The 53943-nt window shown below is 43.4% G+C and carries 48 protein-coding genes, 5 tRNA genes and 1 rRNA gene; 42 read left to right on the plus strand and 12 right to left on the minus strand.

Features of this window, described 5'->3' with window-relative positions; translation table 11 throughout:
* Positions 1–150: 150 nt before the first annotated feature.
* The 7 genes from AB204_RS04410 (at position 151) to AB204_RS04440 (ending at position 1536) form a co-directional block, all read left to right on the plus strand.
* Positions 151–225: transfer RNA gene (locus tag AB204_RS04410), tRNA-Gln, on the plus strand.
* A gap of 41 nt (positions 226–266) precedes the next feature.
* Positions 267–343: transfer RNA gene (locus tag AB204_RS04415), tRNA-Met, on the plus strand.
* A gap of 18 nt (positions 344–361) precedes the next feature.
* Positions 362–436, plus strand: a tRNA-Gln gene (locus AB204_RS04420).
* Positions 437–477: 41 nt separating this feature from the next.
* Positions 478–554, plus strand: a tRNA-Met gene (locus AB204_RS04425).
* Between the two features lie 18 nt (positions 555–572).
* Positions 573–647 (plus strand) — tRNA-Gln (locus AB204_RS04430).
* Between the two features lie 208 nt (positions 648–855).
* Positions 856–1119, plus strand: a complete 264-nt coding sequence (locus AB204_RS04435) for a type II toxin-antitoxin system HigB family toxin (RefSeq protein ID WP_047962177.1) — start codon at positions 856–858, stop codon at positions 1117–1119.
* 42 nt (positions 1120–1161) lie between these two features.
* Positions 1162–1536 (plus strand): helix-turn-helix domain-containing protein, encoded by a 375-nt coding sequence (locus AB204_RS04440; RefSeq protein WP_047962178.1) that lies wholly within the window; start codon positions 1162–1164, stop codon positions 1534–1536.
* 81 nt (positions 1537–1617) lie between these two features.
* Here the strand turns inward: AB204_RS04440 and ubiF are convergent, their stop codons facing one another.
* Entirely contained in the window at positions 1618–2805 is a 1188-nt protein-coding gene (gene ubiF / locus AB204_RS04445; protein WP_047962179.1) for a 3-demethoxyubiquinol 3-hydroxylase, read from the minus strand.
* 203 nt (positions 2806–3008) lie between these two features.
* Here ubiF and miaB point away from each other — a divergent pair, with 203 nt between their 5' ends.
* The 20 genes from miaB to ybeD all read left to right on the plus strand — a co-directional run bounded on the left by miaB (position 3009) and on the right by ybeD (position 24125).
* The gene (gene miaB, locus AB204_RS04450) at positions 3009–4439 is read left to right on the plus strand and encodes a tRNA (N6-isopentenyl adenosine(37)-C2)-methylthiotransferase MiaB (protein WP_047962180.1); all 1431 of its coding nucleotides are present in this window, start codon (positions 3009–3011) and stop codon (positions 4437–4439) included.
* A 93-nt stretch (positions 4440–4532) separates the two neighbouring features.
* Positions 4533–5510 (plus strand): PhoH family protein, encoded by a 978-nt coding sequence (locus tag AB204_RS04455; protein ID WP_411354700.1) that lies wholly within the window; start codon positions 4533–4535, stop codon positions 5508–5510.
* Positions 5507–5974, plus strand: a complete 468-nt coding sequence (gene ybeY, locus AB204_RS04460; protein WP_047962182.1) for an rRNA maturation RNase YbeY — start codon at positions 5507–5509, stop codon at positions 5972–5974. The genes AB204_RS04455 and ybeY overlap by 4 nt, the downstream gene beginning before the upstream one ends.
* A 71-nt stretch (positions 5975–6045) precedes the next feature.
* Positions 6046–6924 carry a CNNM family magnesium/cobalt transport protein CorC gene (gene corC, locus AB204_RS04465; RefSeq protein ID WP_047962183.1) on the plus strand — a complete coding sequence of 293 codons (879 nt, stop codon included), beginning with the start codon at positions 6046–6048 and terminating at the stop codon, positions 6922–6924.
* A gap of 10 nt (positions 6925–6934) precedes the next feature.
* Positions 6935–8461 (plus strand): apolipoprotein N-acyltransferase, encoded by a 1527-nt coding sequence (gene lnt / locus AB204_RS04470; RefSeq protein ID WP_047962184.1) that lies wholly within the window; start codon positions 6935–6937, stop codon positions 8459–8461.
* 477 nt (positions 8462–8938) lie between these two features.
* Complete coding sequence (locus tag AB204_RS04475; protein ID WP_152671495.1) at positions 8939–9826, plus strand: amino acid ABC transporter substrate-binding protein; 888 nt, start codon at positions 8939–8941, stop codon at positions 9824–9826.
* Positions 9827–9947: 121 nt separating this feature from the next.
* The gene (locus tag AB204_RS04480; protein WP_047962186.1) at positions 9948–10688 is read left to right on the plus strand and encodes an amino acid ABC transporter permease; all 741 of its coding nucleotides are present in this window, start codon (positions 9948–9950) and stop codon (positions 10686–10688) included.
* Between the two features lie 3 nt (positions 10689–10691).
* A complete protein-coding gene (gene gltK, locus AB204_RS04485) occupies positions 10692–11366 on the plus strand; it encodes a glutamate/aspartate ABC transporter permease GltK (RefSeq protein ID WP_047962187.1) in 675 nt (224 codons plus the stop codon).
* The gene (locus AB204_RS04490) at positions 11366–12091 is read left to right on the plus strand and encodes an amino acid ABC transporter ATP-binding protein (protein WP_047962188.1); all 726 of its coding nucleotides are present in this window, start codon (positions 11366–11368) and stop codon (positions 12089–12091) included. Before gltK ends, AB204_RS04490 begins: the two co-directional genes overlap by 1 nt.
* Positions 12092–12303: 212 nt before the next feature.
* Complete coding sequence (gene leuS, locus AB204_RS04495) at positions 12304–14886, plus strand: leucine--tRNA ligase (RefSeq protein ID WP_047962189.1); 2583 nt, start codon at positions 12304–12306, stop codon at positions 14884–14886.
* A 60-nt stretch (positions 14887–14946) separates the two neighbouring features.
* Positions 14947–15492, plus strand: a complete 546-nt coding sequence (gene lptE, locus AB204_RS04500) for an LPS assembly lipoprotein LptE (RefSeq protein WP_200898198.1) — start codon at positions 14947–14949, stop codon at positions 15490–15492.
* Positions 15489–16520: a DNA polymerase III subunit delta gene (gene holA / locus AB204_RS04505; RefSeq protein WP_047962191.1), complete on the plus strand. Its 1032-nt coding sequence runs from the start codon at positions 15489–15491 to the stop codon at positions 16518–16520. The genes lptE and holA overlap by 4 nt, the downstream gene beginning before the upstream one ends.
* Complete coding sequence (nadD, locus tag AB204_RS04510; RefSeq protein ID WP_084728524.1) at positions 16513–17226, plus strand: nicotinate-nucleotide adenylyltransferase; 714 nt, start codon at positions 16513–16515, stop codon at positions 17224–17226. The genes holA and nadD overlap by 8 nt, the downstream gene beginning before the upstream one ends.
* Before the next feature lie 106 nt (positions 17227–17332).
* On the plus strand, positions 17333–17659 hold the full coding sequence (gene rsfS / locus AB204_RS04515) for a ribosome silencing factor (RefSeq protein WP_084728529.1): 327 nt from the start codon (positions 17333–17335) through the stop codon (positions 17657–17659).
* A gap of 2 nt (positions 17660–17661) precedes the next feature.
* Positions 17662–18132, plus strand: coding sequence for a 23S rRNA (pseudouridine(1915)-N(3))-methyltransferase RlmH (gene rlmH / locus AB204_RS04520; protein ID WP_047962193.1), 471 nt, complete (start codon positions 17662–17664; stop codon positions 18130–18132).
* A 36-nt stretch (positions 18133–18168) separates the two neighbouring features.
* Complete coding sequence (gene mrdA, locus AB204_RS04525; protein WP_047962194.1) at positions 18169–20094, plus strand: peptidoglycan DD-transpeptidase MrdA; 1926 nt, start codon at positions 18169–18171, stop codon at positions 20092–20094.
* A gap of 8 nt (positions 20095–20102) precedes the next feature.
* A complete protein-coding gene (gene mrdB / locus AB204_RS04530; RefSeq protein ID WP_047962195.1) occupies positions 20103–21215 on the plus strand; it encodes a peptidoglycan glycosyltransferase MrdB in 1113 nt (370 codons plus the stop codon).
* 12 nt (positions 21216–21227) lie between these two features.
* A complete protein-coding gene (rlpA, locus tag AB204_RS04535; RefSeq protein WP_047962196.1) occupies positions 21228–22223 on the plus strand; it encodes an endolytic peptidoglycan transglycosylase RlpA in 996 nt (331 codons plus the stop codon).
* A gap of 321 nt (positions 22224–22544) precedes the next feature.
* Positions 22545–23753, plus strand: coding sequence for a D-alanyl-D-alanine carboxypeptidase DacA (gene dacA / locus AB204_RS04545; RefSeq protein ID WP_047962198.1), 1209 nt, complete (start codon positions 22545–22547; stop codon positions 23751–23753).
* Between the two features lie 108 nt (positions 23754–23861).
* Complete coding sequence (gene ybeD, locus AB204_RS04550) at positions 23862–24125, plus strand: DUF493 family protein YbeD (RefSeq protein ID WP_047962199.1); 264 nt, start codon at positions 23862–23864, stop codon at positions 24123–24125.
* Positions 24126–24198: 73 nt separating this feature from the next.
* Here ybeD and AB204_RS04555 read toward each other — a convergent pair whose 3' ends face one another.
* Both AB204_RS04555 and AB204_RS04560 read right to left on the minus strand, forming a co-directional pair.
* A complete protein-coding gene (locus AB204_RS04555; protein ID WP_047962200.1) occupies positions 24199–25122 on the minus strand; it encodes a siderophore-interacting protein in 924 nt (307 codons plus the stop codon).
* A 328-nt stretch (positions 25123–25450) separates the two neighbouring features.
* Positions 25451–26911: a TrkH family potassium uptake protein gene (locus AB204_RS04560; protein ID WP_047962201.1), complete on the minus strand. Its 1461-nt coding sequence runs from the start codon at positions 26909–26911 to the stop codon at positions 25451–25453.
* Positions 26912–27092: 181 nt separating this feature from the next.
* On the opposite strand from AB204_RS04560, the gene lipB reads away from it, so the two are divergent.
* The 3 genes from lipB to crcB all read left to right on the plus strand — a co-directional run bounded on the left by lipB (position 27093) and on the right by crcB (position 29202).
* Positions 27093–27728, plus strand: a complete 636-nt coding sequence (lipB, locus tag AB204_RS04565; protein ID WP_047962218.1) for a lipoyl(octanoyl) transferase LipB — start codon at positions 27093–27095, stop codon at positions 27726–27728.
* A gap of 117 nt (positions 27729–27845) precedes the next feature.
* Positions 27846–28811: a lipoyl synthase gene (gene lipA, locus AB204_RS04570; RefSeq protein ID WP_047962202.1), complete on the plus strand. Its 966-nt coding sequence runs from the start codon at positions 27846–27848 to the stop codon at positions 28809–28811.
* A gap of 16 nt (positions 28812–28827) precedes the next feature.
* Positions 28828–29202: a fluoride efflux transporter CrcB gene (gene crcB / locus AB204_RS04575; RefSeq protein WP_047962203.1), complete on the plus strand. Its 375-nt coding sequence runs from the start codon at positions 28828–28830 to the stop codon at positions 29200–29202.
* Between the two features lie 79 nt (positions 29203–29281).
* Here crcB and cspE read toward each other — a convergent pair whose 3' ends face one another.
* Both cspE and AB204_RS04585 read right to left on the minus strand, forming a co-directional pair.
* Entirely contained in the window at positions 29282–29491 is a 210-nt protein-coding gene (cspE, locus tag AB204_RS04580) for a transcription antiterminator/RNA stability regulator CspE (protein ID WP_047962204.1), read from the minus strand.
* Between the two features lie 188 nt (positions 29492–29679).
* Complete coding sequence (locus AB204_RS04585) at positions 29680–30165, minus strand: methylated-DNA--[protein]-cysteine S-methyltransferase (RefSeq protein WP_047962205.1); 486 nt, start codon at positions 30163–30165, stop codon at positions 29680–29682.
* A gap of 1201 nt (positions 30166–31366) precedes the next feature.
* Between AB204_RS04585 and proV the strand changes: the two genes are divergently transcribed.
* From proV to emrB, 8 genes are all read left to right on the plus strand, one after another.
* Positions 31367–32569 carry a glycine betaine/L-proline ABC transporter ATP-binding protein ProV gene (gene proV / locus AB204_RS04590; protein WP_047962206.1) on the plus strand — a complete coding sequence of 401 codons (1203 nt, stop codon included), beginning with the start codon at positions 31367–31369 and terminating at the stop codon, positions 32567–32569.
* The gene (gene proW / locus AB204_RS04595; protein WP_084728526.1) at positions 32559–33716 is read left to right on the plus strand and encodes a glycine betaine/L-proline ABC transporter permease ProW; all 1158 of its coding nucleotides are present in this window, start codon (positions 32559–32561) and stop codon (positions 33714–33716) included. The genes proV and proW overlap by 11 nt, the downstream gene beginning before the upstream one ends.
* A complete protein-coding gene (proX, locus tag AB204_RS04600; protein ID WP_161796536.1) occupies positions 33676–34710 on the plus strand; it encodes a glycine betaine/L-proline ABC transporter substrate-binding protein ProX in 1035 nt (344 codons plus the stop codon). Before proW ends, proX begins: the two co-directional genes overlap by 41 nt.
* 198 nt (positions 34711–34908) lie before the next feature.
* A complete protein-coding gene (locus tag AB204_RS04605; protein ID WP_084728527.1) occupies positions 34909–35700 on the plus strand; it encodes an AzlC family ABC transporter permease in 792 nt (263 codons plus the stop codon).
* Positions 35693–36028, plus strand: a complete 336-nt coding sequence (gene ygaH / locus AB204_RS04610) for an L-valine transporter subunit YgaH (protein ID WP_047962207.1) — start codon at positions 35693–35695, stop codon at positions 36026–36028. Before AB204_RS04605 ends, ygaH begins: the two co-directional genes overlap by 8 nt.
* A 129-nt stretch (positions 36029–36157) precedes the next feature.
* On the plus strand, positions 36158–36673 hold the full coding sequence (mprA, locus tag AB204_RS04615; protein ID WP_047962208.1) for a transcriptional repressor MprA: 516 nt from the start codon (positions 36158–36160) through the stop codon (positions 36671–36673).
* A gap of 232 nt (positions 36674–36905) precedes the next feature.
* Entirely contained in the window at positions 36906–38108 is a 1203-nt protein-coding gene (gene emrA / locus AB204_RS04620) for a multidrug efflux MFS transporter periplasmic adaptor subunit EmrA (protein WP_200898197.1), read from the plus strand.
* A 10-nt stretch (positions 38109–38118) separates the two neighbouring features.
* A complete protein-coding gene (gene emrB / locus AB204_RS04625; protein ID WP_047962209.1) occupies positions 38119–39660 on the plus strand; it encodes a multidrug efflux MFS transporter permease subunit EmrB in 1542 nt (513 codons plus the stop codon).
* 263 nt (positions 39661–39923) lie between these two features.
* Here emrB and AB204_RS04630 read toward each other — a convergent pair whose 3' ends face one another.
* From AB204_RS04630 to AB204_RS04655, 6 genes are all read right to left on the minus strand, one after another.
* Positions 39924–40739, minus strand: a complete 816-nt coding sequence (locus tag AB204_RS04630) for an ABC transporter ATP-binding protein (RefSeq protein ID WP_047962210.1) — start codon at positions 40737–40739, stop codon at positions 39924–39926.
* Positions 40739–41785, minus strand: coding sequence for a FecCD family ABC transporter permease (locus tag AB204_RS04635; protein WP_047962223.1), 1047 nt, complete (start codon positions 41783–41785; stop codon positions 40739–40741). The genes AB204_RS04630 and AB204_RS04635 overlap by 1 nt, the downstream gene beginning before the upstream one ends.
* 3 nt (positions 41786–41788) lie before the next feature.
* Complete coding sequence (locus tag AB204_RS04640) at positions 41789–42799, minus strand: FecCD family ABC transporter permease (RefSeq protein ID WP_047962211.1); 1011 nt, start codon at positions 42797–42799, stop codon at positions 41789–41791.
* The gene (locus AB204_RS04645) at positions 42786–43829 is read right to left on the minus strand and encodes an iron-siderophore ABC transporter substrate-binding protein (protein WP_047962212.1); all 1044 of its coding nucleotides are present in this window, start codon (positions 43827–43829) and stop codon (positions 42786–42788) included. The genes AB204_RS04640 and AB204_RS04645 overlap by 14 nt, the downstream gene beginning before the upstream one ends.
* A gap of 97 nt (positions 43830–43926) precedes the next feature.
* Positions 43927–46125 carry a TonB-dependent siderophore receptor gene (locus AB204_RS04650; RefSeq protein ID WP_200898199.1) on the minus strand — a complete coding sequence of 733 codons (2199 nt, stop codon included), beginning with the start codon at positions 46123–46125 and terminating at the stop codon, positions 43927–43929.
* A gap of 873 nt (positions 46126–46998) precedes the next feature.
* Entirely contained in the window at positions 46999–48036 is a 1038-nt protein-coding gene (locus AB204_RS04655) for a tRNA/rRNA methyltransferase (protein ID WP_047962213.1), read from the minus strand.
* 133 nt (positions 48037–48169) lie between these two features.
* On the opposite strand from AB204_RS04655, the gene AB204_RS04660 reads away from it, so the two are divergent.
* The 4 genes from AB204_RS04660 to AB204_RS04675 all read left to right on the plus strand — a co-directional run bounded on the left by AB204_RS04660 (position 48170) and on the right by AB204_RS04675 (position 53639).
* Positions 48170–48856, plus strand: a complete 687-nt coding sequence (locus AB204_RS04660; protein ID WP_047962214.1) for a tRNA-uridine aminocarboxypropyltransferase — start codon at positions 48170–48172, stop codon at positions 48854–48856.
* 110 nt (positions 48857–48966) lie between these two features.
* On the plus strand, positions 48967–51609 hold the full coding sequence (locus AB204_RS04665; RefSeq protein WP_047962215.1) for a bifunctional acetate--CoA ligase family protein/GNAT family N-acetyltransferase: 2643 nt from the start codon (positions 48967–48969) through the stop codon (positions 51607–51609).
* Positions 51610–51812: 203 nt separating this feature from the next.
* Positions 51813–53168, plus strand: a complete 1356-nt coding sequence (gene pssA, locus AB204_RS04670) for a CDP-diacylglycerol--serine O-phosphatidyltransferase (protein WP_047962216.1) — start codon at positions 51813–51815, stop codon at positions 53166–53168.
* A gap of 117 nt (positions 53169–53285) precedes the next feature.
* Positions 53286–53639 carry a YfiM family lipoprotein gene (locus tag AB204_RS04675; protein WP_152671496.1) on the plus strand — a complete coding sequence of 118 codons (354 nt, stop codon included), beginning with the start codon at positions 53286–53288 and terminating at the stop codon, positions 53637–53639.
* A 69-nt stretch (positions 53640–53708) separates the two neighbouring features.
* Here AB204_RS04675 and rrf read toward each other — a convergent pair.
* A 5S ribosomal RNA gene (rrf, locus tag AB204_RS04680) occupies positions 53709–53824 on the minus strand.
* Between the last annotated feature and the right edge of the window lie 119 nt (positions 53825–53943).

Here is a 53943-nt window from a genome sequence, read left to right on the forward strand (position 1 = left end):
GCGGTAAGGCACCAGGTTTTGATCCTGGCATGCCCTGGTTCGAATCCAGGTACCCCAGCCATACAACTGAAACAGCAGTATGACTAAAACGATATAGCGTTAGATTAAAACAGTTTGAGAACAATAAAGGCTGTAGTGATAACACTCAGGTGGGGTATCGCCAAGCGGTAAGGCACCAGGTTTTGATCCTGGCATACCCTGGTTCGAATCCAGGTACCCCAGCCATATCACTGAACGTTATCACAAATCTTACGATTATCGTAAATGGCTACGTAGCTCAGCTGGTTAGAGCACAGCACTCATAATGCTGGGGTCACAGGTTCGATTCCCGTCGTAGCCACCATTCATTTTCAAATCCAATTGGGGTATCGCCAAGCGGTAAGGCACCGGATTCTGATTCCGGCATTCCCAGGTTCGAATCCTGGTACCCCAGCCATGTTTCTGAAAATCACCATAAATTTTACGATCATTGTAAACGGCTACGTAGCTCAGCTGGTTAGAGCACAGCACTCATAATGCTGGGGTCACAGGTTCGATTCCCGTCGTAGCCACCATTCATTTTCAAACCCAATTGGGGTATCGCCAAGCGGTAAGGCACCAGGTTTTGATCCTGGCATGCCCTGGTTCGAATCCAGGTACCCCAGCCATATCTGTTAATTCTTACCAAGATGCCATCTTATTAAAAATCACTTTAATACCAAAACAACTAACCAGCTATCTAACATCTACAAACTCACTCAACTCAACAACCCACCAGAATTTCAGTAATACACAAATTTGAACCACGATCCTCTATCAGCAATATGCTGTAGTAGATTACTTGCACGAGTCCCAAATTGGGACTTACATCTCTTTATGAAAATAATATCCGTTGCATCACTCAAGACTTTTTGGGAAAAGCACCCCGATGCAGAACAACCACTAAGAGCTTGGTATGATGAAGCCAAAAAAGCCTCTTGGAAAACACCTGCTGAAATTAAAACTCAATACCGCAATGCGAGTATCCTGAAAAATAATCGCGTGGTATTCAATATCAAGGGGAATGATTATCGCCTGATAGTTTCCATATTTTATCCCGCAGGTTGGGTATATGTGAAATTCGTCGGCACACACAAATAATACGATGCCATAGATGCCAACACCGTAGAGCCGGAGTGAACAATGAACATTAAACCTATTAGAACAGAACAAGATTATCAAGAAGCACTAAAAGCCATTGCACCACTGTTCAATAATCAACCTGAAATAGGGACTCCTGAATTTGATTACATGGAAGTTATGGTGCTGCTGATTGAAGCTTATGAAGCAGAACATTATCCAATAGATCCACCAGATCCGATTGAGGCAATTAAGTACAGAATGGAGCTATCAGGGTTAACCATTAAAGATCTGGAACCTGCGATTGGAAAAGCCAACCGTGTATATGAGGTCCTAAATCGTAAGCGTAACCTAACATTAACTATGATCCGGAATTTACACTGCATGTTCGGGATTCCCGCTGATATTCTTATCAAACCAACTAAACCAGCCCCTTAAGGGGCTGGTTTAGATTTAAGACTCATCCTGTGTAGTTTATCCATCTAGCTATTGATTTAATTTGTTAAAAATAAACGCCACTCACAAACCCAAAGCATATTTCAGTGCGAGATTTTTCATAACACCTGAACGTTGTGCCACCATCAGTGTCAAATTGCGCACTGTTTTCAGTCCCGGCAAATCATTGCTGAATGCAGTGTGGAAAAGATCCATCCCGGCTTGCATCACCAAATTATCCGGCATCCTACGGCGCTGATAACGCATCAAAACTGCCTGAGAATGCCAATCTTCCAGCAATTCTTTGGCATCAGTAAGTACCTTGAGCAAAACATCAACATCTCTATACCCCAAATTCACGCCCTGCCCTGCCAGCGGATTAATGGTATGAGCTGCATCACCCAGTAACACCAATCCATCTTGCACATAATGGCTGGCATGATGGCGAACCAAAGGAAATGAACCTGCGGCAATCGGAGCGACTTTACCCAAACGGGCAGGAAATGCCTTAGAAATTTCTCGCTCAAGTTGTACCATCGTCATTGATTGCAATTGACGAATACGTGCAGGAGAATCATACCAAACCAATGAAGCCCACTGATCAAACAGCGGCAAAAAAGCTCTGGGGCCAGAAGGAAAAAACTGCTGCCATGTTGTATCCTGTTGGGGTTGTTCAGTCTTAACCGTTATCAACATACACGACTGCCGATACTGCCATCCTTTGCTGCCAATATTCGCCAATTGACGAACTTGAGAGCGGGCACCATCTGCACCAATAATCAGATGTGCATCAATTTCCGTACCCTCTTCCAACATTACCCGCCATGTTTTATCCTCGCGTTGGCGCTGCATCGATTTCAGAACCGTAGGACAAAACAATGTCAGGTTTGGATAACGTTCAAATTCCTGCCACAGAGCCAATTGCAAGATGCGGTTTTCCACCATATAGCCCAGCTCCGGCAACCCAAGGCTGTTGGCATCGAAAGTTACCTTGGAATCATTCTGCTCCCACGTTTCCAATTTGCGATAAGGGGCACTGCGCATCTGTAATACATTTTTCCACGCTCCCAATTGCTTCAATAAATCCACGGAAGCACAGCTAATCGCAGATACGCGAATATCAGGTTCACTGCCTGCATCGTAAGGCGCTGGCGGCTGGTGTTCCAATAGCGCAACGCGCCAGCCTTCCTGTGCCAATCCCAATGCTGTCGCGGCACCAATCATGCCAGCGCCCACGACAAGGATATCGAATTTTTGTTGTGGATTATTCATACTTATCACGTGATTAACTTGTTGATTAAAATAGTGTACCGGAATTTTCCCTTTCCGGCTGTGAATATCCGGTGTTACAGTCTGGTCACTCGTGCCTCAAATGACTACAATAGCTAACAATATTATGCTAAATACACTATGTGCAATACATTGCGCTTTTCAGTGTTGAAGCATCATTCCACTGGAAACACCGGATACACAAAATGTCGACGATAAAAAAACTGTACATCAAAACTTGGGGCTGTCAGATGAATGAATACGATTCATCCAAGATGGCCGACCTGCTGGAAACCACTCACGGTTATCAGTTAACCGATGTCGCCGAAGAAGCAGATATCTTACTCCTGAATACTTGTTCAATCCGTGAAAAAGCTCAGGAAAAAGTCTTTCACCAACTTGGTCGCTGGAAAGGCTTAAAAGACAAAAACCCCGAGGTCATTATCGGTGTGGGTGGATGCGTAGCCTCTCAGGAAGGGGATTTTATTCGCCAGCGTGCACCTAGTGTCGATATTATCTTTGGGCCGCAAACTCTGCATCGTCTGCCTGAAATGATTAACCATGTCAAAGGCACCCGCAGCCCGGTCGTTGATATCAGTTTCCCTGAGATAGAAAAATTCGACCGTCTGCCAGAGCCTCGTGCAGACGGCCCAACCGCTTTTGTTTCCATTATGGAAGGCTGTAACAAGTACTGCACATTCTGTGTTGTTCCTTACACCCGTGGAGAAGAAGTCAGCCGTCCTTGTGACGATATTCTGTTTGAAATTGCTCAACTTGCTGCACAGGGCGTGCGTGAAGTTAATCTGCTTGGTCAAAACGTCAATGCCTATCGCGGTGCAACGTTTGATGGAGATATCTGCACATTTGCAGAACTACTGCGACTGGTTGCAGCTATTGATGGCATTGACCGTGTTCGCTTCACCACCAGCCATCCAATTGAATTCACTGATGATATCATTGCAGTTTACGAGGATACGCCAGAGTTAGTCAGTTACCTGCATCTGCCGGTTCAGAGCGGTTCTGACCGCATCCTGACGCTGATGAAACGTGCCCATACTGCGCTGGAATACAAAGGTATTATTCGCCGTCTACGTAAGGCTCGTCCTGATATTCTGATTAGTTCTGACTTCATCATCGGTTTCCCGGGAGAAACACAGGATGATTTCGAAAAAACCATGAAATTGATCGCCGATGTTAATTTCGACATGAGTTTCAGCTTTGTCTACTCAGCACGCCCAGGAACACCTGCGGCCGATTTGCCTGATGACGTGAGTGAAGAAGAGAAAAAACAGCGCCTGTACTTACTCCAACAACGCATTAATCAACATGCCATGAGCTTCAGCCGTGCAATGCTTGGCAGTACACAGCGTATTCTCGTTGAAGGCCCATCCCGCAAAAATATCATGGAACTTTCCGGCCGTACTGAGAATAACCGCGTAGTTAACTTTGAAGGTGCGCCTGACATGATTGGCAAATTCGTTGATGTCGAGATTGTTGACGTATACGCCAATTCCCTGCGAGGTAAAGTTATCCGCACTGAAGATGATATGGATCTTCGTATCCATGAGTCACCTGAATCAGTCATTGCCCGTACACGCAAAGAAGATGAACTCGGCGTTGGCTTTTATCAACCTTAACAGGCCATAACATAGAGATAATCAGTGACACAAATCAACCCACAAGTAGCAACACAAGAAATTTTTCTGGAACCCGCAGACAATCAACGTCTAATGAGCCTGTGTGGACCACTTGATGACAATCTGAAACAACTTGAGCGCCGTTTAGGTATCGAAATCAACCGTCGCGATAATCGTTTCAAACTGGTAGGTAAACCACTGTGTGTGAATGCCGCAGCGGGTATCCTGCGTCATCTTTATGTTGAAACCGCTCCTGTACGCGGCATGATACCGGATCTTGAGCCTGAACAGATTCATCTGGCTATCACCGAAAGCCGCATACTGGAACAGGTAGCAGAAAGTGTGCCTGAATACGGCAAAGCTGTGAACATCAAAACCAAACGGGGTGTTGTAAAGCCCCGTACGCCCAATCAGGCGAAATATATTGCCAATATCCTTGACCACGACATCACGTTCGGGGTTGGGCCAGCGGGAACAGGGAAAACTTATTTGGCTGTCGCTGCTGCTGTTGATGCACTTGAGCGTCAGGAAATCCGCCGTATTCTGCTGACCCGTCCTGCGGTTGAAGCCGGAGAAAAATTGGGTTTCCTGCCCGGTGACCTGAGCCAGAAAGTCGATCCTTATCTGCGCCCGCTTTATGATGCCCTGTTTGAGATGCTGGGATTTGAAAAAGTTGAGAAGCTGATCGAAAGAAACGTTATCGAAGTGGCTCCACTGGCCTATATGCGTGGACGTACCCTCAATGACGCCTTTATTATTCTCGACGAAAGCCAGAATACGACCATCGAACAGATGAAAATGTTTTTAACCCGCATTGGTTTTAATTCTAAGGCGGTTATTACGGGTGACGTGACTCAGATTGACCTGCCAAGAGGGCAGAAATCAGGTCTGAGCCATGCAGTAGAAGTTTTATCTGATGTTGATGAACTGAGCTTTAACTTCTTACATAGTGAAGACGTTGTCCGCCATCCGGTGGTTGCAAAAGTTGTTATCGCCTATGAAGCATGGGAAGCAGCAGAGCAAGAGCGTAAAAAAGCGCTTAATGAAAAGCGCAAACAGGAAGCACAATGAGTTCCGTTATATTAGATTTGCAAATTGCATGTGAAAATCCAGAAGGGCTTCCCGATGAAGCCCTGTTCCAACGCTGGTTGGAAGGTGTTCTGCCACAATTTCAGGCGGAAAGTGAAGTGACCATTCGTTTGGTCGATGAGGCAGAAAGCCACGATTTAAACCTCACTTATCGCGGGAAAGATAAACCAACCAATGTGCTATCCTTCCCATTTGAAGCACCACCTGAAGTTGAGTTACCCTTGCTGGGTGATTTAATTATCTGCCGTCAAGTTGTTGAAAAAGAGGCAGAAGAGCAACAAAAAACTGCCGAGGAACACTGGGCACATATGGTTGTTCACGGCAGCCTCCATCTTCTGGGATATGACCATATCGAAGACGATGAAGCAGAGGAAATGGAATCTCTGGAAACAGAAATTCTGGAAAAAATGGGTTATCCTGATCCCTATCTCATGGAAAAAGAATAACCATGACCGACATTTTTATGTTAAACATTACATTCTACGATTTATTAATGGGGAATTTTCATTAAAACGCCATGAGCGACGACCATCCTTCAAGTAACGATAGCCCTGGCCCTAAGAAAGGCTTCTTTGCGCTTCTTAATCAGCTTTTTCACGGTGAGCCGAAAAACCGTGATGATTTGGTTGAACTGATCCGTGATTCAGAGCAGAACGACCTGATCGATCCCGATACCCGAGAGATGCTCGAAGGGGTAATGGATATTGCTGACCAACGTGTGCGGGATATTATGATCCCACGCTCACAGATCGTTACCTTAAAACGCAATCAATCTCTGGACGAATGTCTGGATGTTATTATCGATTCGGCCCATTCACGCTTTCCTGTCATCAGTGAAGACAAGGATCACATCGAAGGCATATTAATGGCGAAAGATTTACTGCCATTCATGCGTACGAATACAGAGCCTTTCAGCATTGATAAAGTGCTTCGTCAAGCTGTTGTTGTGCCGGAAAGTAAACGTGTTGACCGTCTGCTGAAAGAATTCCGCTCTCAACGTTATCATATGGCGATTGTGATCGATGAATTTGGCGGTGTTTCTGGTCTGGTCACAATTGAAGATATTCTTGAACTGATTGTTGGTGAAATAGAAGACGAATACGATGATGATGAAGATAACGATATTCGTGCTTTAAGCCGACACTCCTATTCAGTTCGGGCATTGACTCAAATTGAAGATTTTAACGAGGTTTTCGGTACCAATTTCAGCGATGAAGAGGTTGATACCATTGGCGGGCTAGTTATGCAGGCATTCGGGCATCTGCCTTCCCGTGGAGAATCTATTGTCATTAATGGCTATCTTTTCAAAGTAGCAATGTCTGATAGCCGTAAGATCATTCAGGTTCATGTAAAAATACCGGATGATGCTGAAGTTCCTAGCCTTGATAAACAATAATAGGATCTGGATGAACAAAGCCTCATTAATGAATTGCCAGCGGCTACGTGCTGTGCTGGCACTTCTTTTCGGAGCCAGTGGAACACTGGCTTTTTCACCTTTTGATTTCTGGCCTGCTGCTCTCGTTTCTCTTTTCGGCCTGCAAATCCTCACCTTAAACAGAACCAGCCGTCAGGCTTTTTTTATTGGTTTATGTTGGGGACTTGGCTTATTTGGCAGCGGCGCAAATTGGGTTTATGTCAGTATCGCCGATTTTGGAGGCATGCCAACCGCCATCAATATCTTTCTGGTGCTCCTGCTATCAGCCTATCTTGCCCTTTACCCTGCATTATTCGCCGGCTTACTGAACCGATTTTTTCCAACTTCCAGTGGTATCAGGTTGGTTATTGCCAGCCCTGCGCTTTGGCAATTAACAGAATTCTTGCGTGGCTGGGTATTAACCGGGTTTCCTTGGTTACAATTCGGCTACAGTCAAATTGATGGCCCAATGAAAGCCGTTGCGCCTATTCTGGGTGTGGAAGGCATTACCTTCCTGCTTATGATGATCAGCGGGTTACTGGTTTTTGCTACCGTTTATAAAAAGCTATCATCAGCCATCATTGCCATTATCTTGCTGCTATTGCCATGGCCAATGCGACACTATCAGTGGTATACCCTACAACCGGAAAAAGCCACTAATATCGCATTAGTTCAAGGCAATATTCCCCAGGCCATAAAGTGGGATCCTGCTGCTCTTGAGAAAACGTTGGATATTTATCTGGATAATAGCCGTCCTTTCATTGGCAAGGCGCCTATCATCATTTGGCCTGAATCTGCCATTCCAGATACTGAATACAACCAAAGGGCTTTTCTGACCGAACTGGATGCCTCACTGAGAGAACACAATACCAGCTTAATTACCGGTATTGTTGATGCCCGGCCCACGCTGGAAGGTTATAAATTTTACAATAGTATTATCGTATTAGGTGATAAAACGCCTTACCAATACCCAGCCCCTACTCGTTACGACAAACATCACCTCGTACCATTTGGTGAATTTGTCCCGTTAGAATCAGTATTGCGCCCGTTGGCCCCTTTCTTCAATTTGCCAATGTCTTCTTTTAGCCGTGGTGACTACACCCAGCCACAGCTTTCCGTTGCAGGGCACAATATTACTGCTGCTATCTGTTATGAAATTATTTTGGGTGAACAGGTACGTGATAACTTCAAGCCTGATACAGAATTTTTGCTCACCGTTTCTAATGATGCCTGGTTCGGGCGTTCCATTGGCCCGTGGCAGCATTTTCAGATGGCTCGGATGCGTGCGCTTGAACTGGGTCGTCCTCTGCTAAGAGGAACAAATAATGGTGTTACCGCAGTAATCAGCCCAAATGGCTTAATTCAAGCTGAAATCCCACAATTTACTCGGCAGGTATTAGAGGCCAAAGTCACGCCCGCAACAGGAGTAACGCCTTATTTTCGCTTCGGAAATTGGCCAATATGGGGAATCAGTGCTCTGTTTTTCATTTTTGCTTTTATGAGAAAACGTCAAATATGAGAAAACGTCAAAAAATTTAATTTCCCATAAATGATAAGATGTTGCTAATTAAGAATCAGGGCATAAAATATGCCCTGATTTTATAAATTTTTTATCTCACTCCACTGACAACTTCAGCAATTTCCCTTAACCATCACTTTCATCTCCGATGTGACACAAACTCACAACATATAAGACCAAGTTTATAACATAAAAATAGAATATTGTTCCAAATGGCTCAAAGTGTGAACAACATTCGATATTATTCACTCTCTAACCACGCATAAATGAAATTGTTTATTTATAGTGCGAGGTATGTCGCGAAATGGAAACATTATGGTTTCAAAAAAGTAACATTATGAATTATTTTTTTACGACATATAAACAAAATAATTCAGAAAATCGTTTCTACAAACAGTTTTATTCATCTATGTAAAAACACAATTATCTGTAAGAAAGTGTAATTTCACGAAAAATAACCAGGTAAAGGAGCTGTATATGCGTAAGTTGATGTTAACCATGATGTTGCTTAGCGCGGTTGGGGCTGCTCATGCTGAGGAACTGACTGGAACACTGAAAAAAATTAAAGATAATGGCATTATCGTTGTTGGACACAGAGAATCTTCAGTCCCATTCTCTTACTATGATAATCAGCAAAACGTTGTTGGTTATTCTCAAGATTATTCCAATTTGATCGTCGATGCTGTTAAGAAAAAACTGGATATGCCTAACCTACAGGTCAAGCTGATCCCGATTACCTCCCAGAACCGCATTCCCCTGTTACAAAACGGTACATTCGATTTTGAATGTGGGTCTACAACCAACAATTATGAGCGACAGAAACAAGCCGCATTCTCCAACACTATCTTTGCCGTCGGTACTCGCCTGCTGACTAAAAAAGATTCTGGCATCAAAGGATTTGATGATCTGGCAGGAAAAAATGTCGTCGTGACTTCTGGCACAACCTCTGAAATTTTATTGAATAAACTCAATGATGAGAAGCAAATGAAAATGCGCATCATCAGTGCCAAAGACCATGGCGATTCATTCCGCACTCTGGAATCAGGCCGTGCCGTTGCCTTTATGATAGATGATGCCCTGCTCGCAGGCGAACGTGCAAAAGCGAAGAAACCGGATCAATGGATCATTGTTGGTAAAGCGCAATCAGAAGAAGCCTATGGCTGTATGCTGCGCAAAGATGATCCTCAGTTCAAGAAATTGATTGATGACGTCATTGTTAAAGTACAGACCTCCGGTGAGGCTGAAAAAATGTTTGATCGCTGGTTCAAAGAACCAATTCCACCCAAAAACCTGAACTTGAACTTCTCCATGTCAGATGAAATGAGAGCCTTGTTTAAGTCACCAAACGATAAGGTGTTGAACTAATTAAGGAACTAAAAAATCCTGATTTTATTGGCACGACGGGTCTGAGGTAGTCGTTCCCTACCTCATTTTTTTAGATCGATTTTAAGTATTATTGCCAACCCCCATTTCAGGGAGAACGGTTATGTCTGTTGATTGGAATTGGGGCATCTTTTTACAAGCCGCCCCTTTTGGTAATACCACCTATTTGGGGTGGCTAATTTCCGGGTTTCAAGTAACCATCGCACTTTCCATCTGCGCTTGGCTTATTGCACTTGTTGTCGGGTCTTTGTTTGGTATTCTCCGAACTGTCCCGAATAAATTTCTTTCTGGGATTGGCGCTTGTTACGTTGAGCTGTTTCGCAATGTGCCCCTTATTGTCCAGTTTTTTACGTGGTATTTAGTCGTGCCAGAATTCCTGCCCAAAAGCTTAGGCGATTGGTTCAAAATGGAACTGGACCCTAATATTCAATTTTTTATTTCTTCTGTCATTTGCTTGGGATTATTCACTGCCGCCCGCGTATGTGAACAGGTTCGCGCCGCAATTGAATCACTCCCCAGAGGGCAAAAGGCCGCAGGGTTGGCAATGGGATTAACCCTGCCACAAACCTATCGTTATATTCTGCTGCCAAACGCCTATCGGGTGATCATTCCTCCAATGACTTCAGAAATGCTCAATCTGGTGAAGAACTCAGCCATTGCTTCTACTATCGGGCTGGTTGATATGGCTGCACAAGCCGGGAAACTGCTGGATTACTCAGCACACGCCTATGAATCATTTACGGCGATCACTTTGGCTTATGTGGCAATCAATCTCGTGATCATGTTTGCCATGAGCATACTTGAGAAAAAAGTACGTTTGCCAGGCAATATGGGAGGAAGGTAAATAATGTATCAGTTTGATTGGAGTTCAATTATTCCTAGCCTGCCCTTTCTCCTGAATGGATTGATGATAACGGCCAAAATCACCGTGGTAGCCATTATCATTGGAATTGTCTGGGGAACCATTCTGGCAATGATGCGCCTCTCACCCATTAAGATATTGAGCTGGTTTGCCACTCTTTATGTTAATCTCTTTCGCTCAGTTCCGCTGGTGATGGTATTACTCTGGTTCTATCTGATTGTGCCTAACTTATTACAAAATGTTCTAGGTATATCACCAAAAACCGATATCCGTTTAATTTCCGCAATGGTAGCTTTTTCGCTATTTGAGGCCGCTTACTATTCCGAAATCATTCGGGCAGGTATTCAGAGTATTTCCCGTGGGCAATCCTCTGCTGCGCTGGCTCTGGGTATGACCCACATGCAAAGCATGCGTCTGATCATCCTGCCACAAGCATTCCGGGCAATGATCCCATTATTGCTAACGCAAGGCATTGTATTATTCCAAGATACGTCTCTGGTATATGTACTGAGTCTGGCTGATTTTTTCCGTACAGCAGCGAATATTGGTGAGCGCGACGGCACTCAGATTGAAATGGTTCTGTTTGCCGGCTTTGTTTATTTTGTGATTAGTTTTGCCGCTTCTATGCTGGTTAACTATTTGAAGAAAAGGACTGTTTGATGATTTCCCTGAAAAATGTATCCAAGTGGTATGGCCAATTTCAGGTTCTTACTGACTGCTCGACTGAAGTCAAAAAAGGCGAAGTAGTCGTGGTCTGTGGGCCTTCTGGTTCCGGTAAATCCACGCTGATAAAAACGGTCAATGGCCTTGAACCAGTCCAGCAGGGTGAAATTCTGGTAAATGAAACGAAAGTCAATGACAAGAGTACCAATCTGGCACAGCTACGTTCCAAAGTGGGAATGGTATTCCAACATTTTGAGCTGTTTCCACATCTATCTATCATTGAAAACCTGACACTGGCCCAAGTTAAGGTACTAAAACGCGATAAGAAAGCGGCGACTCAAAAAGCATTAAAATTACTGGAACGAGTTGGATTAGCCAGTCATGCTAATAAATTCCCCTCACAACTTTCTGGAGGTCAGCAACAACGTGTTGCCATCGCCCGTGCACTCTGCATGGACCCTATTGCGATGCTGTTTGATGAGCCAACTTCTGCACTCGATCCCGAAATGATAAATGAGGTGCTGGATGTTATGGTTGAATTGGCAAAAGAAGGCATGACCATGATGGTGGTAACCCATGAGATGGGATTTGCCAAAAAAGTAGCGCACCGCGTTATTTTCATGGATGAGGGAAAAATTGTCGAAGACAGTAAGAAAGAAGATTTCTTTGCCAACCCAAAATCGGAGCGCGCCCGCGATTTTCTGGCAAAAATTTTGCCCTGATTTTTCTTTGGCGGCGGATGGCAAAACTATCCGCCGGCCTTAAATTCCATTAAAAATAAGCAATTTTCCACATTCCACCTTTAACAAGAGTTGTTGCGCCTATCCCTTATCAGCTATGCTATGGCGTCTTAGATTTCATAAACAACCATGTTTCATAACAACAAGCACGCTAACGGCGTAGCTTAATTACTCACCATAGGATTATCGGTGCCATGCAAGAACAATATCGTCCAGAAGACATAGAACAACAAGTCCAGCTTCACTGGCAAGAGAAGCAAACGTTCAAAGTGACAGAAGACAACAGCAAAGAAAAATACTATTGCCTGTCTATGCTACCTTACCCTTCTGGTCGACTACATATGGGCCATGTCCGTAACTACACCATTGGTGATGTGATTTCCCGCTATCAACGCATGCTAGGTAAAAATGTGTTGCAACCAATCGGTTGGGATGCTTTCGGCCTGCCGGCTGAAGGAGCTGCGGTTAAAAATAACACCGCCCCTGCTCCGTGGACTTATTCCAACATCGAATACATGAAAAACCAGTTGAAAACACTGGGTTTTGGTTATGACTGGGATCGTGAAGTGACGACCTGTGTACCAGAATACTATCGCTGGGAACAGTGGTTCTTCACTAAGTTGTATGAAAAAGGTTTGGTATACAAAAAAACCTCCGCTGTTAACTGGTGTCCACATGACCTGACCGTCCTGGCTAATGAGCAAGTTATTGATGGCTGCTGCTGGCGTTGTGATACCCAAGTGGAACGCAAAGAGATCCCTCAATGGTTCATCAAGATCACCGATTATGCGGAAGAATTGCTGAACGATCTGGATAAATTGGCAGATTGGCCTGAACAGGTCAAAACCATGCAACGTAACTGGATTGGTCGTTCTGAAGGTGTCGAAATCACTTTTAATGTTGCTGATAGCCAAGAAAAACTCACCGTTTATACCACTCGCCCAGATACTTTCATGGGTGCAACCTATGTTGCTGTCGCAGCAGGTCATCCTCTGGCAAAACAAGCGGCGGAAAATAATCCGGCACTGGCAGAATTCATCAACGAATGCCGTAATACCAAAGTTGCCGAAGCAGATATGGCAACCATGGAGAAAAAAGGCATGCCAACAGGCATGTTCGTTATTCATCCATTGACCAATGAAAAAATAGCTATTTGGGTTGCTAACTTTGTCCTGATGGAATACGGCACTGGCGCTGTTATGGCAGTTCCTGCCCATGATCAACGTGATTGGGAGTTTGCTACTAAGTACAACCTGCCAATGAAAGCCGTTATTCTAGACAATGACGGCAACGTACCAAATATTCAGGATGCAGCCGCTACAGACAAAAATGCACTGGTCAATTCCGGTGAATTCAGCGGGCTGAATAATGAAGAAGGTTTCAATGCCATTGCAGACAAACTGGTTGCAATGGGCGTCGGCCAGCGTAAGGTCAATTACCGCCTGCGCGACTGGGGTGTTTCCCGCCAGCGTTACTGGGGTGCTCCGATTCCAATGGCAACACTGGAAGATGGAACCGTTGTTCCTGTTCCAGAAGATCAGTTGCCAGTGATCCTGCCGGAAGATGTTGTGATGGATGGTATCACCAGCCCAATCAAGGCTGATCCAGAATGGGCAAAAACGACCATCAACGGTCAATCTGCTCTGCTTGAAACGGATACCTTTGATACCTTCATGGAATCTTCATGGTATTACGCACGTTATACCTGTCCGGATCATGACAAAGGCATGTTAGACCCGACTGCGGCTAACTACTGGTTGCCAGTGGATCAATACATCGGTGGTATTGAACACGCCATCATGCACCTGATGTACTTCCGCTTCTTCCACAAGCTGATGCGCGATGCTGGTTTGGTTAATTCTGATGAACCCGCCAAACGCCTGCTGTGCCAAGGCATGGTTCTGGCCGATGCTTTCTATTACACCGGCAACAGTGGCGAAAAAGTCTGGGTATCTCCGGCTGACGCTACTGTTGAACGTGATGAGAAAGGGCGCATTATTAAAGCAACGGATAAAGACGGCCATGAACTGGTTTATACCGGCATGAGCAAAATGTCGAAATCCAAGAACAACGGTATCGACCCACAAACTATGGTCGATAAATACGGTGCTGATACTGTTCGCCTGTTCATGATGTTCGCTGCACCACCAGAACTGACTCTGGAATGGCAGGAATCTGGTGTAGAAGGCGCTAACCGCTTCCTGAAACGTGTTTGGCGTCTGGTTTATGAACACAGCAATAAAGGGGCAATCCAGCCGCTGGATATCAGTAGCCTGACTGCGGAGCAAAAAGATCTGCGCCGTGATCTCCATAAAACCATTGCGAAAGTCACCGATGATATTGGCCGCCGTCAGGCATTCAATACCGCCGTTGCTGCAATTATGGAGCTGATGAACAAACTGACACGTGCTCCACAGGAAACTGAGCAGGATCGCGCTCTTATGCAAGAAGCACTGACCACAGTTGTACGTATGCTTTCGCCTATTACCCCACACGCTTGTTTCGTAATGTGGAAAGAACTTGGCAATGAAAATGACATTGATGTTGCTGAATGGCCGCAAGCAGATGAGCAAGCAATGGTGGACGATACTAAACTGGTAATCATTCAGATTAATGGTAAAGTTCGTGGCCGCATTACTGTACCGGCAGACGCAACAAAAGAGTATGTTCAAGAAATGGCGACGCAAGAATACAGTGTGACGAAATATCTTGAAGGCGTCAGTATTCGCAAGGTCATCTATGTTCCAGGTAAATTACTGAACCTGGTCGTTGGTTGATAACGGGAGACCACTATTGTGGGAAAAAATATAGTGGAAAGAAATGTGGTAGGAAATAATCTGCGGCATCGTATTTTCACGTTGTTGCTCGGGTTAGCGGTGTTGGTCACCGCTGGCTGCGGTTTTCACCTTCGCGGCACAACGCAAGTACCAAAAGAGCTTCAAACATTACAATTAAGTTCAGGGGACCCTTACGGGCCTCTGGCACGCTCGGTACGTCAGCAACTTCGCCTGAACGATGTCAAAATTGTTGAACATGGTGATGCTTCAGTACCTATCCTGAAACTTTTAGGCTCTAATGAAAACAAAGAGACTGTTTCAGTCTTTCAGGATGGTAAAGCTGCTGAACGCCAGTTAATTCTGTATGTTAATGCTCAAGTTCTGATGCCAGATGGCAGCATCTATCCATTGCAGGCAAGGGTTGATCGCTCTTTCTTCGATAACCCACTGGAAGCACTGGCAAAAGATGCAGAAAATGAATTGGTTCAACAGGAAATGCGCGAACAAGCTGCCCATCAGCTTATGCGCCAGCTATTGACTGTTCATAGCGCAGAGCTTCTGAAAGCTGAAGAAAAACAGAAAACTGCGACTACACAGAAACAATGATCCGACTTTATCCTGAACAACTTTTTTCGCAGCTCAATGAAGGGCTGCGAAGCTGCTATCTGCTATGGGGCAATGAGCCATTGCTATTACAGGAAAGTCAGGACAGCATCCGCAGAGTGGCTGAACAACATGGCTTTATGGAGCATTTCACCTTCGCGTTGGATAACCATACCGATTGGGATGAAATCTTCAGTCTGTGTCAGTCACTGAGCCTGTTTACCAGCCGTCAATCACTCATCCTGTTGCTACCGGAAAATGGCCCGAATGCCTCAATGTCAGAAAGACTCATCAAGCTGTCAGAGTTACTGCATTCAGATATCCTGCTGATACTGCGTGGTCATAAGCTCACTAAAGCGCAGGAAAATAGCCAGTGGTTCAAGTCAGTTGGGCAAAATGGCGTATACATCAGTTGCCTGACCCCAGAGCAAAATCGTCTGCCTCAATGGGTGGCTCAACGTGCTAAAAATATGGGGCTATCACTGGAAGATGAAGCTAATCAGCTATTGTGCTATTGCTATGAAGGGAACTTATTGGCACTGGCTCAGGCATTGGAACGCCTTTCCCTGCTCCATCCCGATAATCGGCTGACACTTCTTCGCGTTGAAGAAGCTGTCAATGATGCTGCCCATTTTTCTCCCTATCATTGGGTTGATGCTCTACTGGCAGGAAAAATAAAACGGGCATGGCATGTACTGAAACAACTCCGGCAAGAAGATACCGAAGCTGTCATCCTGCTTCGTACTATACAGCGGGAGTTAATGCTGCTGTTGATACTTAAACGCCAAAGTAAAACAGTCCCTTTGAAAACATTATTTGATCAGCACAAAGTTTGGCAAAATCGTCGGCCATTGTTAACAGCCGCGTTACAACGTCTGTCACAACAAAACCTGCAATCCGCCATACATTTATTGACCCAGATGGAACTGCGTGTCAAACAGGATTATAGCCAATCCATTTGGGCTGACCTGGAAACGCTTTCCATGCTGTTATGCGGAAAACCATTACCAGAGAGCTTGCTGAATGCTTGATTCTATTGACCTAATAAAGACTGACCCAATAAATACCATTGATTCAAAAATCGATACAGGTGCCCCGATTATTCAGGCTCTGTTTGGCGGCACTTTCGATCCTATCCATTATGGTCATTTGCGCCCTGTGGAAGCATTGGCACAGCTAGTGGGACTCAATCAGGTGATTTTACTGCCTAATCACGTTCCACCACATCGCCCCCAGCCAGAGGCGAGTGCTCAACAACGGCTGGAAATGGTTCGGCTGGCTGTACAGGATAATCCGTTGTTTACTGTGGATACTCGTGAACTGGAGCGACAAACTCCATCTTACACAGTGGAAACATTGAAATCCTTTCGTCAGGAAGCGGGAGAAGAACGCCCATTGGCATTCATTATCGGGCAGGATTCATTACAATCCATTCATACATGGTATAAATGGGAAGAATTGCTCGATATCTGCCATCTGTTGGTCTGTTCCCGCCCGGGTTATCAGAAGCAATTATCAAGCCCTGAAATGCAGCAATGGCTGGAAAATCACCAAGTTGATACTCCATTTCCATTGAGTCAAAAACCACACGGTTATATTTACTTAGCCGCTACTCCGCTATTAAACATTTCGGCGACAGACATTCGCCAACGTCACCAACAAGGCCTAAGTTGTGATGATCTGCTCCCTCCATCGATACAAAATTATATCGATTCATGGGGACTATATAAGCAATAGATAAGCAATAGCGAAATCATACAGCGAATTGCCGCCAAGTTGCTTACTTTTACAGAGATTGGCATGCTATTATTCTGCGTTACTCAACCAATTTTATAAAATAAAGGTGATCCTTTTGCAAGGCACAGAACTACAACAATTTGTTATTGATAAACTTGAAGATTCCAAAGCACAGGATATTGTTTCTATAGACGTTCGTGGAAAATCCAGCATTACTGATTGCATGGTTATCTGCACCGGAACATCAAGTCGTCACCTGATGTCTGTAGCAGATAATCTCGTTGATGACTGCCGCGAAGCGGGCATCATGCCTCTAGGTGTTGAAGGGCAAGGGATTTCCGACTGGATAGTCGTGGATCTCGGCGAAATTATGGTTCATGTCATGCAAGAAGACAGCCGTCGCATGTATGAACTGGAAAAACTCTGGAGTTGAGTTTGAAGTTACAACTGATCGCTGTAGGAACAAAGATGCCGGACTGGGTTCAGACCGGCTTCATGGATTACTTGAATCGTTTTCCCAAGGATATGCCTTTTGAGCTGATTGACATTCCAGCGGGAAAACGCGGTAAAAACGCAGATATCAAGCGCATTCTGGAAAAGGAAGGCGAACAGATGTTGGCTGCTGTTGGTAAAGGCAATCGCATTGTAACTCTGGATATCCCCGGCTCTCGTTGGGACACACCTCAATTGGCGCAACAGCTTGACCGCTGGAAGCTGGATGGCAGAAATGTCAGTTTACTGATTGGTGGCCCTGAAGGTTTGGCTCCGGCCTGTAAAGCAGCCGCGGAACAAAGTTGGTCGCTTTCTCCCCTGACCATGCCACACCCCCTCGTGCGGGTTCTGGTTGCAGAGAGCCTTTATCGAGCATGGAGCATCACAACTAACCACCCTTATCATCGGGAATAAATAGGGTAATCTATCACCGTGAATTCTGGCAATGGGATGAAGAAGAAACGAACTCCTTTTCGTGATCATTCGGCTGAATCAGCCCTATTCATACGCCGCGCACTTGTGGCGTTTATAGGTATTGTTATTTTAACCGGCATTTTGATTGCCAATCTCTATAATCTCCAGATCACACGCCACGAAGATTACCAAACCCGCTCAAATGGGAACCGCATTAAGCTTGTTCCCATCGCTCCAAGTCGTGGGATCATTTATGACCGCAACGGCACACCATTAGCAACTAACCGGACCATTTACCAGTTAGAGATTGTGCCACAGAAAGTCCCTGATCTTGACAAGACATTAGAAGAATTACGCTCTGTTGTTGGCCTTACTGATGAAGATATTGAAACCTTCAAAAAAGAACGCCAACGCGCACGTCGCTTTACTTCAATTCCACTGAAAACACCACTGGATCAGGTTCAGGTGGCACGGTTTTCTGTCAACCAATACCGTTTTACGGGGTTAGAAATCAAGGGATACCAGCGCCGTTATTACCCTTACGACTCTGCCCTAACCCATGTAATCGGCTATGTTGCTAAAATAAACGATAAAGATGTAGAACGGCTCGATAAAGAGGGGATTTTGCCTGACTACGCTGCCAGCCATGATATCGGAAAACTGGGTATTGAGCGTTATTATGAATCTATTTTGCATGGCAAACCCGGCTACGAAGAAGTGGAAGTTAACAATCGTGGCAGAGTCATTCGCCAACTGCACGAACAACCTCCACAGGCAGGCAAGGATATTTATCTGTCAATCGATTTGGAGCTGCAAACTTACATTGAAAAGATACTGACAACCAGCCGTGCAGGTGTTGTTGTTACCGATCCTCGTACCGGGGAAGTTTTGGCTATGGTATCCAACCCAAGCTACAATCCAAATATGTTTGTTGATGGCATATCGGGCAAAGAGTATAAAATCCTGCTTAACAATCCCAATCGCCCATTAATTAACCGAGCAACGCAAGGGGCTTATCCACCCGCATCGACGGTAAAACCTTTTATTGCTGTCGCCGCCCTTAGCAGTGATGTCATTACAAAAAACACCACGATAAACGATCCAGGTTGGTGGCAACTGCCGGGATCAGATAAACGTTACCGCGACTGGATACGCTGGGGACATGGCAAATTGAATGTTCATAAATCGATTGTTGAATCAGCGGATACTTTTTTCTATCAAGTTGCTTACGATATGGGCATTGATAGGTTATCTGAATGGATGACAAAATTTGGCTATGGTCAATTTACGGGCATTGATTTGAAAGAAGAAAACCCGGGCAATATGCCTACCCGTGAATGGAAACTCAAACGCTACAAAAAACCGTGGTATCAAGGCGATACCATTTCTGTTGGCATCGGTCAGGGATACTGGACTGCAACTCCAATGCAGATGGTAAAAGCCCTAATGACATTGATCAATGACGGAAAAGTAAAGACCCCACATTTCTTGATAAGCACTCGCGTAAATGGCGAAATGCAACCTTATCAACCTCCAGCCAGCGAACAGATTGGGGATATCCATTCTGGATACTGGGAAATTGCCAAAGATGGCATGTATGGCGTTGCCAATGCTCCAAATGGTACTGCCCGCAGAGCCTTTGCGGGCACACCATACAAAGCCGCAGCTAAATCAGGTACAGCTCAGGTCTTCAGTTATGAAACTTATAATGCAAACAAACTTGCTGAACATCTACGTGATCATAAGCTGATGATTGCCTTTGCACCTTATGACAACCCAACCGTTGCCATTTCCATCATTCTGGAAAATGGTGGTTCAGGGCCACCTGTCGGCACTATCGTTCGCCAAATTCTGGATCATATCTTGCTCAAAGATAACAACACTGCCTCTCCTGACGCAGCTTCAGCGACGACAGGAGTTCAGCCTCCCAGAACACCAGCGACCAGAACACAAGCTAATTGAGTAAAGCCATGACCGAATCTCAAAACAAGGTTCCTTTCTGGACCCGAATGCATATAGATATTCCACTGCTACTGTGCATTCTGGCATTACTGGCCTACAGCCTTTTCATTATGTGGAGCGCCAGTGGACAAGACATCGATATGATGGAACGCAAAGTCGGACAAGTTATTATGGGGCTCATAGTGATGATCGTCTTGGCTCAAGTGCCTCCACGCTTATATGAAAATTGGGCCCCTTACCTCTACATTGTATGCGTCATTCTGCTGATTTTAGTTGATGTTTTTGGACAGATTAGTAAAGGGGCACAACGCTGGTTAGACTTGGGCATTGTGCGCTTCCAGCCATCAGAAATTGCCAAAATTGCTGTTCCTCTGATGGTGGCTCGTTTTATGAACCGTGACCTTTGCCCACCTTCTCTGAAAAACACGGGCATCGCACTATTCCTGACTTTTCTGCCTACCCTTCTGGTGGCAGCTCAACCGGATCTGGGAACGTCCATTCTGGTTGCGACCTCTGGCATATTTATTCTGTTTCTGGCAGGAATGAATTGGAAATTAATTGGCATTGCGGTTTTACTGGTTGCCTGTTTCATTCCAATACTGTGGTTCTTCCTAATGCACGATTATCAGCGCGACCGCGTTATGATGCTGCTGGATCCTGAAAGTGATCCACTGGGCAAAGGCTACCACATCATCCAATCCAAGATAGCCATCGGCTCAGGCGGTTTATTCGGAAAAGGTTGGTTGCAAGGCACACAGTCACAACTTGAATTTCTTCCCGAACGACACACTGACTTTATTTTTGCCGTTTTGTCGGAAGAATTGGGGTTGGTAGGTGTTCTTGTTTTGCTCGGGCTCTACCTGACGGTCATTATGCGCGGCTTGTTTATTGCTGCCAAAGCACAAAATACTTTCGGCCGTGTAATGGTCGGCGGGTTGATACTTATTTTATTTGTTTATGTCTTCGTTAATATTGGCATGGTAAGCGGCATCCTACCCGTGGTCGGCGTCCCTTTGCCTCTAATTAGTTACGGAGGTTCAGCATTGATTGTCTTAATGGCGGGATTCGGCATTATCATGTCGATACATACACATCGTAAATTATTATCCAAAAGTTTATGAGGAAGAAGTTTCATGCGTCAACAATGGCTTATACTTAGCATCCTAGCGGTACTGATATCAGGCTGTACAACAACAGACACTGACCGGGCATCTTCCCTTCCCCCTGTCCCAACCCGTGATGTTTTGGGTGCTGAGCCTCAATATGAGCCTTATCATCCAAGCGCTAATCAGGATTATCAGAAGGATGGGCAAACGTATCGCATCGTGCAAGATCCGGCTAATTTCAGCCAAACAGGTTATGCCAGCTGGTTTGGTGAAGAATCCAATGGAAAGATGACCGCAATTGGTGAACGAGCCAGCCCTTATTCTTTAACGGCTGCCCACCCGACGTTACCTATTCCAAGCTATGTGCGCGTCACCAATTTAAGTAATGGGCGCATGATGATTGTCAGGATTAATGATCGAGGCCCTTACAATAAGCCGGGAAAAATCATTGAATTATCACGTGCAGCAGCAGAGCGATTAAACTTGATGCCACAAAGCAAAGTAAAACTGGCGGGTATTCAAGTTGCGCCTGATGGCTCACTCTTTGGTTTAGGAACGGAGGGGGCAACTATTGTCAAACAGAGCTATGCCTTACCTGAAAGACCCAATATTAGTTCTCGGTCATTTATCAAGGCTCCCATAATAAGTGATTCCTCAGCACAGAATTCTGACAATCAATCGGCTGTTGAACAAAAACCTTCTGGTGGTAAAGAAAGCCAGCCTGTTACTCCACCAGCGACAACACCATCGGATTCAAAAGAATCTTCTAGTCCCCAAACACCGCCTGATTCAGTACCGGCAGGCAGTTATATGGTACAAGTAGGTGCTGTCAGCGCTGAACAAAAAGCTAAAGAATGGCAACAATCTTTGAGTCAGCGTTTTAACGTGCAAGGCCGTACCACCCAATTTGGCAATGTCTATCGCGTTCAATTGGGACCACTTAACAGCCGCCAGCAAGCCTTGGAATTACAAAAAAAACTAATAGATCAAATGCATCAATCCTCTTTTATTGTTGCGCCCTGATCCGATATACCCAATGGATTTCAAGGTGTAGGGAAACAACAAGGGAGCAAACCCTAAGAGTATGGCTAAGGATGAGCCCAGCCAATAAAGCGGCAATCTGAAAGACGATGGTATATATCAACAGAAATAAATGGCATCATTGCCTGCTGACTGGATTATCTGATTCCTATCAGCAGGCAGATAAAATTGTGGTGAATAAAATACGGGTAAAAAAGTGTAAACCTTCAACTCACCCAATTTTGTTTAATGTCAGCTTTTTTTTCATTTGTTATGATATCGCTTATTATCAATCCCTTTCTCACGGATGTTATCTAATCAATCATGAAATACATAGTTACTTCCCGTTTTATTAAAAATGCCACTTTAGGCATCGCTCTGGCTACCAGTGTTTCTGCGTTCGCCAACACGGATGATAATTTCAGAACAATGATCCCCGGTGTTCCCGAACTAGATTCAGAAGCCTATATTCTGATTGATTACAATTCAGGAAAGGTATTAGCCGAAAAAAATGCAGATGTCCGCCGCGATCCCGCTAGCTTGACCAAAATGATGACCAGTTACGTCATTGGTCAGGCCATCAAATCAGGAAAAATCGGCCAGAATGATATCGTTACTGTAGGTAAAGATGCTTGGGCAACAGGGAATCCGGTATTTAAAGGTTCCTCTTTAATGTTTTTAAAGCCCGGTGACCAAGTCTCTGTTGCCATGCTATCCCGTGGTATCAACCTGCAATCCGGCAATGATGCCTGTGTCGCAATGGCAGACTACGTAGCAGGCAGTCAAGATGCGTTTGTCAGCTTGATGAATAAATACGTACAGAGTTTAGGGCTGCAAAACACGCACTTCCAAACTGTTCATGGGCTGGATGCTAATGGTCAATATAGTTCAGCTCATGATATGGCATTGATTGGGAAAGCGTTAATCCGCGATGTGCCGGATGAATATGCTATCTACAAAGAAAAAGAATTTACTTACAACAACATTCGCCAGCCTAACCGTAACGGCTTGTTGTGGGATAAAAGTTTAAGCGTTGACGGCATTAAAACAGGCCATACTAGTGGAGCGGGTTATAACCTCGTTGCTTCTGCAACCGAAGGTAATATGCGCCTGATTTCTGCCGTAATGGGTAGCCCGACGTTCAAAGGGCGTGAAACTGACAGCAAAAAATTACTGACCTGGGGCTTCCGCTTCTTCGAAACAGTTTCACCACTGCAAGTAGGTAAAGAATTTGCATCAGAACCGATTTGGTTTGGTGACACTGATAAAGTACAACTGGGCGTTGATAAAGATGTTTACCTGACGATCCCTCGCGGTCGCCTGAAAGATTTGAAAGCCAGCTACATATTGAATAATACCGAACTGCATGCACCACTCGCCAAAAATCAAGTTGTTGGAACTATTGCTTTCCAGCTTGATGGTAAAACCATTGAGCAGCGTCCATTGGTTGTGATGCATGAAGTGCAAGAAGGCGGCTTTTTCAGCCGTATGATTGACTATATCCGACTGATGTTCCACCACTGGTTTGGTTAATCTATTGAAAGTTAGGTATTTAACCCTATATTAGTTACATATTGTCAGAAAATTATCACACCACGGCAAATCATCCCCTTTGCCGTGGCAAATACATGAGGAACGCCCATGAAAACAAAATTAAATGAACTGCTTGAGTTCCCCTGCTCATTTACCTATAAAGTGATGGGTTTAGCTCAACCCGAGCTGGTGGATCAAGTTGTTGAAGTAGTTCAGCGTCATGCGCCGGGTGATTACTCTCCAGTCGTAAAACCAAGCAGCAAAGGCAATTACCACTCAGTTTCCATTACTATCAACGCTACGCATATTGAGCAAGTTGAAATACTGTATGAAGAATTGGGTAATCTGGAATTAGTGCGCGTTGTGCTGTAATTGCATCTTTGAAAAACGCTGATTTCTTGGTCAGCGTTTTTTCTGCAATTAATAGAGTTTGTTCTTACTTAATTCAGGCGTGGTTATCTCGTGGAGACTTAGCCCAATACGCCATAAAATTAATTAACGTTCGATCTAAATGACGCTCTTGGAGTAAATAACGGCGAAGGTTTTTTACAGCAGATGATTCTGCCGCGACCCAAGCATAAAACAGGCTTGCTTTGTTCTCACCTTCTGCTCTTTCCCACAGAGTTCCGTCATTGGAAGTGACTTCAGTTAAGGATTGTTCTTCAATAAACACGGATTCAGGAAGAGTCACGTGCTCGCGTACTGCCTCTAACAAACATTCGCCGTATGTATATCCTTGTTTGGCTTTACGGGGTAACCAAAATACATTGGCGAATTTGAATTGTTCTACATTGAGGCAATCTTCCGGTTCAGGAACTTCAAAAAATGCCTGTACGCCGGGTGGATTTTCGAGCAGTGATAATTCTTCAAGGATACCTAATGCCGCTGGCAATGCCGTTTCATCGGCAATCAACAACACCTGATCGACTTGAGCTGACGGTTTCCATTCGCAACCATCCGCTCCGTTCATTGGGCTATCATTGATATCTGTTTTTGGTGCAACAATCTGTAAAGGTTCTCCTGGATTAGCCTGCCGCAGCCAATTGGATACAGGCGTGTCTCCACCATGTAAAACAAATTCGATATCCATTTCATTGTCTTCCGCGCGTAGCGCCCTTAATGTGTAAGTTCTCATCCAAGGACGTTCTTCTTTAGGGATAGACATGTAATCACTATACCAATCTTTCCCCTCCTTGACTTTTAATGAAGGGTTACTTGGCTGAGGAAACAGTAACTTTATGCGTTGATCAGGTGCATATCGCTGCATTTTATGCACTTCTGAGCCTTCGAAAACACAGCGTAATATGGATGGTGATATGGTAATCCGCTCTTTCAGGCGCAAGTTAAAAATAGAGTAGGCTGAAGACATAATATTATCGTAACAAACAAGTTTGTTATTCTCATTATTAATAAAGTGTTATCAACACTAGTTCAAAAGAAAACCAAAATCAATCATGTAATGATAATTATTCTCATGTTCGTTATTAATCGCTATTTTGGCTAAATGAACTAATTTATCCCAACTCTCTACTTCGCCTGCTCGCGCGCCAGTAAAAAGAGAATTCACTGTGTTGATGTATAGAACCCTGCTAAAAAATAGCTACATCAACAGATTATCCGGCGGCACAACATAGATAGCCGAATACGGAAAAATCATTCGGCTATCTATCTACGTTCGATTCAAAAAGACACTCGATTCAAAAACGCCAAAACGCTTTCGAGCACAAAATCAGTATTGGGTAAATTTCCAGCCTTCCCAACAACATGGCGGCACACATCATCCATTTCGCTGCCGCATCAAGATTACCAAAACCTTGTGCTGTGGCACCATATCCTATACCCATGTTATTGATACAAGCCGCAACAGTGGCAAATGAAGTCACCAAATCATAACCGAGCAGGTTCAATGCCCAGATAAAAAAGCAACTGAAAAAGACATAAAGGAAGAAAAAGCCCCAGACAGAACGCAGCACCCGTTCCTGAACCACTGATTTACCAATTTTGATCGTTGAAATGGCATTTGGATGAATGAGTTGGTTAATTTCGCTAACACTCTGCTTTGCCAAGATCATAAAGCGAAGCGCTTTGATACCGCCACAGGTTGAGCCTACGCAGCCGCCAAAAAAACTGACCGCCAATAGCATCAGTATGGTATGAGGGGGCCACTGGGCATAATCAGCGGTTGCCAAACCGTTATCTGTCATCATGGAGCTTGTCATGAAAAAGCCATGAATGAATGAGTCTTTCACTCCATACATACCTGAACGGTATAGCTCCAACCAAATAATGCAAACCACACCCGCCAGCACAAGCAAGAAGAATTGCAATTCAGCATTTTTTAGCAGTGGTTTCAGGCTCCTGCGTGTCAGAGCAACGAAATAAAGCGTAAAGTTGACTGCCGACAATACTGAGAAAATCCCCCCCACCATTTCAATGGCTGCACTGTCATAATAACCAAGGCTTTCGTTACGGGTTGAAAATCCCCCCAAAGAAACGGTTGAGATACCATGACAAATAGCATCAAACCATGACATGCCCGCAGCCCAGAAACTGACCGAACATAATCCCCCCAGCAACAGGTAAACAACCCATAAGCTTTTGGCACTGTCTGCAAGACGCGGGGTCAATCGTTCTTCTTTGAAAGGGCCGGGCATTTCTGATTGATAGAGTTTTGTGCCACCGATTCCCAATAATGGCAAGATGGCAACAGCAAGGACAATCACTCCCAGTCCACCGATAAAATTGAGCTGGGCGCGATAATAGAGTACCGAATTAGGCAGTGCAGACACATCATTCAGCACCGTTGCCCCTGTCGTCGTAATGCCTGATATACCTTCAAACATTGCGTCCACAAGGTTAATGTTCAGGCTCTTGTCGAGCATAAAAGGCAGGGCGCTGAGTAACGAAAACAGCAACCAAAATAGCACAATGATAAGAAATCCATCTTGCGTACTGGGTTGCGCTTTGGTTTTACGAGTGAAATACCAGCCGGCTCCCCCGACAGTCAACCCAATGACAAATGTTTCAAAAAAAGCAAAAACACTTTTTTCCTTATAAAACAGAGCCACGAAAATAGGCAGTAACATCGAGAGACTATAAAGGAGCACCAGGAAACTACAAAGGTGCCCAACAATTAAAAATTGGTTTTTTTTGACCATCTGTTAGCTCAAACAGAGATTAAAGGGAAAATCATCAAAATATATAACCATAATAATACAAAATAAAAATATATTCGTCTAATTAACAATATTATTGCTTTAAGGCATTCTCAAACTGGTGGGAATCATCTTAGGACGTTATACTGGCGGGCACTTTTTGTTAACGAATGATGATGTCCCATTGCAACATAACACTGTTATTTTACGCCAGTTAGGTATTCAGCCTTACGAGCCGGTTTCTGATGCCATGCACCAGTTCACTGAGCAGCGTACTGCGGAAACACCTGACGAAATCTGGCTTGTCCAACATGAGAAAGTATTTACACAAGGCCAAGCCGGTAAAGCTGAGCATGTACTTGCGCCAGGAGATATCCCTGTTATCCAATCGGATAGAGGTGGTCAAGTCACCTATCATGGCCCAGGTCAACAGGTTATGTATGTCTTAATTGATTTGAAACGTTCAAAAATTGGAGTTCGCCAATTGGTCACTTCAATTGAAAATACAGTGATCGAAACTCTGGCTCATTTTGGTGTAGAAGCGTACGCCCGCCCAGATGCCCCCGGAGTTTATGTTTCAGGCAACAAAATATGTTCCCTTGGGCTGCGTATCCGTAAAGGATGCTCTTTCCACGGTCTGGCACTGAATATTGCAATGGACTTACAGCCGTTTTTCCGCATTAATCCGTGCGGCTATGCTGGCATGCAAATGATCCAACTCAGTGACTTTGTCACAGGAGTGACCATTGAAGATGTACAACCCATTCTGGTGGAAAAATTCTGTCAGATCTTGGGATTTCAACTCGTCGATGAAAGATGATATAATTTTTTAACATTTTTCAAAAAAATTTGAATGGATTTATTGCTTCGATCGCCTTGTCATACACATCAGGCAGTAAGTCAAAATCTGAAGAATATAACTGGAACCGGCACGATTATGAGTAAACCAATTCAGATGGAACGCGGTGTCAAATACCGCGATGCAGACAAGATGGCTTTGATCCCTGTGAAGACAGTTGCCACAGAACGTGAAGCACTCTTGCGTAAACCTGAGTGGATGAAAATCAAACTTCCTGCGGATTCCAGCCGCATTCAGGGCATCAAAGCTGCAATGCGCAAAAATGGGTTGCATTCCGTCTGTGAAGAAGCCTCCTGCCCTAACCTTGCTGAGTGCTTTAACCACGGAACCGCCACCTTTATGATCCTTGGCGCCATCTGTACCCGTCGCTGCCCATTCTGTGACGTAGCACATGGTCGCCCGAATACACCTGATGCAGATGAACCCATCAAACTCGCGCAAACCATTCAAGACATGGGATTACGTTATGTTGTGATCACCTCTGTTGATCGTGATGACCTGCGCGATGGCGGTGCACAACATTTTGCTGACTGTATCGCAGCCATTCGCGAAAAAAATCCTTCGATTAGAATCGAAACTTTAGTGCCAGATTTCCGTGGTCGCATGGATCGTGCACTGGAAATCCTGACCGCAACGCCACCTGATGTATTCAACCATAATCTGGAAAACGTACCTCGGGTTTATCGTCAGGTTCGTCCGGGCGCTAACTATGAGTGGTCATTGAAACTACTGGAAAGATTCAAGGAAGCTCACCCTGATATCCCGACTAAATCAGGTCTGATGGTGGGATTGGGCGAAACCAATGAAGAAATTTTAGAAGTTATGCGTGACTTGCGTCGTCATGGTGTCACCATGCTGACTTTGGGACAATATTTACAGCCAAGTCGCCATCACTTACCAGTCCAGCGTTATGTAAGTCCGGCTGAATTTGAAGAAATGAAAGAAGCCGCATTAGAAATGGGCTTTACCCATGCAGCTTGTGGCCCATTTGTTCGTTCTTCTTACCATGCCGATTTGCAGGCCAAAGGTATGGAAGTCAAATAATCTATTGCCATCACCAATGATGAATATTGTATTTGCTGTATTTATCGGTGGTGGCTTGGGTAGCGTGTTACGCTGGCTCATCAGCCTCCGCCTAAACGCCCCTTCTTCCCCAATTGCCGTTGGTACGCTGACGGCTAATTGCATCGGCGCATTTATCATTGGATTAGGGTTGGCTTATTTCAATAAAACGACGCACCTTGATCCTGTTTGGAAATTAATGCTAACCACGGGCTTCTGTGGCGGCCTGACGACCTTCTCTACCTTCTCCGCTGAAGTGGTTTATCTATTACAGGCAGGAAAGATAAGCTGGGCACTGCTTGCTGTGCTGGCAAATGTGATAGGCTCGTTACTGATGACAGGGCTTGCTTTTGCCGTTATGAACAAACTTTAGTGCCCTGCTAAAATTCAACACTGACAAAAGATAAAAAACCCGTTGCTAAGAACGGGTTTTAAGAATACGGGGGTTGAAATTAGATTGCGACAACGTTTGCAGCAGATGGACCTTTTTCACCCTCAGTAATATCAAACTCTACTTGTTGACCTTCGGTCAGAGTCTTGAATCCGTTAGACTGAATGGCGGAAAAGTGTACAAAAACATCTTTACTACCATCTTCTGGAGTGATAAAACCGAACCCTTTGGATTCATTAAACCACTTAACGTTACCTTTAATTTTTGACATCAAACTTACCTTTAATAAAAAAAGACACAAACTTAGCGTCATGTACAGTACAACAAATAATATAGTCTATTGTCTGCAACATAGATCACGAAATATATACAAAGTGCAAAAAAACGTACTTTTCGTTTAGTCACATTGACTGATTTTATACGCCAATAGTGATTTCACAAATAAATTAGCGTCTTATTTCAGCTTTGTTTACTTTTTGCCTTTCTACCTTTTTCATGTTCCAGCAGCCATTCTTTGATATCCAACCCGCCGGTATAACCAACTAGCTTACCATCATGACCAATTACTCTATGGCAAGGTACAATCAATGAAATTGGATTGCGTGAATTTGCCATGCCGACCGCACGACAATAATTTACTGAACCCAACGTTAGTGCCAATTGTTTATAACTCCACATCTCACCATAAGGAATGTTGCATAGCTGCTGCCAGACTCGTTTCTGGAATTCAGTTCCCCGCATACTTAAAGGGACTGTAAACGTCAGCCGCTTTCCTTTGAAATATTCCTGTAACTCTTTTGCACACTGCTTAGTAATCACATTCTTAGATTCTAGTTCTTTCTTTTCATTAACGAAATAAATGCTCGTTACTCCTTCATCATCCGCAGTGATATGTACATAAGGCTTGGGAAATCCTTCTGGAGTATTCAGGTAATGATGGTACATAAACTACCTCCATTTAATTTATTATCGAAAATTTCAGTACTAGCCTAAATCCCTCGTTCATCAATTTGCAATGATGAATTCGGTTACACATCTGACAATTTGATAAAGAAACCATCGCGCCCTCTGACAATTAAAATTATGGCTCTGCCAATAAGTTATGACACCTTATTTTTAATGCCGATCATTTAAAAAAGCTAAAAACACCACATATAGATAAAATATTCTTAATTAACGCTATATATAGCAGTGATTTCAAAAATGAATTATCTCAATATGATACACAAGTGTTAGTTTTTATTATTGTTAATAATATATACCACCAAGAAATTTTACTAGAAGCGTTATCATTTATGGCAAACACTGTGGTATAAAACCAATAGATTGTGGTAAATAAACTCACCCAGCCAAACAACAAATGAATGACGAAAGGCATACACTACACTGTACGCCATGAATCAATGATGCGAAAAACCTTGTTATATCTAGCTATTAAAAGCTTTCACAGCAAAATAGGATGTGATGAAGATTATTCATTACTGAAGTGAACTCCTGTCTCCTGCCATGCTTCTGTTTCCTGCATGCCCCTGTTTTCTATCGTATTCCTGTTTTTTTGTCATATTAGCTAATGACAATCATCGACTTCATTTGGTGGGGGAACGTCTTTATTCAGTGGCACTACGATTTAGTGTTTATCAAGCTTGGATTCACATAACCAATGACAAGAATTATAAATAACATCATTATCAGAAATCACATCACTTTCAATCTTGAATAGCTACCTTTCTATAAAAACAATAATTCAAAAAATCAATAAGATAAACATGGACAAATATTTAATTAAGATAATTTACACGGTTAATTTTTTAAATTTAAAGAAAAAGTCAAAAAAAACCAATAAATATGATTCACACCATCAAGTCATATTAAAAACCATCGCATCGCAGACAAAAAATTAATTAAATAACAAAAAGATATAAAAAATCACACCAGATTAATTTCTTACCTCAAAAAAACCTTAATCAAGTTGATATATAGCCTTGCTTATGAATTCATCAATCTCTTATAAGAAACGTCAATTATTTCTTAATAAATCCAGATAAGGTATTGTCCGTTTATTTCGATATGTTAGGGTATGTATTGGGAAAATAGCATTGGAGCAACCAAATACAATATATCATCAACAACAGGAAAATATTTTTACATGACAATTAAACTTGAAGTTAAGAACCTTTATAAAATATTCGGTGATCCTCCTGAACCAGCATTTAAATTATTATCTTCTGGCCTCAGTAAAGAGCAAATATTTGAAAAAACAGGATTAACCGTCGGTGTGCAGGATGCCAATCTGGCTATTGAAGAAGGCGAAATATTTGTGATCATGGGGTTATCTGGTTCAGGTAAGTCCACGCTAGTACGTCTTCTCAATCGCCTGATAAAGCCAACCAAAGGTCAGGTACTCATCGATGGCGAAGATATTTCAGCCATGACAGAAACCCAGTTACGCAATGTTCGCCGTAATAAGGTCAGTATGGTTTTCCAATCATTTGCACTCATGCCGCATTTGAATGTTTTGGAAAATACTGCATTCGGAATGGAACTTGCCGGTATTTCCAAAGCAAAACGTCATCAAAAAGCACTTGAAACGCTGAAACAAGTAAATCTGGAAAATTATGCTCTGTCATATCCCGACGAACTTTCTGGCGGTATGCAACAACGTATTGGATTAGCCAGAGCATTAGCCAACAACCCCGATATTTTATTAATGGATGAGGCATTCTCAGCTCTCGATCCTCTGATCCGCACCGAAATGCAAGATGAATTATTGCGCCTACAGGGAGAGCAACAGCGCACTATTGTTTTCATTTCCCACGATTTAGATGAAGCGATGCGTATCGGCAATCGTATTGCTATCATGCAAGGCGGTATCGTTGTACAAGTAGGTACACCTGATGAAATCCTGAATAATCCTGCGAATGATTATGTCAGGGCTTTCTTCCGTGGCGTAGACATCAGCCATGTGTTCTCAGCAAAAGATATTGCCCGCCGCCGACCAGAATCTCTACTCTATATCACCGCAGGTTTCGGTCCCCGCTCTGCTCTGAAAGTGTTGGATAATGAGGATAGAAACTATGGCTATCTGATCGAAAAGGGCCAGAAGTTTATTGGCGTAGTGTCTGTCAATTCTCTACAACAGGCATTGGCAGAGGGAAAAACCATCGAACATGCCATATTGGAAAAACCAACTGCTGTCTCCGCAGAAACTCCACTGAATGAATTGATATCCACCGTGGTGCAATCTCCCTGTGCAGTTCCTGTTGTTGGAGATAATGGCCGTTATTTAGGCGTTATTTCCAAAGGAATTTTGTTACAAGCCTTAGATAAAGAGGCACCCAATGAAAAATAATCCTCCACAAATAAACACTGATTCGACAATCATCAGTGATCCCTGGATGGATACTGCCACTGCCTCTCCATCAGGAAACTATGATTGGCTAAATACAACCAGCGATATCCCGCCAGAGCACTTTAATATCATGTCACCTTTTCAACACAAACTCATTCCGTTTGATTCATGGGTGACCAATATTGTCGATTGGATTGTTGTGCACTTCCGACCTGTGTTTCAGGCAATCCGCGTTCCCGTAGATTTTATCCTCAATGGCTTTGAACAATTCCTGATCACAACACCAGCCCCCATTACCATTGTGTTTTTTGCATTTCTGGCATGGCAGCTCGCTGGAGCAAAAATGGGCGGCATTTCCTTCATTTCACTGATTCTCATTGGTGCAATTGGGGCATGGTCAGAAGCCATGATAACCATGGCATTGGTACTTACCGCCCTGCTGTTCTGTATTCTGCTCGGACTGCCTCTCGGGATTTGGTTAGCTCGCAATGATCGGGTTGCCAAAATGATTCGTCCCTTGTTGGATGCTATGCAGACAACACCTGCTTTTGTTTATCTGATCCCAATCGTGATGTTATTCGGTATCGGTAATGTGCCAGGTGTCATGGTAACTATCATTTTTGCTTTACCTCCCATGATTCGGTTGACAATTCTGGGAATCAAACAGGTTCCCGATGATTTGATTGAAGCTGCCAAAGCATTTGGTGCAAGCCCACGGCAAATGTTGTTCAAAGTTCAGCTTCCACAAGCCATGCCTACAATTATGGCAGGAGTGAACCAAACATTGATGCTAGCACTTTCCATGGTTGTCATTTCTTCTATGATCGCAGTGGGTGGTCTGGGACAGATGGTTTTGCGCGGTATTGGCCGTCTTGATATAGGGCTGGCATCTGTTGGAGGAATGGGAATTGTCATTCTTGCCATTATCCTTGACCGCCTGACTCAATCTCTGGGAAAAAATACTCGAGCCAGAAAAGGCCATTGGTATCACTCAGGACCAATAGAATTACTGAACCTATTGTTATCCTCAGCCAAACAAAAATTTTCTTACCCCAAAAATCCACAAAAAAAGATATCTGGCCCGATATATAACGGAGGAGATAATCATGCGCAGCATGATAGCTTTATGCAAAAAAATCATAAATAAGGGGGCAGTCTTAGGAGTAATCCTGTCAGCATTCATGAGCCTTTCCTTATTTGCTGCTGAACTTCCGGGCAAGGGCATCAGTGTACAGCCACTCCAAAGTACAATCAGTGAAGAAACATTTCAGACATTAATTGTCTGCAAGGCATTGGAAAAACTCGGTTATGACGTCAAACCAATCAAAGAGGTTGATTATAACGTCGCTTATGCTTCCATTGCCTCCGGTGATGCCACTTTTATGTCCGTCAATTGGGAGCCGCTCCATAATGCTCAATATAAAGCGGCTGGAGGCGATAATATATTTTATCGCAAGGGAAAATATGTCGAAAACGCGGTTCAAGGGTATCTCATCGATAAAAAAACCGCAGAACAATACCAAATCACCAATATAGCCCAGCTCAGAGATCCTAAACTTGCTAAGCTGTTCGATAGTAATGGAGATGGCAAAGCAGATTTAACCGGTTGTAATCCTGGTTGGGGGTGTGAAAAAGCGATTAACCGCCAGTTAAAAGCTTATGGATTGAAAAATACCGTGGAACATAACCAAGGAAACTATGCTGCCATGATGGCAGATACTATTGCCCGTTATCGGGAAGGCAAACCGATCCTTTATTATACCTGGACACCTTATTGGGTCAGTGATGTACTGAAACCCGGAAAAGATGTCATCTGGCTGCAAGTTCCTTTTTCTGCCCTCGGCGATGGCGAATCCATTGATACTCAATTACCTAACGGCCGTAACTATGGTTTTCCTCCCAGTACCATGCATATCGTGGCAAACAAAGCATGGACAGAAAAGAATCCCGCTGCCGCAATGCTTTTTGCTGTCATGAAATTACCGGTTACTGATATCAACGCGCAAAATCAGCGTATGCACAGTGTTAAAATTTCTGAAGCTGATATTGAACGTCAGGCCGAAGGCTGGATTAAAGCACACCAGAAAACCGTGGATGGCTGGTTAAACGCAGCCAGAAATGCAGCTCATCAAAGCAATTGACTCTCTGCACTTCCTCTATACCAATAGCGCCGTGAAAATATTAACAAAACTTCACGGCTTTCCTCTTTTTATCTCAAATTCGCCTTAAACCCTTTATTCTAAATAACATTAGTTAAATAATTTATACATTTCATATTTTCACTTTCATCATATTTTGTTAATGTTACTTTATCTATTAACAAAAAAACAAAATATTCCATGCAAACATCCGATAAATCCGCACCTGACATACCAATATCTGATACATCCCCCCTCGAAGAACCTCACCCAAACGGAATTTCTTCATTCAAAGAAGGGATTTTTGATAGTCTCCCTATTGTCATCGGCTATGTTCCCATCTCGTTTGCATTTGGCCTAAGCGCAGTCAAACTGGGGTTTACACCTTTAGAAGCCATATTTTTTTCCTGCGTCATTTATGCAGGGGCCAGCCAGTTTGTGATCACCGCCCTACTTAGCGCAGGTATGTCATTGTGGGTTTCCGCCTTAACGGTGATGGCGATGGATATTCGCCATATTCTGTATGGCCCTGCTTTACGCTATCGCATTAAACAAACCTTATCAGAAAAGAAAACCATTATTTGGGCTTTTGGCCTGACAGATGAGGTTTTTGCCGCAGCAACAACTAAATTAATAAAAGACCAGCGCAGTTGGAGTGAAAATTGGATGATCGCCATTGCCCTATGTTCTTGGCTCTCTTGGGTGCTGGGTACTGTGGCAGGAACTGTATTGGGTAATGGTTATCTGGACTCATATCCAGCGATTGAAGCAGCAATGACGTTTATGCTTCCCGCACTGTTTCTCAGTTTCTTATTAGCCTCCTTCAAAAAACAGAATAGCTACTGTGTTACCGCTGCCTTATTGGGAGCTTTAGTCGGTGTGACACTTTTCTCAATCCCCATCGCCATTCTTGCAGGGATCATGGGAGGCTGTTTAGCAGCCCTTCTGCAAGCCAAAAACGCACAGTTGAGTAAAAGCACATCATATGATTGATAATAAAATACTTCTTATCGGCCTTATTGTGGGCATTGCCAACTTTCTATTCCGCTATCTTCCCCTGCGTTTAGGTGCTAATCGCTCACCTACCGCAAAAGCGGGAAAAATGGGCGTCATACTGGATAGCATTGGCGTTGCATCAATTTGCTCGCTTCTCATCGTTTCAGGTATCCCTGACGTGATGAAAGAACACAATAAATTGATACCAACCCTAATAGGGTGCCTGACTATCTGCTTATGTTTCTACAAAACCAAAAGCATCATCATTTCCACACTATCGGGTGCTGCTGTTTTTGGGGTAATATTCAAGGTATTTATGAATTAGGTATCAATATTTAAAGAAATATGATGATAATAAATAACTACAATTGCTAAATTTAACTTTTAATATAGTATTTGTAGGGTTTTTAACAGACGTTACTTTACCGGTTGAAACTAATAAGGTATCTAAACAATGGAAAGTTCATTCACTCCCACAGAAGAGTTACTTAATTGCCGTGTTGCACAGCAAAAAAGTTTGCCCTATCAAGAGATATTACTCACTCGCTTGTCAATGCATGTCCAGAGCAAAATTCTGGAAAATCGTAACAACATGCTGAAAGCACAAGGAATCAATGAAACCTTGTTTATGGCTCTGATGATTCTGGATACCAAAGAAAGTCGTAGTATTCAGCCATCAGAACTCAGTGCGGCATTGGGCTCTTCCCGTACAAATGCAACCCGAATTGCAGATGAATTAGAAAAGCAAGGCTGGATAGAAAGAAAGGAGAGCCATAATGATCGCCGTTGCCTCCATCTTCATCTAACCGAAAAAGGTTCAAGTTTCTTGAATGGTTTACTCCCACCCCAGCATGAGTGCCTGGTTAAACTTTGGTCCATTCTCGAACTGGAGGAGCAAAAACAGTTAGAAAAATTGATGAGAAAAGTATTGAATCAATTAGATAATATTGGTGATTGTTTTAATAAGTAATCATCTCTATTTCTGATCAGTTTTGAATCAATAAACATGTTATAGCAACATGACCTAAAAAAACTTTTCCGCTAGCCAGTATCATCAGATACCTCATATGGCTAACTATTATCTTCAGATAATATTTGAATCCATATCGCTCACGCCTCCAGTAGTGTCTACACACTACTGGAGGCGTGTTTAGTGCAGTCATCACAATAATATTAGTGAATAAAAAATACGGAGATTCTCTATGAGTGCTAGTGAGAACATGCAGCTCTCGCCGTCAAATCCAAAAACGAGCCAAAAAAGTAGTAATAAGAAACGGCAGCGCCGCAATATCATTACGTCACTGACGCTACTCTTCCTCACTCTTGGTGTCATTTATACCGTTTACTGGTTTCTCGTTTTACGTCATCACCAAGAAACTGATAATGCCTATGTAACAGGCAACCAAGTACAAATCATGTCGCAAGTTGCGGGAAGTGTGATTACCGTTAATTTTGACAATACTGATTATGTAAAAAGTGGGCATGTCCTGATACAGCTTGATGCCCGTGACGCTGAATTAGCTCTGAAAAAAGCTGAAAATGAATTGGCGAATACTGTTCGAATCACTCATCAGCGCATGATCGACAGTAAAAAATATCAGGCAACCATTGAGTTGAAAAAAATCGCGCTCAAGAAAGCACAAAGTGACCTTAACCGGAGAGAAGTGCTGGGAGCCAAGGAAATGATCGGCAAAGAAGAGTTGCAACATATGCGTGAAAATGTTTCAACTGCTCAAGCAGATCTGGATATTGCCATTGCGCAATACAAAAGCAATCAGGCAACTATTTTAGATACACCATTGGAAAAACAACCTGCTGTTGAAAAAGCCGCATCTGGTGTTCGTGACGCCTGGCTTGCTTTACAGAGAACCAAAATTGTCAGCCCTGTCGATGGCTATGTTGCACGCCGTAGCGTTCAAGTTGGTTCCCGCATTAATTCAGGGACACCACTAATGGCTATCGTTCCTGCCAACAATATGTGGGTTGAAGCCAATTTCAAAGAAACTCAGCTTGCAAATATGCGTATCGGGCAACCAGCCACAATCATCAGTGATTTCTATGGCAAAAATGTTGTTTATACGGGCAAAGTTGCAGGTATTGATATGGGAACCGGTAGTGCCTTTTCTTTATTGCCGGCACAAAACGCCAGCGGTAACTGGATTAAAGTGATTCAACGTCTACCCGTCCGTATTGAGATTGATGCTGAACAATTAAAACAGCATCCCCTGCGCATTGGCTTATCAACAACAATCAACGTGGATACAGCAAACACCGATGGAACTACGCTGGCAACCACCGAACGCTCTCTTCCTGCCTATCACACAAATGCGTTGACGATAGATATGGTTCCTGCCAACCAAATAGTTACTGACGTCATTAATAGTAACTTAGGAAACCCGATTTAAGGGGAGAGTTATGGGAAACAGAGAACCACTGACAGGCGCAAAACTTGCCCTTCTGACCATTTCACTGGCAATGGCAACTTTCATGCTTGTTCTCGATTCCACCATTGCCAACGTTGCTATCCCGACGATTGCGGGTAATTTAGGGGCTTCAATCTCGCAGGGAACATGGGTCATCACTTCTTTTGGTGTCGCAAACGCCATTTCTATACCAATCACGGGCTGGCTGGCAAAGCGTTTTGGTGAAGTGAAACTGTTCCTCTGGGCTACTGCGATTTTTACGCTTGCATCTTGGCTATGTGGTGTTTCCAATAGCCTCGGTATGCTAATTTTATTCCGTATCATTCAAGGACTCGCAGCAGGACCGGTACTTCCTCTTTGCCAAAGTTTGTTACTCAATAACTACCCACCAGCTAAGCGAAACATGGCCTTAGCGCTTTGGTCAGTGATGATAGTTGTTGCGCCTATTTGCGGCCCTATCTTAGGGGGATATATCAGTGATAACTACCAATGGGGATGGATTTTCTTCATTAACATCCCCATTGGTATCGCTATTATCTTTGCCGTCATGCAAATATTGCGCGGCCGGGAAACAGAAACTGCGATTAAACCAATTGATATTGTAGGATTATTTTTGCTGGTGATTGGCATAGGTTGCCTGCAAACCATGCTCGACCAAGGTAAGGAGCTTGACTGGTTTAATTCTACCGAAATTATAATCCTCACTCTTATTGCAGTGATTGCACTGACATTCTTAATTATATGGGAACTGACTGATGATCACCCGATCATCGATCTATCGCTGTTTAAGAGGCGCAATTTTTCTATTGGAACATTGAGCATCAGTCTTGGCTTCATGATGTACTTCGGTTCGATTGTTTTGCTGCCACAATTATTGCAAGAAGTTTTCGGCTATACCGCAACGTGGGCTGGCTTTGCGGCTGCGCCTGTCGGGTTGTTGCCGCTGTTGCTTTCCCCAATTATTGGTAAATTTGGGCATAAAATAGATATGCGCTACATCGTGACATTCAGTTTCGTCACTTATACTGTTTGTTTCTATTGGCGGGCATATACATTTGAGCCGGGTATGGATTTTGCTACCGCTGCATGGCCTCAATTTTTTCAGGGACTTGCTATGGTATGTTTCTTTATGCCACTGACAACCATTACCTTATCAGGGCTTGCACCAGAGCAAATGGCTTCGGCTTCCAGTCTGTCAAATTTTACCCGTATATTGGCCGGTTCAATCGGCACATCCCTCACAACCACAATGTGGACACAGCGTGAATCGATACACCATTCAAACCTTACTGAATACATCAATCCATATAACCCGAATTATCAACAAATTCATCACCAATTAAGTCAGTTAGGCATGAATGATACGCAGATCGCAGCTTATCTGGCAAAACAGATCACCCAACAAGGATTAATTATTTCTGCCAATGAAATTTTTTGGCTGTCAGCAGGTATGTTCCTTATTTTGACATTATTGGTTTGGATGGCAAAACCGCCATTTTCTGTGGGGAAACAAGACCAAAGCGGAGCACATTAAAGTTATTGATTAGCTTTGATAGTAACGGGAGCATCCGCTCCCGTTATGAAAAATATTGGATTATGCTTACTATCAAGATGAATGATGATTCTCAGTAATAACTCTATTGATATATCACTCAATGAGACATGATGAAAAGATATATCGATGGGATAAAAAGAGATAAAAAATGTCTAACCGCTAATTAGAAATGTATTTATTGGGTAATTAGAAAACGAAATAATGTAATCAGGCGGATATTTCATATTCTCCTATTTTTCATCCTAAGCTATGGGTTTATATTTAGGAATAATCAATGGCTTGTTAGATTCAGGATCACGAATAATCCGACATGCCAAACCAAATACATCGGTAATATTTTGTACCGTTACAATTTCCTCAGGAACACCTTCTGCATAAACCTGACCATCTTTTATCATAATCAGACGCGAGGCGTAGCGCAGAGCAAGGTTAATATCATGTAAAACCAATACCAGTGTTTTACCTTGCCGATGCAAGCCCTGACAAAGATCAAGCAGCTCAATTTGGTGAGAAATATCCAAATAAGTTGTTGGTTCATCCAATAAAATAATTGGTGTCTGCTGGGCTAATGTCATAGCAAACCAAGCACGCTGACGCTGTCCACCTGACAGTTCACTCACCAATTTATGTGACATGTCCCATAAATCCACCGCCTTCAACGCTTCATTGACCACTCTCTCATCTTCTGCCGACCATTGACGCAGGAAAGATTGATAGGGGTAACGCCCGCGAGAAACAAGCTCATAAATTGTCAGTGCTTCAGTAACGACAGCGCCTTGTGTCAGCAAAGATAACTCACGAGCAACTGATTTAGGCTTATGATGGTGAATATTGGTTCCATCCAGCAAGACTTCCCCACGTTGGGGCTGCATACTGCGGCTGATAGCCCGCAGCAGTGTTGATTTTCCACATCCGTTTGGGCCAATAATGACGCTAAATTCACCATCATGAATGGCAAGGTTAACACCATTAATGATGGTTCTTTTACCGTATGCCAGTGAAAGATCATGGGCTTTCAGCCGTGAAACCATCTCAGGGGAATGATCATCCGATGACATTATCGCGTTCTCCTTAATTCGGAATACAGTAAATACATCAAATAGACTCCACCAACCACAGCCGTAATCACCCCCACTGGTAAACGGGCTGAAGTCGGTAATATCAGAGTCATTAAATCAGAAGCCAGCATTAGCAACGCACCCACCAACGCAGTACAAAACAGTGCAATACCCTTATTTCGCACCAAGCGGCGGGCAATTTGCGGGGCAGACAAAGCGATGAATGCAACTGGCCCTACGACCAATACTGACATGGTGGCAAAAGTTACGGCCAATAATATGCTGACAATCCGAATAAGACGCACAGGTACACCAAGAGTATTAGCCAGATCATCTCCAAAATGGGTGTAATTCAATTGCCTGCCTAACCAAAACAAAGCAGGAATGAAAATGACCATTCCGCTAATTAGTGCAACATTTCGCCAATTTTGACTGACAAGGCTACCTCTCAATAATGATTTCAGTTGTTGAGCCTGTTCAAGCCGGATATTCGAGGAAGCAAAATCGACAAATGCTGTACACAACGCAGCAATCGCAATTCCCGAAATAATGATCTTGTTAGCCGACATATTTCCGATTCCCGCGCTATTACCGAGATAAACCAACAAGACAGCAAACATAGCACCCAATAGTGCACCCAATGGAACAGGTAATACATCAGGCCAAACAACCATCGCCATTACGATCCCCACTGCTGCTCCACCATTAACGCCGATGATATCCGGGCTGCCAAGTGCATTACGGGTTGTGAGCTGAAAAAGGGAACCGGAAAGTGCCAATGTCATACCCGCACCAATTGCCACTAACGCCCTTGGTAAGCGGATATCCATAAGGATAAATTTCTGGTAAGGCGTTTCTATCAACAGAAAAGGATTATCAATCCCTTCCCTGCCCATAGCTAAAGACAGGTAAAAGAACACCACAATGAGCAGTAAAACAGAAAAAACTACCCTGCTCACTTGCCATGAAGGTGCAAGCAAAACAGCGCTTCCCAGTTTAAATGTTTTCGTTTTTGGTTGCTTAATTGGCGAATGTATCAGTGTCATCATTTATTCCGCCATCATTTTTTGGGCGCGACTTTTCGCAACCAGATAAAGTAGAGGCGCACCGATGCTCGCCGTAATAATGCCAACCATGATTTCTTCTGGCGCTATCAGTAATCGAGCAACCACATCCGATATTAGAAGCAAGCAAGAACCCGCAAGCAGGCAATAAGGTAATAACCAGCGGAAATCACTACCCACCAATGCTCGCATCAAATGAGGAGCAGCTAGACCAACAAACGCAATAGGGCCGGCCATTGCTGTCGCAGCCGCCGCCAGCATTGTCGCACTCAGCAAAGACAATATTCGGGTTCGGGCAACATTTACTCCCAATGAGCCTGCAATCCCTTCACCAAAAACCATCACATTTAAGGAAGAACTCAAAGAAAGCGTTAATATCACTGCCACCAGCAAATAAGGAATCAGCAAGCTGGCATCACTCAATGACATGGCACTCAATGAACCGATAGTCCAAAAACGATAGCTATCCATCACTTGTGGATTTAATAATATGACACCCTGCACAAGTGCAAACAGACAGATATTGATTGATGCGCCTGTCAAGACCAACCGAGAAAGATGAGTACTGCGTGATCTTCCGCTAAGCAGGTAAAACAAAAGGGTAGACAAACTCGCGCCAATAAACGCAGTCCAAAACCGAGGTATTCCATCTAAAACAGGAATGAAAGAAAAGCAGACCACGGTAGCCGCTGCCCCTGCATTAACGCCCAGCAATCCGGGATCACCCAATGGATTGCGCAATAATCCTTGTATCACAGCCCCTGCCAATGCCAGTGCCGCACCAGCCATTAAACCAATCAATGTGCGAGGCTCACGGGCATTGATCACTAAATCGTAATAACTGCCACTATCTCCTAGCCAGTAATGTTGCCAGACTGCTGACAAAGGCAACGATTTTGAGCCTAAACTTAAGCTGGCCATAACACAAAAGCAAGTCAGCACGACCATGAACATCAACCCAAATGTAAGAGCAATTCGCCGTTTAGGGTTCATCATATTTTGCTGTCTCCTGCTTCAACAATTCCTGTTTTAACAACGGCATAAATTTGGGTAATCCCCAGCGTAAACTAAGGGGCGAACCATAGGACATGGACATCACAATGGACTGGTTGGTCAATGGAATATATCCCCCTTGACCAACAGCACGGATAGATCGAAATAAAGGCAGGGCCTCCGTTGCCTGACGCTCTTTTTCATTGGTGTACCACGTGACCAAAATATCAACCCCATTAAGCACGTCGGCATTCTCCAAACCAATATTGGCGGAAAAATTGCCGAAAGGTGCATTCAAGGAGCCAGCCAACGGAAATAGAGATAAACCGAGATGTATTAGCGTATCCACACGTGGATCGTTTTTGACGTAGAGCGATAAAGTATTACTGGTTGTTCCTGCTTTAATATAGGCAAAATGATAACGTGTAATATTCGGGATGGTGTTTCCCGCCTGAGTCAGCATGTTATCCAGCTCAACAACGAGCTTTTCACCTTGCTCTATTTTATCCAACGCTCGCGCCACCAGCTCAATCTGTTGTCGTGGTGTCGTCTGCCAAGGCTTTTCCGGATAAGCAACGACGGGAACAAAATGGGATAAATGCTCATAATGTTCCCTCGTGATACCTGATTGTGTCGCCAAAATTAAATCTGGTTTCAAATTGATGATCTTTTCAATATCCAATTCAGGATACATTTCAATAATGGCAGGTAATTCTGCGCCACGCCGCGCTATCTCCTCCCTGAACCAAGGCAAATATCCTTCGGCATCGCCACCCCAGCGATGAGATTCAATGCCAACAGGAATTATGCCCAGATCGAGCAAAATATCTTCAGTACCTGTTCCTAACGCCACAATCCGTTGGGGCGGCTGGTTAATTACCGCTGTACCTAAAGCAGTAGTGATTTCTTTGGGGTAACCAGTCCGGTTTACTGGTAAATGTTTCGGAGTTGACGATCTGTCGCAACCAATCAACAAACTTACCAGTAGTATCAACAGTACGATGACCAACAACTTGCAACATGTCAAAGCCATTGCCAGTTACCCTTTACTGTTTGTTGTTCAAGAAATTGTTGTTCGAGCGATTGTTGTTCAAATGGATAAAAATACATTGTCGCCGTCCGTGATTTAATTAAAACTGATAACGCAAAGTTGCTTCAACATTCCGCGGTGCACCATAGTAGTACTGGGTATAGCTACCAAATGAGGTGTAATATTTCTTGTCGAATAAGTTATTCAGATTCACTGTCAGGGAAAGATCTGGCGTGAATTGATAACGTCCCATCAAGTTGACAGTGGCAAAACTACCTTGACCATCCTGGCGTACTTTTCCATCAGGCCCGGTAAGATCACGCCATGTTTTACCCTGCCAATTAATACCACCACCCAACGTTAAATCATTCATCACACCAGACAAAGTGTAAGTCGTGAACAATTTGAATAAGCGGTTTGGATCTTCTGTATTGGTACGCTTACCACCTGGCATGGTCGCGCGGAATTGGGTATAACCCGCATAAATACGCCAATCATCGGTAATCTGACCACTGACTTCAGCTTCAAAGCCTCGGGTTTTTACCCCATTGATTGCATAATAAACTCTGGCATTCTTTGGAATTTCGGGTGCTTTCGGTTTTCCAGAATTATCATCAACCGTGTAATTATTCTGACGAATTTCGAAAAGTGCCAATGAATAATCAAGACCGTTATCCAAGGCAACACCTTTCAGACCCAGCTCATAGTTTTCACCGGAGACGGGTTTAAGGAGTTGGTTACTACGGTCAATGCGGCTTTCTGGATCAAAAATTTTAGTATAACTGCCATAAACCGAGAAATCCGGTGTTATGTTGTAAACCAACCCACCATACGGTACGAATTGATCGCTATAACTGGCATTTTGTGACGTACCAAAGTTATCACCACGAGTTTTCCAACTGGTGACACGTCCACCAAGGATCAATGTAACTGGATCGGCTAAAGAGAGTTGTGTAACAGCATAACCTGCGGTTTGTTCAATATAGCCATGAGACCCTGTTGTTCTCTGCTTACTCCACGTTGGCTCAGCATAACTCCATGAAGATTTAGTAAAATCTCCTAAATATTTACAGTTATTCCTTTTCCCTGTATTGGCTTGATCGTTTTCATTTGGATTTTTCTCAAGCATACAAGTGGCATAATAGTAATCATTCTGGAAATTTTGTTTCTGGTAGTTCAAACCAAAGCTGGCGTGATGCGTGTGCCCTAATAACCTATAATTACCATTTGCCTGTAAATCGAAATTACGCTGGCGACGAGATCCGTCAATCAACGTCATATTACCCGGATACATCCCTTCATTCGTTGCACGTTCAGGGAAACCGGTCGCCCATAATACTTTTTGATCAAGAGAGTTATTGTCATAAGTAAAGGTACCTTTCACACTCCAGCCATTATCAAATTTGTGTTGCAAGCTGGTAAAAGTCGAAAACGAACGAACTTTGGAGAAGGCCCAATCAGGCGCATAACTGTTACTACGTTTGTAATCAGTTTTACTGCCATCTTTAAAATAAATCGGCAAACCACCAAACATTCCACCGCGGGTATGGTTGATTTGATAATCAGTGCCAATGCTCAGCAAAGTATTTTCTGTTAGATTCGCTTCAAGAATGCTGTAAAAAGGATATTTCTCATGTTTATCACGATCAATAAACGAATTGGAGCGCTCATAAGCAGTAACAAAACGCCCTCTGACAGTTCCGTTTTCATTTAATGGACCAGACAGATCAAGGCTAGTCCGCCACTTATCCCAGGAACCACCACCTAAAGTAGCCTCACCACGAAAATCACTGGTTGGGCGTTTGCGAATCACATTAACGGCAGCTGAAGGTGTTCCCGGCCCTACCATTAACCCCGCAGCACCACGAACGACTTCAAGGCGATCAATGATGGCGGTATCCAGTAAGTTATCACCATAGTTAAAACGGATGTCGTAAAAAGTAGGTACACCGTCACGCAACATATTTCTGACCGTCATTCCTCTTGAAGAAAAGGTAAAACGATCACTATCAGCCTGATGAACCGTCATGCCTGTGATGCTATCAATAGCACTCTTAACGCTATCCAGATTTTCATCCACCATACGCTGTTTAGTCATAACACTGACGCTTTGTGGTGTTTCACGTGCAGACAAGTTCAGGCCAGTCGATGTCACCATTGATGACGTGTTATACATGCCCGTATCTTCCGTGATACCTTCATGTTCTACCGATGCAGCCGTTACAACAATCCTATCCTCCTTCCTTTGTGCTTCTTCTGCCATAGCTACACTATTTCCCGCCAAAATGAGCAAAATCATTAGAGAAAGCACGATTCTTTTGGTTAAATAATTTGATTGCAAAATTGGATTAATCACTCTACTCATTCCGTTACCAAAATAATTTGTTGTTATGTTTACTTTGATGTTTCCATCACTCGTCTGTCTCAACAGCAACAGAATATTTTTCGCGTAAAGCATGAAGTGGGTTCACTAACATTCCAGCAAATTTCAGAATCTGATAGGGCGTACTGAATATCTCGTTGAGATAATTTTCAGGCCATTGAAATTTATCTGATGCAACAGAGTAAGCTTGCTCCTTGTCATAAACTACAAAGTGCCGATTGGTATATAGTCAGTTTTCCTTAACTAAATGAGAGGGTTGATATTCCCAATGAGTATTCAGCGAATGTATTTAATAAAATCTTCCATTCATATCCTGTACGCATTTGTTTCCATGCATAAATAGGGGGAATAGCGCGATACATCTCTATATAAATTCCTGGATATTGCTACCCAATCAGGGAGAGTGTTAACTCTGGCTCATGGTAGGTTATGGCCTTATCTTTTTTATTTTATTAAATGATAATTAAAATTATTACTATTAACAACCCTAGGAAAGTAAAGTATTTAGATAAATTCATTAGTTTGATTAATAGCATGAATTAATAACATAAATGAATCATAAATAGTGTAAATTCTATGTTCGATATTTATATATCATAGAAATAAAAAATCAATAAAATAATTGCATTGAAAAACAATAAAAAATTTCTTTATTTAATTTTGCAAAATATTTTTTTATAAAAATAAAAACAGATTGATTAAATTAAGGAAAAAATAAAGGCTCTGACTATTTAGTCAGAGCCTCATTAATAAAGGAGAGTAAACTATCTCCTTCTACTTTCAATTAAATTAGACCTTATTCTGACGCCACCATTCCGCCAGCATAATGCCTGTTGCAACAGAAACATTCAGGCTTTCTACCCGACCAGTACCACCGATAGAAAGACGAATGTCGCCATCTTCCCAAATACTGTCGCTTAACCCATCACTTTCCTGCCCCAATACCAAAACCATTTTTTCTGGTAATGTTGCTTGTGCCAGTGTTGTGCTTCCCTTATGACTTGATGTGGTCACAATCGAATAGCCTTCGTCACGGAATTTATTCAGCGTAGCTGTGAATCCATCGGCATCAATGCCTTTGATATGCTCAGCACCACCTTCTGCTGTACGGACAGCCGCACCTGATTCCAACATCGCTGTATCCTGCAAGATAACACCCTGTACACCAAAATGTGCACAACTACGCATGATTGCGCCAAGGTTATGTGGATTACCTACATTTTCCAACGCCAACACACAATCTTTTGCAGGTGCTTGCTGCAAATAGGTCACCGCATCCATTCCATTGCGTTTCTTGATCAAAAAGCAAACGCCACCATGATGTTCCGTACCCGATGCTTTAGTCAGTTCCTCATCGTCAACCACATGGTAAGCTTTGCGATTTGCCGCCATCCATTTAAGGGCATCGCGAAAACGTGGGGTGATTGATTGAACAAACCAAGCCCGAACAATCGCATCAGGGCGGTTCTGGAACATTGCCTGACAAGCATTTTCCCCATAAATACGGGTTTCTTCCAAACGCTGACGACGAAGCTGTTCAGGGTCGATATAACTTTTACCACTGATACCACTATGCTCTGGTTTAAGTGGCTCTCCCTCTGGACGAGAAACAGTTCTCCAAGGAGAGCGTTCGTCTGAACGCGCAGGGCGTTCATTATCACGACGGCGGTCACCTTGCTCACGCCCTTTACCAAACGGACGTTTATTATTCTTACGGTTGTCACTGTTTTTACGACGATCGTTATCTTTACGATTATCGTTATTGTCCTCATTGCGGACATACATCACTTTGACTTTACCGTTCTTACCACTATAGGAATCGTTCATTTATTTCTCCAACTGCGCTATGGCGCGAAGATTACCCGATGTGCGCGCCCGAAGCTACCTCTGGCAACGACAATCCATTAAAATATCCGTTAATTTTTACTGGTTTTATCCACGAACATGTTTGAGTTCTTAAATGAGAAATAACAACGCCGTTTATCAGCTTCGCCAACACCGTCTTGCCCGTTCTACCCGCCCGTTTCAGGCAAGGGGTTGCCGAGTACAACGTTGCTTGCATTGTTTATTGCCCCAAAAAAACTGCCTGTGTGAAATAATCTCACCCGCAAACGCGGAAAGCCGCTTCTGTCTTATCATGTTTGATACTGAGCCTATGAAACCCAGCAATACTGGAAAGTTGATTGCAGATATACTGCCCGATACACACGCTTTTCTCTGGTCCAGAACTGAACCCGATCAACAAATGCTTGAGGTGTTGAACGACCCAACCCGTCAGCCCTATTTGATATTCCCAGACAGCTACGCCACGCCTCCTCGTACTGTGTATCAACAGCTTCCTGATAACCAGAAATCACCGCTGTTCATTATATTGGATGGTACTTGGCCTGAGGCAAGGAAAATGTTTCGCAAAAGCCCATATTTAGATGATATTCCCCTGCTGTCTATTAATAATATTGCCAAAATGGATTATTTACTGCGAGTTCCATCCAGGCAAGAGCAGCATTGTACTGCCGAAGTTGCAGCCGCTGCACTAGAATTGGCTGGGGATATTGAAGCCTCACACTCGTTACTCGGCCATTTCAATCATTTTCGTGAACAATATCTGGCTGGGAAATCTAATCGTCCGGGGAGTCAATCACAGTAATTCTTGACAACCTCCGCTAAAGTAACTGATGGTGGCTAAAGTTATTCATGGTAACTGTTTAATCTATAGTGATTATTTATTGATGTAATGACTTATGAGGAACTCCAGAAATGAGCCAGCGCGGACTTGAAGCATTATTACGCCCCAGATCTATTGCCGTTATTGGTGCTTCTGAAAAACAAGAAAAAGCCAGCTCAATGTTAATGCGGAATTTACTGATGGGCAGTTTTACGGGTCCCATTTTGCCCGTAACACCAAACAAGCATGCTGTTCTGGGTGTATTGGCCTATCCTTCTATCGATAAGCTACCATTGTGCCCCGACCTTGCTATCATTTGCACCCATCACAGCCGCAATCTATCGTTGCTGGAACAACTGGCTCAACACGGATGCAAAACCGTTATTATTCTATCCTCTCCACCATCGCAATTTAACGAACTAAAGCAATATAGCCAGAAATATCATATCCGCATTCTGGGGCCGAATAGCCTCGGCATTCTGGCACCCTGGATAGGGCTGAATGCCAGTTTTTCCCCTATTCCTATCCTGAAAGGTAAACTGGCCTTCATCTCGCAATCAGCAGCAATATCAAATACGATTCTCGACTGGGCTCATCATCGCAATATCGGTTTTTCATATTTTATTGCTCTTGGAGATAGTGTTGATATTGATATTGATGATCTGCTCGACTTCCTAGCTAGAGATAGCAAGACGAGTGCCATTTTGTTACATCTCGAACATATCAGCGATGCCCGGCGTTTTCTTTCTGCCTCTCGAAGCGCTTCACGCAATAAACCCATTCTGGTTGTAAAAAGCAGTCGCACACGAAAAGCTCAGCAATTACTGGGGGAACAACAGAATTTCGATGCTGCCTATGATGCTGCAATTCAGCGGGCCGGTTTACTGCGTGTACAAGATACACATGAAATGTTTTCTGCTGTGGAAACATTAAGTTTTATGCGACCACTGCGCGGAGAGCGCTTGTTAATCGTCAGTAATGGAGCCGCCCCCGCTGCGATGGCGCTGGATGAGTTACTCAGGAGAACCGGAAAACTCGCCGTGTTAAATGAAGAAACGATCAGTGAATTATCCGGCATACTTCCCGAAACGCTTCTTCTCCGCAATCCTTTAGATATCGGTGATGATTCCTCTACCGAGCAATATATTGCTGTACTTAAGCTGCTTTTAGATAACCATGACTATGATGCCTTACTGTTAATTCATTCTCCTTGTGCGATATCTCACAGCCAATCTACGGCTGTCAGAGTCATCCAAACGATTAAGGAACATCCGCGCGGAAAATGGCCCACCATTTTCACTAATTGGTGCGGAGAATATTCTTCATTAGAAGCTCGACGTCTGTTTAGTGAAGCAGGTCTTCCAACGTATCGCACACCAGAAGGCGCAATTACGGCATTTATGCATATGGTGGAATATCAACGAAATCAAAAACAACTCAAAGAGACACCATCCCTGCCAATTGGCATTACATCGAATACAGCTCGTGCTCATGAGTGCATACAACAAGCCCTTGAAAGCGGAAATATTCGATTGGATACTCATGAAGTACAACCTATTCTTGAAGCCTATGGTTTAAATACCTTACCGACTTGGATAGCCCATACCAGTGATGATGCGGTCAATATTGCTGAAAAAATTGGCTATCCTGTTGCACTGAAGCTCCGATCTCCTGATATTCCGCACAAGTCAGAAGTTCAAGGGGTTATGCTTTATTTGCGTAATTCCTATGAAGTCAAAACAGCAGCACAGGCTATTATTGAGCGCGTCAAACAAAACTTCCCACAAGCCAGAATTCACGGTTTGTTAGTACAAAGCATGGCTAACCGAGCTGGCGCACAAGAATTGAGAATCTCTATTGAGCAAGACGAAATATTTGGCCCTTTAATCATGCTGGGAGAAGGGGGCATTGATTGGATTGATGAAACACAAGCTGCCGTCGCCCTTCCTCCCCTGAATATGGCGTTAGCCCGTTATCTGGTCATCCAGGCAATAAAAAGAGGCAAAATAAAATCAGGGGGATCACTATTGCCGCTGGATATCCCTTTGCTCAGTCAATTGTTGGTTAGGGTATCCAATCTCCTGATCGATTGTCCGCAAATTGCTCGCATGAACATTCACCCGCTACTTGTATCGGGTAATGAGCTCACTCTATTGGATGTGACGATGGAGTTAACTTCGGTAACAGGAGATCCTCGCAAGAGACTTGCTATTCGCCCTTATCCCAATGAGCTGGAAGAAATTATCTCTATAAAAGACAATCTTGAATGTCTGTTGCGCCCAATTTTGCCGGAAGATGAGCCTCTGCTGAAAACGTTTATCGACCAAGTGACAAAAGAAGATCTTTATTATCGTTATTTCAGTGAAATCAGTGAGTTCACTCATGACGATCTCGCCAACATGACCCAAATTGACTATGACCGGGAAATGGCATTTGTCGCGATACGTCACCCTACAACGACACCTGAAATTATCGGTGTCGCCCGTGCTATGGCCGATCCCGATAATATCGAAGCAGAATTTGCGATATTAGTGCGATCAGATCTCAAGGGAATTACGTTAGGATATCAGCTCATGACTAAGCTGATTCATTACACGAGAGAACACGGTATTCAAGTCTTGAATGCGATTACTATGCCGGAAAACCGTAATATGATTCAACTTGCCAAGAAGCTTGGATTTGCTATTGATATCCAGTTGGAGGATGGCATTGTTAATCTTGTCCTAAAACTCTAAAGTTTGATTTAAGCGTGTATCCAATGAAGATGAGGAAAAATTTCACTTCGTGATGAATCGCACAGACTTAAAGCAATCAGCTCAGGAACGTTAATTCATACTAACAATGAGCCAAACTAGTGGTATCATCGCCAGATCATTTTGATTCATACACCTTATGATGGAACGTATTCCATCTAAACTAAGAGAAAAAACGCACTGTGATGTTGTCCAAATTTAAACAAGCAAAACACCAACAACACCTTGCACAACTGCCTAAACTACCGCAGTCAGTTGCTGACATAGAAACACTTTATCAATCTAAAGTGTTCCTCAGCACCTTACTGGAACGCATAGCGAACGCCCAAAAGCATATTTATATCGCGGCATTATATTTAGAAAACGATGATGCTGGACGGGATATTCTGACTGCATTGTATGTCGCCAAACAGAAACGCCCTGAACTGGACATTAAAATCCTGGTTGACTGGCATCGTGCTCAACGTGGTCGTATTGGCGTAGAAGCAGCGGCAACAAACGCAGATTGGTACTGTTCCATGGCTGAAAGCTATCCTGAGGTCAACATTCCTATTCTGGGTGTTCCTGTGAACACACGTGAAGCATTGGGCGTGTTACATCTGAAAGGCTTTATTTTTGATGATACAGTCATTTATAGCGGAGCCAGCATTAATGATGTTTATCTGCATCGCCATGAAAAATACCGTTATGACCGTTATCACTTGCTGCACAATGCAAAACTTGCAGCAATTATGAAGCAGTTTATCGATGACAGTATGCTCAGCGCTGAAGCCGTAAGAAATTTGGCTTGTCACAATCGTCCTCGTAGTCTTGAGATTAAAAATCTGATCCGCCAATTCCGTGCTTCATTACGAGATTCTGAATATCAATTCGAAAACCAAGCTTCAAATGAAGAATTGGCTGTAACACCTTTAGTTGGTTTAGGTAAAAAGAACCAACTGAATAAAACGATCTGCCATCTGTTGGCCTGCACTGAAAAAAAGTTGGTGATTTGTACACCTTATTTCAATTTACCGGCAGTTTTGGTACGGGCAATATCGCGGCTACTTCGCCAAGGGAAACAAGTTGAGATCATCATTGGAGATAAAACAGCCAATGATTTTTATATCCCGCCAGAAGAACCGTTTAGGATCATCGGGGCATTGCCCTACTTGTATGAAATAAACTTGCGTCGCTTTACGAGCCGGTTACAAAAATTTATCGATAGCCAGCAATTAACCATTCGGTTATGGAAAGATCAAGACAATACTTATCACTTAAAAGGTATCTGGATTGATAACAAGTGGCAGTTGATTACAGGTAATAATCTCAATCCTCGTGCTTGGGGTTTAGATCTGGAAAATGCCATTCTTATCCACGATCCTCATCAAGAAATGCAAGAACAACGTTCTATGGAGCTGGATTGCATTCGTACTCACACAAAAATTATCAGCAATTATCAGGAACTGGAGAGTATCCAGCTCTATCCTGTTAAAGTTCGTAAGCTGATACGCCGTTTACGACGCATTCGAGTTGATCGATTAATCAGCAGAATACTGTAATATAGATAAATAATTATCAATTTTTGAATCCCCTCTCGCAATAACGAGAAGGGATTTTTGTATCTTATTTATCAAGCGGCTATGATTTTTAAAAAATAAATCATGGCTTAAATTAAGATGAAGAAAACTGTCATCATCCTCATAAAAAATATATTAATAATCTTCCCTCTCCTATTAAATATATCTTGCTCTAATATGCGTCAAGCCACTGATAATTGGGTTGGCAAAGATAAAGCGCAACATTTTCTATTTTCTGCGGTTGTATCAGCAGCCGGAAACGCATATGGAGATCGTCAAAATTGGAGGCATCGTGAAAGTGCACAATTTGGTATGTTGTTCTCAATCAGTCTTGGTGCAGCAAAAGAATTCTATGATAGCCGTCCATCTGGAACTGGCTGGAGTTGGCACGATATGGCTTATGATATAGCTGGCGCTATAGCGGGTTATAGCTTGTATCAATCTATGAAGTAATTTTTTAGGCTCTATGATTTAACGCAAAAAAGCCATCCTATTCCGGATGGCTTTTCTGACGTATTGAATGTCTGGCAGTGCCCTACTCTCACATGGGGAGACCCCACACTACCATCGGCGCTACGGCGTTTCACTGCTGAGTTCGGCATGGGGTCAGGTGGGACCACCGCGCTATTGCCGCCAGACAAATCCTGTATTCAATCCCGAACAAGCTGCTGTCTGTAGTTGAAACTGTTGCTCCCGCACGCCCAAAACACCTTCGGTGTTGTCAGGTTAAGCCGCACGGTTCATTAGTACTGGTTAG

It is taken from the genome of Xenorhabdus khoisanae (assembly GCF_001037465.1).
GTDB lineage: Bacteria > Pseudomonadota > Gammaproteobacteria > Enterobacterales > Enterobacteriaceae > Xenorhabdus > Xenorhabdus khoisanae.

What these genes read in the sequence shown, in the direction of transcription:
- leuS (WP_047962189.1), top strand. Translation starts at nt 12,304, where the DNA reads ATGCAAGAACAATATCGTCCAGAAGACATAGAACAACAAGTCCAGCTT.
- holA (WP_047962191.1), top strand. Translation starts at nt 15,489, where the DNA reads ATGATCCGACTTTATCCTGAACAACTTTTTTCGCAGCTCAATGAAGGG.
- nadD (WP_084728524.1), top strand. Translation starts at nt 16,513, where the DNA reads ATGCTTGATTCTATTGACCTAATAAAGACTGACCCAATAAATACCATT.
- emrA (WP_200898197.1), top strand. Translation starts at nt 36,906, where the DNA reads ATGAGTGCTAGTGAGAACATGCAGCTCTCGCCGTCAAATCCAAAAACG.
- AB204_RS04630 (WP_047962210.1), bottom strand. Translation starts at nt 40,739, where the DNA reads ATGTCATCGGATGATCATTCCCCTGAGATGGTTTCACGGCTGAAAGCC.
- AB204_RS04650 (WP_200898199.1), bottom strand. Translation starts at nt 46,125, where the DNA reads ATGATTTTGCTCATTTTGGCGGGAAATAGTGTAGCTATGGCAGAAGAA.
- AB204_RS04555 (WP_047962200.1), bottom strand. Translation starts at nt 25,122, where the DNA reads ATGTCTTCAGCCTACTCTATTTTTAACTTGCGCCTGAAAGAGCGGATT.
- miaB (WP_047962180.1), top strand. Translation starts at nt 3,009, where the DNA reads ATGTCGACGATAAAAAAACTGTACATCAAAACTTGGGGCTGTCAGATG.
- AB204_RS04560 (WP_047962201.1), bottom strand. Translation starts at nt 26,911, where the DNA reads ATGGTCAAAAAAAACCAATTTTTAATTGTTGGGCACCTTTGTAGTTTC.
- proW (WP_084728526.1), top strand. Translation starts at nt 32,559, where the DNA reads ATGAAAAATAATCCTCCACAAATAAACACTGATTCGACAATCATCAGT.
- mrdB (WP_047962195.1), top strand. Translation starts at nt 20,103, where the DNA reads ATGACCGAATCTCAAAACAAGGTTCCTTTCTGGACCCGAATGCATATA.
- AB204_RS04660 (WP_047962214.1), top strand. Translation starts at nt 48,170, where the DNA reads ATGAGAAATAACAACGCCGTTTATCAGCTTCGCCAACACCGTCTTGCC.
- lipA (WP_047962202.1), top strand. Translation starts at nt 27,846, where the DNA reads ATGAGTAAACCAATTCAGATGGAACGCGGTGTCAAATACCGCGATGCA.
- AB204_RS04585 (WP_047962205.1), bottom strand. Translation starts at nt 30,165, where the DNA reads ATGTACCATCATTACCTGAATACTCCAGAAGGATTTCCCAAGCCTTAT.
- AB204_RS04475 (WP_152671495.1), top strand. Translation starts at nt 8,939, where the DNA reads ATGCGTAAGTTGATGTTAACCATGATGTTGCTTAGCGCGGTTGGGGCT.
- AB204_RS04640 (WP_047962211.1), bottom strand. Translation starts at nt 42,799, where the DNA reads ATGATGAACCCTAAACGGCGAATTGCTCTTACATTTGGGTTGATGTTC.
- gltK (WP_047962187.1), top strand. Translation starts at nt 10,692, where the DNA reads ATGTATCAGTTTGATTGGAGTTCAATTATTCCTAGCCTGCCCTTTCTC.
- AB204_RS04440 (WP_047962178.1), top strand. Translation starts at nt 1,162, where the DNA reads ATGAACATTAAACCTATTAGAACAGAACAAGATTATCAAGAAGCACTA.
- corC (WP_047962183.1), top strand. Translation starts at nt 6,046, where the DNA reads ATGAGCGACGACCATCCTTCAAGTAACGATAGCCCTGGCCCTAAGAAA.
- crcB (WP_047962203.1), top strand. Translation starts at nt 28,828, where the DNA reads ATGATGAATATTGTATTTGCTGTATTTATCGGTGGTGGCTTGGGTAGC.
- AB204_RS04675 (WP_152671496.1), top strand. Translation starts at nt 53,286, where the DNA reads ATGAAGAAAACTGTCATCATCCTCATAAAAAATATATTAATAATCTTC.
- ybeY (WP_047962182.1), top strand. Translation starts at nt 5,507, where the DNA reads ATGAGTTCCGTTATATTAGATTTGCAAATTGCATGTGAAAATCCAGAA.
- emrB (WP_047962209.1), top strand. Translation starts at nt 38,119, where the DNA reads ATGGGAAACAGAGAACCACTGACAGGCGCAAAACTTGCCCTTCTGACC.
- ubiF (WP_047962179.1), bottom strand. Translation starts at nt 2,805, where the DNA reads ATGAATAATCCACAACAAAAATTCGATATCCTTGTCGTGGGCGCTGGC.
- mrdA (WP_047962194.1), top strand. Translation starts at nt 18,169, where the DNA reads ATGAAGAAGAAACGAACTCCTTTTCGTGATCATTCGGCTGAATCAGCC.
- mprA (WP_047962208.1), top strand. Translation starts at nt 36,158, where the DNA reads ATGGAAAGTTCATTCACTCCCACAGAAGAGTTACTTAATTGCCGTGTT.
- proX (WP_161796536.1), top strand. Translation starts at nt 33,676, where the DNA reads ATGCGCAGCATGATAGCTTTATGCAAAAAAATCATAAATAAGGGGGCA.
- AB204_RS04435 (WP_047962177.1), top strand. Translation starts at nt 856, where the DNA reads ATGAAAATAATATCCGTTGCATCACTCAAGACTTTTTGGGAAAAGCAC.
- dacA (WP_047962198.1), top strand. Translation starts at nt 22,545, where the DNA reads ATGAAATACATAGTTACTTCCCGTTTTATTAAAAATGCCACTTTAGGC.
- ygaH (WP_047962207.1), top strand. Translation starts at nt 35,693, where the DNA reads ATGATTGATAATAAAATACTTCTTATCGGCCTTATTGTGGGCATTGCC.
- rlpA (WP_047962196.1), top strand. Translation starts at nt 21,228, where the DNA reads ATGCGTCAACAATGGCTTATACTTAGCATCCTAGCGGTACTGATATCA.
- AB204_RS04480 (WP_047962186.1), top strand. Translation starts at nt 9,948, where the DNA reads ATGTCTGTTGATTGGAATTGGGGCATCTTTTTACAAGCCGCCCCTTTT.
- AB204_RS04635 (WP_047962223.1), bottom strand. Translation starts at nt 41,785, where the DNA reads ATGACACTGATACATTCGCCAATTAAGCAACCAAAAACGAAAACATTT.
- ybeD (WP_047962199.1), top strand. Translation starts at nt 23,862, where the DNA reads ATGAAAACAAAATTAAATGAACTGCTTGAGTTCCCCTGCTCATTTACC.
- AB204_RS04665 (WP_047962215.1), top strand. Translation starts at nt 48,967, where the DNA reads ATGAGCCAGCGCGGACTTGAAGCATTATTACGCCCCAGATCTATTGCC.
- AB204_RS04490 (WP_047962188.1), top strand. Translation starts at nt 11,366, where the DNA reads ATGATTTCCCTGAAAAATGTATCCAAGTGGTATGGCCAATTTCAGGTT.
- cspE (WP_047962204.1), bottom strand. Translation starts at nt 29,491, where the DNA reads ATGTCAAAAATTAAAGGTAACGTTAAGTGGTTTAATGAATCCAAAGGG.
- AB204_RS04455 (WP_411354700.1), top strand. Translation starts at nt 4,533, where the DNA reads ATGAGCCTGTGTGGACCACTTGATGACAATCTGAAACAACTTGAGCGC.
- AB204_RS04645 (WP_047962212.1), bottom strand. Translation starts at nt 43,829, where the DNA reads ATGGCTTTGACATGTTGCAAGTTGTTGGTCATCGTACTGTTGATACTA.
- AB204_RS04605 (WP_084728527.1), top strand. Translation starts at nt 34,909, where the DNA reads ATGCAAACATCCGATAAATCCGCACCTGACATACCAATATCTGATACA.
- proV (WP_047962206.1), top strand. Translation starts at nt 31,367, where the DNA reads ATGACAATTAAACTTGAAGTTAAGAACCTTTATAAAATATTCGGTGAT.
- lnt (WP_047962184.1), top strand. Translation starts at nt 6,935, where the DNA reads ATGAACAAAGCCTCATTAATGAATTGCCAGCGGCTACGTGCTGTGCTG.
- pssA (WP_047962216.1), top strand. Translation starts at nt 51,813, where the DNA reads ATGTTGTCCAAATTTAAACAAGCAAAACACCAACAACACCTTGCACAA.
- AB204_RS04655 (WP_047962213.1), bottom strand. Translation starts at nt 48,036, where the DNA reads ATGAACGATTCCTATAGTGGTAAGAACGGTAAAGTCAAAGTGATGTAT.